At 54.6% G+C, this 57,210-nt stretch carries 53 protein-coding genes, 1 tRNA gene and 1 other annotated feature (2 of these 55 running past the window's edge); of the genes, 31 read left to right on the top strand and 23 right to left on the bottom strand.

Annotated elements, in window-relative coordinates; all coding sequences use genetic code 11:
- The 3 genes from hisD to hisL all read right to left on the bottom strand — a co-directional run.
- Window positions 1-863, bottom strand: the 5' portion of a protein-coding gene (gene hisD, locus AC6I8R_RS13495) for a histidinol dehydrogenase (RefSeq protein WP_415173996.1). Its footprint begins 445 nt before the window's first position; 863 of the gene's 1,308 nt are visible here — the first part of the coding sequence; the start codon lies at window positions 861-863; its stop codon lies off the left edge, out of view.
- Between the two features lie 4 nt (window positions 864-867).
- Window positions 868-1,767: an ATP phosphoribosyltransferase gene (hisG, locus tag AC6I8R_RS13490; protein WP_013509717.1), complete on the bottom strand. Its 900-nt coding sequence runs from the start codon at window positions 1,765-1,767 to the stop codon at window positions 868-870.
- 54 nt (window positions 1,768-1,821) lie between these two features.
- Window positions 1,822-1,943 (bottom strand) — a sequence feature (His leader region).
- Window positions 1,919-1,966 (bottom strand): his operon leader peptide, encoded by a 48-nt coding sequence (gene hisL, locus AC6I8R_RS13485; RefSeq protein WP_100396937.1) that lies wholly within the window; start codon window positions 1,964-1,966, stop codon window positions 1,919-1,921. Its footprint overlaps the feature before it by 25 nt.
- Before the next feature lie 181 nt (window positions 1,967-2,147).
- On the opposite strand from hisL, the gene AC6I8R_RS13480 reads away from it, so the two are divergent.
- Complete coding sequence (locus AC6I8R_RS13480; RefSeq protein ID WP_497832457.1) at window positions 2,148-2,975, top strand: SDR family oxidoreductase; 828 nt, start codon at window positions 2,148-2,150, stop codon at window positions 2,973-2,975.
- A gap of 65 nt (window positions 2,976-3,040) precedes the next feature.
- Here AC6I8R_RS13480 and AC6I8R_RS13475 read toward each other — a convergent pair whose 3' ends face one another.
- The 6 genes from AC6I8R_RS13475 to puuD form a co-directional block, all read right to left on the bottom strand.
- Window positions 3,041-4,519: a glucosyltransferase domain-containing protein gene (locus tag AC6I8R_RS13475; RefSeq protein WP_497832456.1), complete on the bottom strand. Its 1,479-nt coding sequence runs from the start codon at window positions 4,517-4,519 to the stop codon at window positions 3,041-3,043.
- 122 nt (window positions 4,520-4,641) lie between these two features.
- A complete protein-coding gene (locus AC6I8R_RS13470) occupies window positions 4,642-5,559 on the bottom strand; it encodes a glycosyltransferase family 2 protein (protein WP_497832455.1) in 918 nt (305 codons plus the stop codon).
- Window positions 5,556-5,915 carry a GtrA family protein gene (locus AC6I8R_RS13465; protein WP_036627657.1) on the bottom strand — a complete coding sequence of 120 codons (360 nt, stop codon included), beginning with the start codon at window positions 5,913-5,915 and terminating at the stop codon, window positions 5,556-5,558. Before AC6I8R_RS13465 ends, AC6I8R_RS13470 begins: the two co-directional genes overlap by 4 nt.
- Window positions 5,916-6,047: 132 nt before the next feature.
- Entirely contained in the window at window positions 6,048-7,325 is a 1,278-nt protein-coding gene (locus AC6I8R_RS13460; RefSeq protein WP_021185941.1) for an NAD(P)/FAD-dependent oxidoreductase, read from the bottom strand.
- A gap of 24 nt (window positions 7,326-7,349) precedes the next feature.
- Window positions 7,350-7,907 (bottom strand): HTH-type transcriptional regulator PuuR, encoded by a 558-nt coding sequence (puuR, locus tag AC6I8R_RS13455; RefSeq protein ID WP_021185940.1) that lies wholly within the window; start codon window positions 7,905-7,907, stop codon window positions 7,350-7,352.
- On the bottom strand, window positions 7,904-8,668 hold the full coding sequence (gene puuD / locus AC6I8R_RS13450; protein ID WP_021185939.1) for a gamma-glutamyl-gamma-aminobutyrate hydrolase: 765 nt from the start codon (window positions 8,666-8,668) through the stop codon (window positions 7,904-7,906). Before puuD ends, puuR begins: the two co-directional genes overlap by 4 nt.
- A gap of 207 nt (window positions 8,669-8,875) precedes the next feature.
- Here puuD and AC6I8R_RS13445 point away from each other — a divergent pair, with 207 nt between their 5' ends.
- The 3 genes from AC6I8R_RS13445 to AC6I8R_RS13435 all read left to right on the top strand — a co-directional run bounded on the left by AC6I8R_RS13445 (window position 8,876) and on the right by AC6I8R_RS13435 (window position 12,022).
- Window positions 8,876-10,294: a glutamine synthetase family protein gene (locus tag AC6I8R_RS13445; protein WP_200864685.1), complete on the top strand. Its 1,419-nt coding sequence runs from the start codon at window positions 8,876-8,878 to the stop codon at window positions 10,292-10,294.
- A gap of 206 nt (window positions 10,295-10,500) precedes the next feature.
- Window positions 10,501-10,674: a hypothetical protein gene (locus AC6I8R_RS13440; protein WP_021185937.1), complete on the top strand. Its 174-nt coding sequence runs from the start codon at window positions 10,501-10,503 to the stop codon at window positions 10,672-10,674.
- On the top strand, window positions 10,664-12,022 hold the full coding sequence (locus AC6I8R_RS13435) for an APC family permease (RefSeq protein ID WP_415173938.1): 1,359 nt from the start codon (window positions 10,664-10,666) through the stop codon (window positions 12,020-12,022). Before AC6I8R_RS13440 ends, AC6I8R_RS13435 begins: the two co-directional genes overlap by 11 nt.
- Before the next feature lie 81 nt (window positions 12,023-12,103).
- On the opposite strand, the gene ygbI is transcribed toward AC6I8R_RS13435, so the two are convergent.
- Window positions 12,104-12,865, bottom strand: a complete 762-nt coding sequence (ygbI, locus tag AC6I8R_RS13430; RefSeq protein WP_036627653.1) for a DNA-binding transcriptional repressor YgbI — start codon at window positions 12,863-12,865, stop codon at window positions 12,104-12,106.
- 259 nt (window positions 12,866-13,124) lie between these two features.
- Between ygbI and ltnD the strand changes: the two genes are divergently transcribed.
- The 5 genes from ltnD (at window position 13,125) to AC6I8R_RS13405 (ending at window position 18,174) form a co-directional block, all read left to right on the top strand.
- A complete protein-coding gene (gene ltnD, locus AC6I8R_RS13425; protein WP_415173937.1) occupies window positions 13,125-14,033 on the top strand; it encodes an L-threonate dehydrogenase in 909 nt (302 codons plus the stop codon).
- Window positions 14,034-14,035: 2 nt separating this feature from the next.
- A complete protein-coding gene (gene otnK, locus AC6I8R_RS13420; protein WP_497832454.1) occupies window positions 14,036-15,298 on the top strand; it encodes a 3-oxo-tetronate kinase in 1,263 nt (420 codons plus the stop codon).
- On the top strand, window positions 15,295-15,921 hold the full coding sequence (otnC, locus tag AC6I8R_RS13415; protein ID WP_415173935.1) for a 3-oxo-tetronate 4-phosphate decarboxylase: 627 nt from the start codon (window positions 15,295-15,297) through the stop codon (window positions 15,919-15,921). Before otnK ends, otnC begins: the two co-directional genes overlap by 4 nt.
- Complete coding sequence (locus AC6I8R_RS13410; RefSeq protein WP_021185931.1) at window positions 15,921-16,700, top strand: HPr family phosphocarrier protein; 780 nt, start codon at window positions 15,921-15,923, stop codon at window positions 16,698-16,700. Before otnC ends, AC6I8R_RS13410 begins: the two co-directional genes overlap by 1 nt.
- A 121-nt stretch (window positions 16,701-16,821) precedes the next feature.
- Window positions 16,822-18,174, top strand: a complete 1,353-nt coding sequence (locus AC6I8R_RS13405) for a GntP family transporter (protein ID WP_021185930.1) — start codon at window positions 16,822-16,824, stop codon at window positions 18,172-18,174.
- Window positions 18,175-18,207: 33 nt separating this feature from the next.
- Here AC6I8R_RS13405 and sbcB read toward each other — a convergent pair whose 3' ends face one another.
- Window positions 18,208-19,629: an exodeoxyribonuclease I gene (gene sbcB / locus AC6I8R_RS13400; protein ID WP_497832453.1), complete on the bottom strand. Its 1,422-nt coding sequence runs from the start codon at window positions 19,627-19,629 to the stop codon at window positions 18,208-18,210.
- Window positions 19,630-19,825: 196 nt separating this feature from the next.
- On the opposite strand from sbcB, the gene dacD reads away from it, so the two are divergent.
- From dacD to tmaR, 4 genes are all read left to right on the top strand, one after another.
- Entirely contained in the window at window positions 19,826-20,992 is a 1,167-nt protein-coding gene (gene dacD / locus AC6I8R_RS13395; protein ID WP_208724020.1) for a serine-type D-Ala-D-Ala carboxypeptidase DacD, read from the top strand.
- A gap of 56 nt (window positions 20,993-21,048) precedes the next feature.
- Window positions 21,049-21,510, top strand: coding sequence for a GyrI-like domain-containing protein (locus tag AC6I8R_RS13390; protein WP_021185927.1), 462 nt, complete (start codon window positions 21,049-21,051; stop codon window positions 21,508-21,510).
- Window positions 21,511-21,681: 171 nt separating this feature from the next.
- Window positions 21,682-22,740 (top strand): FUSC family protein, encoded by a 1,059-nt coding sequence (locus AC6I8R_RS13385; protein ID WP_021185925.1) that lies wholly within the window; start codon window positions 21,682-21,684, stop codon window positions 22,738-22,740.
- A 161-nt stretch (window positions 22,741-22,901) separates the two neighbouring features.
- Entirely contained in the window at window positions 22,902-23,222 is a 321-nt protein-coding gene (tmaR, locus tag AC6I8R_RS13380) for a PTS system regulator TmaR (protein ID WP_013509702.1), read from the top strand.
- A 103-nt stretch (window positions 23,223-23,325) separates the two neighbouring features.
- On the opposite strand, the gene AC6I8R_RS13375 is transcribed toward tmaR, so the two are convergent.
- Entirely contained in the window at window positions 23,326-24,384 is a 1,059-nt protein-coding gene (locus AC6I8R_RS13375; protein WP_497832452.1) for a LacI family DNA-binding transcriptional regulator, read from the bottom strand.
- Between the two features lie 90 nt (window positions 24,385-24,474).
- Here AC6I8R_RS13375 and AC6I8R_RS13370 point away from each other — a divergent pair, with 90 nt between their 5' ends.
- On the top strand, window positions 24,475-25,248 hold the full coding sequence (locus AC6I8R_RS13370) for a YdcF family protein (protein WP_415173869.1): 774 nt from the start codon (window positions 24,475-24,477) through the stop codon (window positions 25,246-25,248).
- 8 nt (window positions 25,249-25,256) lie between these two features.
- On the opposite strand, the gene AC6I8R_RS13365 is transcribed toward AC6I8R_RS13370, so the two are convergent.
- Genes AC6I8R_RS13365 through AC6I8R_RS13355 form a run of 3 tightly spaced genes read right to left on the bottom strand, consistent with a single transcriptional unit; the run spans window position 25,257 to window position 28,037 of the window.
- Window positions 25,257-26,237, bottom strand: coding sequence for an NAD(P)H-quinone oxidoreductase (locus tag AC6I8R_RS13365; protein ID WP_021185922.1), 981 nt, complete (start codon window positions 26,235-26,237; stop codon window positions 25,257-25,259).
- Between the two features lie 17 nt (window positions 26,238-26,254).
- The gene (locus AC6I8R_RS13360; protein WP_021185921.1) at window positions 26,255-26,587 is read right to left on the bottom strand and encodes a carboxymuconolactone decarboxylase family protein; all 333 of its coding nucleotides are present in this window, start codon (window positions 26,585-26,587) and stop codon (window positions 26,255-26,257) included.
- A 10-nt stretch (window positions 26,588-26,597) separates the two neighbouring features.
- On the bottom strand, window positions 26,598-28,037 hold the full coding sequence (locus AC6I8R_RS13355) for an NAD-dependent succinate-semialdehyde dehydrogenase (RefSeq protein ID WP_497832451.1): 1,440 nt from the start codon (window positions 28,035-28,037) through the stop codon (window positions 26,598-26,600).
- A 116-nt stretch (window positions 28,038-28,153) separates the two neighbouring features.
- Between AC6I8R_RS13355 and AC6I8R_RS13350 the strand changes: the two genes are divergently transcribed.
- Entirely contained in the window at window positions 28,154-29,080 is a 927-nt protein-coding gene (locus AC6I8R_RS13350; RefSeq protein ID WP_497832450.1) for a LysR family transcriptional regulator, read from the top strand.
- A gap of 86 nt (window positions 29,081-29,166) precedes the next feature.
- On the opposite strand, the gene AC6I8R_RS13345 is transcribed toward AC6I8R_RS13350, so the two are convergent.
- The gene (locus AC6I8R_RS13345) at window positions 29,167-30,078 is read right to left on the bottom strand and encodes a ketopantoate reductase family protein (protein WP_021182726.1); all 912 of its coding nucleotides are present in this window, start codon (window positions 30,076-30,078) and stop codon (window positions 29,167-29,169) included.
- Window positions 30,079-30,280: 202 nt separating this feature from the next.
- Here AC6I8R_RS13345 and fusA point away from each other — a divergent pair, with 202 nt between their 5' ends.
- A complete protein-coding gene (fusA, locus tag AC6I8R_RS13340) occupies window positions 30,281-32,377 on the top strand; it encodes an elongation factor G (RefSeq protein WP_415173478.1) in 2,097 nt (698 codons plus the stop codon).
- A 2-nt stretch (window positions 32,378-32,379) separates the two neighbouring features.
- Here fusA and AC6I8R_RS13335 read toward each other — a convergent pair whose 3' ends face one another.
- Both AC6I8R_RS13335 and AC6I8R_RS13330 read right to left on the bottom strand, forming a co-directional pair.
- Window positions 32,380-33,168, bottom strand: a complete 789-nt coding sequence (locus AC6I8R_RS13335; RefSeq protein WP_497832449.1) for a phosphate/phosphite/phosphonate ABC transporter substrate-binding protein — start codon at window positions 33,166-33,168, stop codon at window positions 32,380-32,382.
- On the bottom strand, window positions 33,161-34,132 hold the full coding sequence (locus AC6I8R_RS13330; protein ID WP_497832448.1) for a fatty acid desaturase: 972 nt from the start codon (window positions 34,130-34,132) through the stop codon (window positions 33,161-33,163). Before AC6I8R_RS13330 ends, AC6I8R_RS13335 begins: the two co-directional genes overlap by 8 nt.
- A gap of 219 nt (window positions 34,133-34,351) precedes the next feature.
- On the opposite strand from AC6I8R_RS13330, the gene AC6I8R_RS13325 reads away from it, so the two are divergent.
- Window positions 34,352-35,374 (top strand): LLM class flavin-dependent oxidoreductase, encoded by a 1,023-nt coding sequence (locus AC6I8R_RS13325; protein ID WP_021182731.1) that lies wholly within the window; start codon window positions 34,352-34,354, stop codon window positions 35,372-35,374.
- Window positions 35,375-35,441: 67 nt separating this feature from the next.
- On the opposite strand, the gene AC6I8R_RS13320 is transcribed toward AC6I8R_RS13325, so the two are convergent.
- A complete protein-coding gene (locus tag AC6I8R_RS13320; RefSeq protein ID WP_021182732.1) occupies window positions 35,442-36,050 on the bottom strand; it encodes a glutathione S-transferase in 609 nt (202 codons plus the stop codon).
- Window positions 36,051-36,196: 146 nt separating this feature from the next.
- Here AC6I8R_RS13320 and gcvA point away from each other — a divergent pair, with 146 nt between their 5' ends.
- Window positions 36,197-37,084: a transcriptional regulator GcvA gene (gene gcvA, locus AC6I8R_RS13315; RefSeq protein ID WP_415173481.1), complete on the top strand. Its 888-nt coding sequence runs from the start codon at window positions 36,197-36,199 to the stop codon at window positions 37,082-37,084.
- A gap of 115 nt (window positions 37,085-37,199) precedes the next feature.
- Window positions 37,200-38,753, top strand: coding sequence for an endonuclease NucS domain-containing protein (locus AC6I8R_RS13310; protein ID WP_497832447.1), 1,554 nt, complete (start codon window positions 37,200-37,202; stop codon window positions 38,751-38,753).
- A gap of 271 nt (window positions 38,754-39,024) precedes the next feature.
- Here AC6I8R_RS13310 and AC6I8R_RS13305 read toward each other — a convergent pair.
- Window positions 39,025-39,100, bottom strand: a tRNA-Asn gene (locus tag AC6I8R_RS13305).
- Window positions 39,101-39,443: 343 nt separating this feature from the next.
- Between AC6I8R_RS13305 and AC6I8R_RS13300 the strand changes: the two genes are divergently transcribed.
- Complete coding sequence (locus AC6I8R_RS13300) at window positions 39,444-40,565, top strand: Gfo/Idh/MocA family protein (RefSeq protein WP_208724031.1); 1,122 nt, start codon at window positions 39,444-39,446, stop codon at window positions 40,563-40,565.
- Between the two features lie 37 nt (window positions 40,566-40,602).
- Here AC6I8R_RS13300 and AC6I8R_RS13295 read toward each other — a convergent pair whose 3' ends face one another.
- The 3 genes from AC6I8R_RS13295 to AC6I8R_RS13285 are packed head-to-tail and all read right to left on the bottom strand — an operon-like array spanning window position 40,603 to window position 43,538.
- Window positions 40,603-41,427 carry a glycosyltransferase family 8 protein gene (locus AC6I8R_RS13295; protein WP_021182736.1) on the bottom strand — a complete coding sequence of 275 codons (825 nt, stop codon included), beginning with the start codon at window positions 41,425-41,427 and terminating at the stop codon, window positions 40,603-40,605.
- Between the two features lie 18 nt (window positions 41,428-41,445).
- On the bottom strand, window positions 41,446-42,882 hold the full coding sequence (locus AC6I8R_RS13290; RefSeq protein ID WP_497832446.1) for a D-arabinono-1,4-lactone oxidase: 1,437 nt from the start codon (window positions 42,880-42,882) through the stop codon (window positions 41,446-41,448).
- Window positions 42,883-42,899: 17 nt separating this feature from the next.
- Window positions 42,900-43,538 carry a TetR/AcrR family transcriptional regulator gene (locus AC6I8R_RS13285; RefSeq protein WP_021182738.1) on the bottom strand — a complete coding sequence of 213 codons (639 nt, stop codon included), beginning with the start codon at window positions 43,536-43,538 and terminating at the stop codon, window positions 42,900-42,902.
- Window positions 43,539-43,730: 192 nt separating this feature from the next.
- Between AC6I8R_RS13285 and AC6I8R_RS13280 the strand changes: the two genes are divergently transcribed.
- From AC6I8R_RS13280 to tssC, 11 genes are all read left to right on the top strand, one after another.
- On the top strand, window positions 43,731-44,831 hold the full coding sequence (locus AC6I8R_RS13280; protein ID WP_415173484.1) for a methionine ABC transporter ATP-binding protein: 1,101 nt from the start codon (window positions 43,731-43,733) through the stop codon (window positions 44,829-44,831).
- Window positions 44,812-45,468, top strand: coding sequence for a methionine ABC transporter permease (locus tag AC6I8R_RS13275; protein ID WP_036624884.1), 657 nt, complete (start codon window positions 44,812-44,814; stop codon window positions 45,466-45,468). Before AC6I8R_RS13280 ends, AC6I8R_RS13275 begins: the two co-directional genes overlap by 20 nt.
- A gap of 947 nt (window positions 45,469-46,415) precedes the next feature.
- Window positions 46,416-47,006, top strand: a complete 591-nt coding sequence (locus tag AC6I8R_RS13270) for an SH3 domain-containing protein (RefSeq protein WP_415173485.1) — start codon at window positions 46,416-46,418, stop codon at window positions 47,004-47,006.
- 26 nt (window positions 47,007-47,032) lie between these two features.
- Entirely contained in the window at window positions 47,033-47,524 is a 492-nt protein-coding gene (tssJ, locus tag AC6I8R_RS13265; protein WP_021182742.1) for a type VI secretion system lipoprotein TssJ, read from the top strand.
- A gap of 9 nt (window positions 47,525-47,533) precedes the next feature.
- Complete coding sequence (gene tssK / locus AC6I8R_RS13260; protein ID WP_208724035.1) at window positions 47,534-48,874, top strand: type VI secretion system baseplate subunit TssK; 1,341 nt, start codon at window positions 47,534-47,536, stop codon at window positions 48,872-48,874.
- Between the two features lie 16 nt (window positions 48,875-48,890).
- Complete coding sequence (locus AC6I8R_RS13255) at window positions 48,891-50,132, top strand: DotU family type VI secretion system protein (protein ID WP_021182744.1); 1,242 nt, start codon at window positions 48,891-48,893, stop codon at window positions 50,130-50,132.
- 3 nt (window positions 50,133-50,135) lie between these two features.
- On the top strand, window positions 50,136-53,762 hold the full coding sequence (gene tssM, locus AC6I8R_RS13250; protein WP_497832445.1) for a type VI secretion system membrane subunit TssM: 3,627 nt from the start codon (window positions 50,136-50,138) through the stop codon (window positions 53,760-53,762).
- A gap of 14 nt (window positions 53,763-53,776) precedes the next feature.
- The gene (gene tagF, locus AC6I8R_RS13245) at window positions 53,777-54,490 is read left to right on the top strand and encodes a type VI secretion system-associated protein TagF (protein WP_497832444.1); all 714 of its coding nucleotides are present in this window, start codon (window positions 53,777-53,779) and stop codon (window positions 54,488-54,490) included.
- Window positions 54,491-54,502: 12 nt separating this feature from the next.
- On the top strand, window positions 54,503-55,504 hold the full coding sequence (gene tssA, locus AC6I8R_RS13240) for a type VI secretion system protein TssA (RefSeq protein ID WP_497832443.1): 1,002 nt from the start codon (window positions 54,503-54,505) through the stop codon (window positions 55,502-55,504).
- Window positions 55,505-55,576: 72 nt separating this feature from the next.
- Window positions 55,577-56,107, top strand: coding sequence for a type VI secretion system contractile sheath small subunit (gene tssB, locus AC6I8R_RS13235; protein WP_021182748.1), 531 nt, complete (start codon window positions 55,577-55,579; stop codon window positions 56,105-56,107).
- A protein-coding gene (gene tssC / locus AC6I8R_RS13230) for a type VI secretion system contractile sheath large subunit (RefSeq protein WP_021182749.1) crosses the window boundary here: on the top strand, window positions 56,107-57,210 show its 5' portion. Its footprint extends 393 nt past the window's final position; 1,104 of the gene's 1,497 nt are visible here — the first part of the coding sequence; it begins with the start codon at window positions 56,107-56,109; its stop codon lies beyond the right edge, outside the window. The genes tssB and tssC overlap by 1 nt, the downstream gene beginning before the upstream one ends.

The following is a 57,210-nucleotide window of genomic DNA, read 5'->3' as shown; positions in this document are numbered from 1 at the left end:
TCGTCAACTGCGGCGGCGACGCCGTTTGCCAGTTCCAGTGATGGCGTCAGCAGAATCACCTGCGAATCCGGACCATGTTCGGCCTGGGACAACAAATCAGAAGCCACAAAGGCCGGTGTTGCGCCAGCATCGGCAATCACCAATACTTCAGACGGACCGGCAGGCATATCTATCGCTGCACCATCCAGACGCTGGCTCACCTGACGCTTGGCCTCGGTGACATACGCGTTGCCCGGACCAAAGATCTTGTCCACTTTTGGCACGGTATCGGTGCCGAAAGCGAGGGCGGCAATCGCCTGCGCGCCACCAACCTGAAACACTTCCTGCACGCCACACAGCTGAGCGGCATAAAGGATCTCGTCGGCAATCGGCGGTGGTGAGCACAGCACCACACGGCCACAACCGGCGATACGTGCCGGGGTTGCCAGCATCAATACGGTGGAAAACAGCGGCGCAGAACCGCCTGGAATGTACAGGCCAACCGATTGCACCGGGCGCGTAATCTGTTGGCAGCGCACGCCGGGTTGCGTCTCCACATCCACTGTCGCCAGAATCTGTGCGTTGTGGAAAGTTTCGATATTGCCCACGGCCACGGCCATTGCCTGCTTCAATCTGTCGCTCAGGCGGTTACTGGCGGCTTGCATCTGCTCGGCCGTCACACGCAGGTTATCCACCTGCGCTTTATCAAAACGCGCGCTGAATTCACGCAGCGCATTGTCACCGTTCTCTTTTACCTGTGCCAGGACATCACGCACCACCTGGCTGATGCTGTCGGAGGCGGAAATCGCCGGACGCATCAGTAACGCCTGTTGCTGCTCGGTGCTGCATTGCTGCCAGTCAATCGGGGTCATCAGGGCGCTCATTCGGTCACTCCAGCATTTTTTCAATTGGCAGCACCAGAATTGAGCTGGCACCCAGGGCTTTCAGTTTTTCCATGGTTTCCCAGAACAGCGTTTCGCTGCTCACCATGTGCATCGCCACACGGCTGACTTCACCGGCCAGTGGCAGGACGGTAGGACGCTCCGCACCCGGCAGCAGGGCAATCACTTCTTCCAGACGCTCGCTCGGCGCGTGCAGCATGATGTATTTGGACTCACGCGCTTTGATGACACCCTGAATACGCGTCATCAGTTTGTCGACCAGCTCTTGTTTGGCGCCGGACAGCTCGCCGTCACGTTGGATCAATACCGCTTTGGAGCGATAAATGACTTCAACTTCGCGCAGGCCATTGGCCTCCAGAGTGGCGCCGGTGGACACCAGGTCGCAAATCGCGTCGGCCAGGCCGGCACGGGGTGCCACTTCAACTGAACCATTCAGCAGACAGGATTTAAAAGCAACGCCTTGTTTATCGAGATACTTTTTCAGCAGGTGAGGGTAAGAGGTGGCAATGCGGGATTTATCAAGGCATTGCGGACCGGTGTATTCCGCGTCAACCGGCATTGCCAGCGACAAGCGGCAACCGCCAAAATCGAGACGACGCAGAGTAAAGTAACGCGGATCCTCACCCTGGGCGCGGCGCGTTAACAGCTCCTCTTCCAGCACGTTTTCGCCCACGATGCCAAGATCCACCACGCCATCCATCACCAGTCCGGGAATATCGTCATCGCGCACGCGCAGGATGTCGATTGGCATGTTTTCCGCAAACGCAATCAGACGCTGCTGCTGAAGGTTAATTTTAATGCCACAGCGTGCCAGCAGTTCGCGTGATTCATCACTTAAACGGCCAGATTTCTGCATAGCTATGCGTAAACGGGTGTTATCTAACATGGTTCCTGTCCTCTTATTCATTCCTGTCTGAACTCAGTTGGGTTGCGTCAGCCCATAAAAAAACCCCCGGAAGATGATCTTCCGGGGGCTCTCTTTGCGCTCACACCACTGGAAGATCCTAAACGTCTTCCAGCACACATCGCCTGAAAGACTAGTCAGGATGATGGTGATGATGGTGGTTGAACTGAACGCGTGTCATAAAAAATTCCGTTGCTGAATGGATATTCATTTGTGTGCTGATTAACCTAGCGAAGATAGCGCCGTGTGGCAAGCCTTTTTTAACGTCAATTTCTGGAATCTCCCGCAACAGTTAGCGCTGGTTTGACACCCACGACAGCACTAAGATGAAGTGTCTTTGAGCAGCGAAGCCGGGAGTCGATATGAAAAAGGTCGCGATTGTGGGGCTGGGATGGCTGGGCATGCCGCTGGCGATGGCGCTGGCGACACGCGGCTGGCAGGTGACGGGCAGCAAAACCTCGCCAGATGGGGTAGATGCGGCTCGTCGTTGTGGCATTGAGGCGTTTCAACTGGTGCTGACACCTGAGCTGGAGTGTGAGGCAGAAGATCTGGAAGCGCTGATGTCGGTGGATGCGCTGGTGGTGACCTTACCCGCCAGTCGTACGGTGCAGGGCGGTGAAGATTATATGCAGGCGGTACAAAATGTGGTGGATACCGCATTAGCCTTTAAGGTCCCGCGCATTATCTTCACCAGTTCCACTTCAGTGTACGGCCCAGGTCCGGGAGTGATGAAGGAGCACAGTCCGTTGCAACCTGAAACCGTAGCAGGTAAAACGCTGGTGGCGCTGGAGAACTGGTTGCACGATTTGCCGGGAACCTCAGTGGATATTGTTCGTCTCGCCGGGCTGGTGGGACCCAATCGTCATCCCGGACGTTTCCTTGCCGGGAAAACGGATTTACGCGATGGCGCACATGTGGTGAATCTGGTGCATCTGGATGATGTGGTGGATGCAATTGTGCTGTTGTTGCAGACGCCGAAAGGTGGGCATATATATAACCTGTGTGCGCCGAAACATCCGACGCGTGACACTTTCTATCCTGGCGTGACCAAACAATTAGGTTTAACACCCCCTCAATTTATCGCGGAAAGCTTGCGTGATGCAGGCAAGGTTATTGATGGTGGAAAAATATGTAATGAACTGGGGTTTGAGTACAGTTATGATGACCCGATAAAAATGCCGTTGGAATAACGTAATTTTTAATGCTTCATTTTAGCAGTATAACAATAGCCCACCTGACGGGTGGGCTATTGCATTTATCTGTTGTAATCGCTTAACTGGTCAGAAAGTTTCACAATGACAACACCATCCATCATTCTGACTGCGTCTCTATCTGGCCATGATGGCATCGATTTTCCATTAACTCTGGATCTTTCCACCTGGTCAGCATCAGGTATTTTTACATTCAGCATGTTGCTGGTATAAAGATATTTATACATCCTCTGATTGTTGCCGCCATCCCACTCATAAAAGGATGCGCCAAAAACGTCTGCGCCTGGAACTCTCCATGAATTTAAGGGGCTGTAACTCCCGTAAAAGAAAATGGGAGTTTTAGTGGCATCAAATTGAGGATATTTATTGTATATAGTGTTAATGATTTGCTCCGAAAGGTTTCTGTCTGCCTCTCGTGCCATATAATCACTGTAGAATAATCTTGTGGAAGATGATGCGCCAACACCAAGGAACACCAGAGCAATCAAGATTGAGGATGTTTTAAGCTGAGTAATAGATATCGCACAGATAAAAAGGCCAGCAAAAACAACAGACGCCTGCGTCATGGCCCGTGGAGGCATACTTGAACCAATGGCTATATTCAGAAGGAACATGGAGAGGAATGTTGCTACGCTCAGAATTATGGTTAAGGAGACATTACTCTTTTTTCTGACAACTGCAACGCAGATCGTTACAATCCAGATTAAGCAAAAAGCAAAGCTATTCATACCGTAAGCTGCACGGAATCGAATATAGTCTCTGATAAAATTAGCCACGGATTTTATTACGTCATACGTCCCATGCTTTCCCCAGCCAATCATGGCTGAGAGATAACCCGAGATTTGAACTCCGTAATGACCGGCAACCATCTTAGACAGGATGGAGTTTATAATAAGTGCGATGCCAGCCATTACACCAAATAGCACTATTTTTTTAGCAGCATCAGTATAAGTTAATTTCTCATTAATTGACTTCAATGTTAATGAAATACAAAGCAATGATGCGGCATAAAGAAAGACTGATTGATAAACAGATAAAGATACAATGGTTAGAATGACAAAAATTAACAGACGCCATGCACTCACCTTCTCCAACATAAAAAGAGAGGCCGTAGAGAGAAGTATCGACAAGCTAATAGTATCGGACTGATTGCTAAACTCAAATTGATAAGCCATTTGTGGCAGAGCTGCCAGCATGACAGTAAACGCTACAGCATGTATTTTGTTTAATTTGAGATAAATTGAAGCCAATGCAGCTGAGCACGAAAGAAAGATAAGACTCAAAAGCAGCGTTAAGAAAGGGAGGTAAGGCTCAGGAAAAATGTAATGACGCAGTAGCGCATGCCCCCACCTGCCAGCTGACAATGTCTGGAAGAAATTATCAAAGGGCTCCTCATCAATAGATAAAGTAAAATGTGTAAGCTCAAAGCCATATACAACAAGATATGAGGTGAAGGCAGAAAAAAAAGCAAGGATGAGTATATGTACCTTTGGATCGTTTAAACTAATTTTTGATAGCTGCATTCTCTCTGTTCCATGAATTTTTCAATTGTAGTGTGACGCGTGGAGGGGTGTCCCTATATACCCCAGGCATTATGGCGCTTATGAATGAACTGCATGTGGACTACCCTAAACCAGGTCGTTATCTACATTCTTTTTTTTACTATATAGCGTGGTCTTTTTTTAGTCTCAATATAAATTCTTCCAATATACTCTCCAAGCACACCAATCCCGATAAGCTGAATGCCACCGAGGAAAAGGATTGAAACCAATATAGAAGGATAACCACGTACCGGGTTACCGAAAATAAGGGTGTTCATCACCATATAGGCGCCATAAATAAACGATAAGCTGGCAACAAACAAACCTATGTAAGTCCACATCCGCAGCGGAAAGGTAGAAAAGGAGGTGATACCTTCCAGTGCCAGGTTCCAGAGTTTCCAACCGTTGAACTTGGTTGAGCCAGCAACTCGTTCAGCTCGGGTGTATTCAATGACTTCGGTGTTACCGCCCACCCAGCTGAGAACCCCTTTCATAAACAGGTTTCTTTCCGGCAGTAGTTTGATGTTCTCGACAATCTCACGCGACATCAGGCGGAAATCACCGACATTTTCTTCAATCTGCGGTTTGCTTATTTTATTGTGCAAATGGTAGAACCATTCAGCACTTTTGCGCTTCAGATGACTGTCCGATGATCTGTCGATACGTTTAGCAAGTACCACATCCGCACCGTTACGCCATTTCTCGATAAGTTGTGGGATGATGTTGATAGGGTCCTGCAAATCAACATCAATCGGGATGACTACATCTCCCGTGGCGGCTTCAAGTCCGGCAAACAGAGCGGGTTCTTTACCAAAGTTGCGGGTAAAGCAGACATGTTTAACCAGCGGATCCCTGAGTTCAATATCTTGCAGGATCTGCTCGGTGCCATCACTGCTGCCATCGTTTATAAAGACAATTTCAACGTCGTCATCGCCAAATCCATTGTAATCGCGAACAGCATTATAAAAGACCGGCAGTGCCTCCTCTTCGTTAAGAACAGGCACTATCAATGAGATCTTCATTTACTCTCCCTGAAGACAAATAATTTTGAATAAGCGAACCCACAAACAAGGCTGACAACTGAGAACAGAATCAAGGTGAAGAAGGGATTGATATGGGCATGGTCGGCTGCCCATCCTACGGCAAGCGCCATCGCCCCCATAAAAACGGTGTAGAAGAGATAACGTGAAGTTGTCGCCTGGGCGTTGAAGGTCCAACGCGCATTGGCAAAAAATGAAAAGGTGACAGCAGCGCAAAATGCAATGAAGTTAGATACCGACTGCTTAAAACCAAGATTGTACATTGCGCCAAAAATGACCCAATGAATCATGGTGTTCACGACGCCGATTGAGGCATATCTGGTGAAGCGTTTGAACATTTTGTCACCCATTATCAAAAACGAACCCGATCTTGTCACCAGATCAGGGATATGGCAAGTTTTGGTAAGGTTGACGTTATTTAATCGTAAGGCAGCCTGGCATTGATCAAAAACAAGCAGTCCTGCGTCTTTTTACACCCCCAATCGATCCCGCAACGCATACCACACCGCACCCATTGCCGTGAGCGGCACTTTAAAGCGTCTTCCGCCAGGGAAGGGCAGATGTGGCAATCGGGCAAAGGCATCAAACCGTTCAGCCTGGCCGCGCAGGACTTCCGCGATCAGCTTGCCGGATAAGTGGGTACAGGTCACGCCATGACCACTGTCACCCTGCATAAAGTAAACATTCTTCTCCAGTTGGCCAAACTGCGGCATCCGTGACAGCGTCAGCAGGAAATTTCCGCTCCAGCGATAGCTGAGCTTCACATCGCGTAACTGCGGGAAGGTACGCAGCAGCTTCGGGCGAATCAATGCATCAATATCCTCCGGCTCGCGTGCGCCATACACCACACCGCCGCCGTATAACAGGCGGTTGTCTGCGGTGAGACGGAAATAGTCGAGCAGATAATTACAGTCTTCTACGCAATGATTATTCGGCAGCAGACTGAGCGCCAGATCGCGACTCAGCGGTTCGGTGGTGACGATTTGTGAGCCGCAAGGCATGCTTTTACGGCCCAGACGTGGTTCCAGTTGCGTCGGGAGATAGGCGTTGCCAGCGAAAATGACAAATGTGGCGCTAACATCGCCGCGCGCCGTTTTTACCCGATGCGGTGTGCCATACTCCACCTTCAACGCGGCAGATTGTTCATAGATACGCCCGCCATGCCGCCGGATGGCCTCGGCTTCACCCAGCGCCAGATTCAATGGATGCAGATGCCCGCCGCGTTTGTCCAGCAATCCCCCAACGTAACGGTCGGTCGCCACTTCACGGCGGATACCACGCTCATCCAGCAATTCCAGCTCATGGTTGCCATAGCGCGCCCAACTGGCTTTCTGATTACGCAGATGGCCCATCTGGCGATTATTTAACGCGGCAAAAATTCCACCGGGGCGATAGTCACAGGCGATGGCATAGCGATCGATACGGTCGCGAATAATATCCGCACCTTCGAACATCATGCTGCCAAGCATCTTTGCGGTGTCTTTGCCGTAACGTTGTTCAATCACATCAACGTCGCGGCTGTAAGAATTGACCACCTGGCCGCCATTACGTCCACTGGCACCAAAGCCGATTTTCGCCGCCTCCAACAGCACCACATCGTAACCCGCTTCAGTGAGATACAGCGCCGATGACAGGCCGGTAAAGCCGCCACCGATAATGCAGACGTCACATCGAATGCTCTCCTGCAATTCTGGCCAGGGTTCATGCGCATTCGCTGTTGCGGCGTAATAACTCTCCACATGTTGCATCACAACCTCCTTCTGCGCGTGGCCTCAGAAATTTGCCGGCGAATGGGCGCTCACAATTCGGCACGGCTGATCGGACATATTGGTAAAGCTATGCGGTAAACCGGTATCGATGACGTAGCTTTCTCCGGCGTACAGGTGATAGCTCTGACCATTCACTACCAGCGTAATTTCGCCCTCCAGTACGGTGCCAGTCTCTTCGCCGGGATGGCGGAGTTTTTCACCGGTACTGGAACCTGGCGCGTAATGCTCTAACAGCATCGCCAGCGCTCGCTGCGATGCTCCATTATCAATCAGCTGTAACGACACCCCCAGGCTGCCAATCTCCACCCGATCATCGGGGCGAACAATCACGCGTGGTGTGTAGTCCTGCTTCGGCTCGGAAAAAAATTCTGATAGCGATAACCCATACACCTTCAGCAGTTTTTGTAGGGTACTCACCGCCGGGCTGACTTTATCCTGCTCGATGGTGCTGATGGCGCTATGGGTCAAACCTGACAACTCAGCGACGCGACGCTGAGACAATCCCAACTCCTGCCGGATTTGCGATAAACGTCGTCCGGGCGCCAGAGTGGCGTCGTTCATGGTCGTTTTTCCTTGTGATAACGAACAGCGGCGTGAATAAATGCCTCGAACAACTGGCGCGAAACCGGATCGTCGGTTGAATGCCACTCCGGATGCCACTGTACCGCCAGAGCAAACGGGTGCTGACGTAAACTGACCGCTTCTGGCAGGCCATCGGCCGCGCGCGCCTCGATGCGCAGTTGGGGGCCGGGTTCACGGACCCCCTGTTGATGGAGCGAGTTCACTCTAAAAGCGGCATCGCTACCAAGTATGTGGCTGAGCAGACCATCGGCTTCCGGTTTTACCTCATGCACAGGGGCATACTGTTGTTCCAGCGGCAGCGTGTCATCCTCACGATGCTCCTGGAATTGATGAGTGAGGTGAAGATAGCGATGCAACGACCCTCCATTTGCCACCACCATCTCCTGCAATCCCCGACAAATACCCAATATCGGCATCTTTTTTCCCACCGCATGGGTAATCAGGCCGAATGCGAGACGGTCGCGGGCCGGATCGGCATGAGGCTCCACACCTTCCTCGCCATAATGCCAGGGTTCGATGTTGCTCGGGCTGCCTGTCAGCAAAATGCCATCCAGCAACGTCATACTGTTTTCTAATAGATGAGGGGCTTGCATCAGTTGATGCGGCAAAGGGAGGGGCAGGCCACCGGCGAGCACGATGGCATCAAGATACTTGTTATGGACGGTCTGCCCAGGATGGCTACCGATGTTGTTCTGACACATCACTACGCCAATCAAGGGTTTGTCAAAAATAATGCCCATTACGTCTCCGCGTCGCTGTTCAATATTTTCGCCGATAAAGCGCACCTGACGTAAAAGTGTGCAATATAATGTCAATCTAGCAACCGTCTGGCTAATCTTCAAACAGATTTGTTACATTTGCACACTTTTTCTCCAGGAGCTATCTTAGATTTGTGGCTGTTATTTTGAGCATTGCGCAAACCTGACAAACGGTAAAGGGCGGGTGGGATCATGACGAACCTCGTAGAAGTAGAAGACTTCACGCGACATAGTGAAGAGAAGCGAACCAGCGCGTTCCAGCTGGAGGTGAAAACCTGGCTGGAACGCCATCCTGAAACGCAATATGTCGATATTCTTCTGAACGATCTGAATGGGGTATTTCGCGGTAAGCGCATTCCCGTCTCAGCGCTGGCAAAACTGGAAAAAGGGTGTTACTTCCCGGCTTCGGTTTTCGCTATGGATATTTTGGGTAATACCGTCGAAGAGGCTGGACTGGGACAGGCACTCGGCGAACCTGACAATATCTGCTTTCCTGTTCCCGGTTCTTTAATGCCTTCCGCCGCCGACCCGCAACGTGTCGCGCAACTGATGTTGACCATGTGCAACCAAGATGGCACTCCCTTTGACGTTGAACCCCGTAATGTCCTCAATCAATTGTGGCAACAACTGCGCAATCGGGGATTATTTCCGGTGGTAGCGGTAGAGCTGGAGTTCTATCTGGTCGATAAAAAACGCGATGCGGAAGGCTATATCCAACCGCCGTGCGCACCCGGTAGCGATGAGCGCAACATGCAAAGCCAGGTCTATTCGGTGGATAACCTTGATCACTTCGCCGATGTGTTACGGGATATTGATTCCCTGGCGAAGCAGCAGGGGATACCGGCCGATGGTGCCCTGGCGGAGGCCTCACCGGGACAGTTCGAGATCAATCTGCACCATACGCGCGATGTATTGAAAGCCTGCGATCACGCAATTCAACTCAAACGTCTGGTTCGTCAGGTCGCAGAAAATCACGGCATGACGGCGACTTTCATGGCGAAACCCTATGAAGAGTACGCCGGTAGCGGCATGCATGTGCATATCAGTATGCTGGATGCCGCCGACCACAACGCCTTTTCTCTTGATGACGGTAGTGATTCGCCGCTGCTGAAACGTGCGCTGGCAGGCATGATCGATTTAATGCCGGCATCAATGGCATTGCTGGCTCCCAACGTGAACGCCTATCGTCGTTTTCTGCCGGATGCTTTTGTCCCCCTTCAGGCCTCATGGGGGCACAACAACCGTACCGTGGCGCTGCGCATTCCCTGTGGCGATGTCGATAATCATCGCGTGGAATACCGTGTGGCGGGGGCCGATGCGAATCCTTACCTGGTGGTGTCAACCATTCTTGCCGGTATTGTACACGGACTGGACAATCAATTGCCGTTGCCGCATCCGGTGAAAGGCAACGGCCATGAAGCGGAAGGACTGGCGCTACCGATTCGTCAGAGCGATGCGCTGTACGAATTTGAGAACAGTTATCCGCTACAGAAGCTGCTGGGCGAGCGTTTCAGCGCGGTGTGGCACAGCTGCAAACAGTATGAACTGATGCAGTTTGAGCGACTTATCACCGCCACCGAGATTGACTGGATGCTGAAGAACGCCTGAAGCAGGGAGATTTAGCGCAACATCTTGTATTGATGCCAGTAATTAAGGCAAAATATGCGCCCTGCAAAATACCAACATAACCGACGCTTATCGCGTCGGTTATTTTTTGCATAGTGATTTCACTCTACTTCAACCGAGGCCGGACACGCATCCGGATAGATAGACACTACAAACACGCGTTGTGCGTGAGATTTTGAGGAAAAAAGATGGGGATGTTTTCAACTGCACCAGCGCTGGCTGGTTCTCGCTTTCGTGATGACTACGGCGCTGTGATGAGCACTCTTGCTTATCAACCCACCTCCTGTCGCAATTTGCGCAGTTTCCCTGTGGTACAACCCAGTCAGGTTGTTGCTGTAGGGGGGCTGAACGATGTCGCTTAATACCTCCGCCGCACCTCAGCGTGCACATCTGAAAAAATCCCTGACTCTGATCCCGGTGGTCATGATGGGCCTGGCCTATATGCAGCCAATGACCCTGTTTGATACTTTCGGCATCGTATCGGGTCTGACCGACGGCCACGTCGCCACTGCGTACGCGTTCGCGCTGATCGCCATTCTGTTCACTGCTATTAGCTACGGTAAGCTGGTACGCCGCTTCCCATCTGCGGGCTCCGCTTATACCTATGCACAGAAGGCGATTAGCCCACACGTCGGCTTTATGGTGGGCTGGTCATCCCTGCTGGACTATCTGTTCATGCCGATGATCAACATCCTGCTGGCGAAAAGCTATTTTGAAACGCTGGTGCCGGGGATCCCGTCTTGGATTTTTGTCGTGCTGCTGGTGGGCTTTATGACGCTCTCCAACCTGCGCGGCATCAAAACCGTAGCCAACTTCAACAGCGTGATTGTGGTGTTGCAGGTATTGGTGATGATCGTGATTACCGGCATGGTGATTTACGGTGTTGTCCACGGTGTTGGCGCAGGTACGTTGACCAGCAGCAAACCGTTCTGGTCACAGGATGCCCATGTGGTACCGATGATCACCGGTGCGACCATTTTGTGTTTCTCGTTCCTCGGCTTTGACGGCATCAGTTCGCTGTCGGAAGAGACCAAAGACGCTGAACGTACCATTCCGCGCGCTATTTTCCTCACCGCGTTGATTGGTGGCGTGATCTTTATTGCGGTGTCTTACTTCCTGCAACTCTACTTCCCGGATATCTCACGCTTCCAGAATCCGGACTCATCACAGCCGGAAATCATGCTGTTTGTGGCGGGTAAAGCATTGCAGGTTGGTATCCTGATCTTCTCAGTGGTCACGGTGCTGGCATCTGGCATGGCGGCGCACGCCGGTGTTTCCCGTCTGATGTATGTGATGGGCCGTGATGGTGTATTCCCGGAGCGTTTCTTCGGGTATATCCATCCGAAATGGCGTACCCCGTCATTGAACGTGCTGCTGGTCGGTGCCATTGCGCTGCTGGCGATCAACTTTGACCTGGTTACTGCAACCGCGCTGATCAACTTCGGTGCGCTGGTGGCGTTTACCTTTGTGAACCTGTCGGTGATTGCCCAGTTCTGGGTGCGTGAGAAGCGCAACAAAACGCTGAAAGATCACATTCACTATCTGGTGCTGCCGGTGTTGGGTGCGATGACTGTTGGCGCGCTGTGGATTAACCTGGAAGAGACTTCAATGGTATTGGGTCTGGTCTGGGCTGCGGTGGGGATTATTTACCTCGCGGTGGTTACGCGCACCTTCCGTAACCCGGTGCCGCAGTACAGCGAAGAAGTGTAAGTCGGCAAGGTGCGCGCTAATGCGCACCTTCCGTAAAGGCGCGGGTCACCGCGCCTTTGTCATCGACATCGCGTTCATCCGTTAACCGGCAATCTGTAATTCCCAACTCCCCAAACTTAACGTCTCGCGCGCCGCTTTACTCAATTCGTTATCCGTAATCAGCGTATCAATCCGTTCCAGCGGCAATGCCAGATGCGTGGCAATCTTGTTGTACTTGGAACTGTCGCTTAACAATATCCGCTTGCTACTGACATCGCTCGCTGCCTGTTTTACCGGCACTTTCTCTTCATCAGGGGTAAATAATCCGCGCGGTCCCCAGCACGAGGCGGATATGAACGCGATATCAATCGCCAGTTGGCGCAAACTGCGCGCCGCAGCGGCACCAATGCTGGAACGGTTTTCCCGACAAACGGTTCCCCCGGTATGGATCAGCTTACAGTTGCTGCTTTCCATCAACAGACGCGCGATGACAAAGTCATTGGTGACCACCAGTAAATCCTCCCGGTCGAGCAGTTCCCGCGCGAGGGCCAGCGTGGTGGTGCCGGCATCAAGGTATATGCAACTGTTACGCGGAATATGACGCGCCGCCAACTGGCCAATCGCCATCTTCTCGTTGCTGTACATGCTGGTTTTTGCCAGATGAGACGGCTCTGCCGCCAGTCTGTCTGCCGACCGCACGCCGCCTGATACCGAGAGCACCGCGCCTTGTTCCTCCAGCTTCTGCACATCACGGCGGATGGTCATATGGGATACCCCCAGCCGCTCGGTTAGCTCAGCGATACTGACCACGCCACGCTCGGCAACCAGCGCTAAAATCTGTTGATGACGTTCAACCGGAATCACAATCGCCTCCATGAAATTATCATTTTTTCACATTGTAGAGCATCGCTTCTTTACATGCAGTAGATATTATCCCTGTGGAATGTAAGCAAAAATCGCCAAAAGTCTGCGGATAAGCCACGTCGTGGCTGTGTGAAATGTTGTTATGTGCGATGCGTTGAAGTTAATTTTTGTGATTCTCCGCACATTTATCCGCCAGTGTCTGCGGCAGAATTAACAGCAATGAACAAATAATCACTTAAATTAACAATGGAGGTTCGCTGTGTCAGCAACCGTCAATAATATCTGTGTAGTAGGTTTGGGTTCGATGGGTATGGGCGCGGCGCAGTCCTGTATTCGTGCCGGTTTAAACACCTGGGGGGTTGATCTCAATCCCCAGGCGCTGGAAACCCTGCGTCAGGCCGGCGCGCGTGACGCACAGACCTCCGCTGCCGCGTTCGCTCAGGAACTGGATGCGGTGTTACTGCTGGTGGTCAATGCCGCGCAGGTTAAAGCGATTCTGTTCGGCGACAACGGTCTGGCGGCACAACTCAAACCCGGTACCGTGGTCATGGTGTCCTCCACCATCTCAGCCCAGGACGCGCAGTCCATTGAACAACAACTGGCGCAGCATCAACTGGTGATGTTGGATGCGCCGGTATCCGGCGGCGCAGCGAAAGCAGCAACCGGCGACATGACGGTGATGGCGTCCGGTAGCGAGGAAGCCTTTGCTCGCCTGCAACCGGTACTGGACGCGGTTGCCGCGAAAGTCTACCGCGTGGGTAGCGACATCGGTCTTGGCTCAACAGTGAAAATCGTTCATCAGTTACTGGCAGGCGTGCATATCGCCGTTGGTGCAGAAGCGATGGCACTGGCTGCGCGAGCAGGCATCCCGCTGGAAACCATGTATGACGTCGTGACCAATGCGGCCGGAAACTCCTGGATGTTTGAAAACCGCATGCGTCATGTGGTGGATGGCGACTATTCACCGAAATCCGCGGTCGATATCTTCGTCAAAGACCTCAACCTGGTGGCCGACACCGCCAAATCCCTGCATTTCCCGCTACCACTGGCCTCGACTGCACTCAACATGTTTACCGAAGCCAGCAACGCGGGTTACGGGCGTGAAGACGACAGTGCGGTGATCAAAATCTTCAGTGGCATCACGCTGCCCCAGCCGAAGGGGAAGTAACCATGCGTTTAGGTGTCATTGCTGACGACTTTACCGGCGCGACTGATATCGCCAGTTTTCTGGTGCAAAACGGCCTGCCGACAATTCAGTACAACGGCGTGCCGGAGAGTGTGGATAGCCTGAGTGCACGGGCGATAGTTATCAGCCTGAAGTCACGCTCGTGCCCACCCCAGCTGGCGATTGATCAGTCGCTGGCGGCGCTGCGCTGGTTGCAGCAGCAGGGCTGCGATCGTTTCTACTTTAAATATTGCTCCACCTTTGACAGCACCGCACAGGGCAATATCGGTCCGGTGACGGATGCACTGCTGGCTGAATTAGGTGAAAGCCAGACGGTGATTTCACCTTCTTTACCCGTCAATGGCCGTACCGTCTATCAGGGTTACCTGTTCGTCGCTGATCAACTGCTGTCGGAATCCGGCATGCGCCATCATCCGGTGACACCGATGACGGATAGCAACCTGGTACGTCTGATGACGCGTCAGGCGCAGGGTAAGGCTGCCGTGATCAATGCCAGCCAACTGGATAAAGGCGCAGATGCAGTGCGTGACCAACTGGCAACGATGAAAACCCAGGGTATCAACTATGTGGTGCTGGATGCGCTGCATGAGCAACACCTGCTGACCCAGGGTGAGGCCTTAAAAGAGATGCGCCTGGTGACCGGCGGTTCCGGGCTGGCAATCGGTATTGCTCGCGCCTGGTCAACGGCGCAACAGAATGCGGCCGAAGCGGAGTGGGCCGGGCGGCCACAGGGCCAGCGTGCGGTTGTCATCTCAGGTTCCTGCTCACAAATGACCAACCGCCAGGTCAACGCCTATCGCCAAATCGCGCCCTCATTCGAGGTGCAGGTTGAGCGCTGTCTCGAAGATGCGGCCAGCTATGCCGATGAATTGTGCGACTGGGTGGCGGCGAACAGCCAGCAGGCTCTGGCTCCGCTGCTTTACGCCACTGCCGACGCACAGCAGTTGCAGGCGATTCAGCAGCAGTACGGTGCCGCACGCAGCAGTGAAGCGGTTGAGCAGCTGTTTGCCGCTGTTACCCGTGAGTTGAAGGCACGCGGCTGGCAGCGGTTTATTGTGGCCGGTGGTGAGACCTCGGGAGTGGTGGCACAAACCCTCGGTGTGACCGCCTTCCACATTGGTCCGACGATTTCACCCGGCGTACCCTGGGTGCGTGATATTCATCAACCGCTGTCGCTGGCCCTGAAATCAGGCAACTTTGGCGATGAACAATTTTTCGCCCGCGCACAAACGGAGTTCTCTGCATGACCGAACAACAAGCCCGCCTGGAGATGGTGCAACTCGGCGCCTCGTTTTTTCAGCGTGGTTACGCGACTGGCTCGGCAGGAAACCTGTCGCTGTTACTGGAAGATGGCAACCTGTTGGCGACGCCAACCGGTTCCTGCCTTGGCGAGTTACAGGCCGACCGTCTGTCGAAAGTGACGATGCAGGGTGAATGGATTTCCGGTGATAAGCCGTCAAAAGAGATCGCTTTTCACCGCGCACTCTATCTGAACAACCCACAATGCAAAGCGGTGGTTCATCTGCACAGTCATTACCTGACGGCGCTCTCCTGCTTGCAGGGGCTGGACACGGAAAACTGCATCCGTCCATTTACGCCATATGTGGTGATGCGCGTGGGGGATGTGCCGGTGGTGCCGTATTACAAGCCAGGCGATCAGCGCCTGGCGGAAGACCTGGCACAACTGGCGGCACGTTATCGCGCTTTTTTACTGGCTAACCACGGGCCGGTGGTGGTCGGGAAAACGCTACGCGAAGCGGCGGATAACACCGAAGAGTTGGAAGAAACGGCACGCCTGATGTTCACGCTGGGCGATCGTGCCATTCGTTATCTGAGTGATGACGAAGTGGCAGAGTTGAGGAATTACTGATGCCAAAGTTTGCTGCTAATTTATCTACACAATTCAATGAAGTGCCGTTTCTGGAACGTTTCGCTGCGGCAGCCAACGCGGGGTTTCGCGCCGTTGAATTCCTGTTTCCTTATGACTACCCGGCAGAGGTGCTGAAAGCCGAACTGGAGAAATATCAACTGGAACTGGTGCTGTTCAATACCGCCGCAGGAAATGTTGCCGCAGGGGAGTGGGGTGTTTCCGCCATTCCGGGCCGCGAAGCGGAGGCGCACGCGGATATCGATCGTGCGCTGGAGTATGCACTGGCGCTCAACTGCCCGCAGGTACATGTGATGGCGGCGACCGTCGCGCCAGGGGCTGACCGTACGGCGTATGAAGCAACGTTTGTCAGCAACATGCACTACGCAGCTGAACGTTTTGCCCCGCATGGGATTCGCCTGCTGTTGGAAGCGCTGAATCCGGTAACCAAACCGCATTACCTCTACGCCAGTCAGTACCAGACGCTGGCGATGATGGAGCGCATCGACAGATCGAATGTTTTCACCCAATTGGATCTGTTCCACGCACAGTTGGTGGATGGCAATCTCAGTCACCTGATTAAGACCTATGCGGGTCGCTATCGTCATATCCAGATTGCTTCTGCACCGCATCGCCATGAGCCGGATGAAGGTGAAATCAACTATCCGTGGCTGTTCAACCTGCTGGATGAGGTGGGTTACGACGGTTGGGTTGGCTGTGAATATTTTCCTCGCACCACCACGGAAGCGGGTCTGGGCTGGTTCGCACCTTACGCACAATAACCCTGAGTTTTACCGCCCCACACACAGGACACACGTTGCCCCGTGGGGCTTTTGTAACCTTTGTTTTGCCTGAACCAGAGAAATCTGTACCCGAATATACTAATTAAATCAGAGGACTATCATGTCAACCGCGTTGTTGTTAACCATCGCTGTCGCCAGCATTGTGATCCTGCTGCTGCTGGTGATTAAAGCCAGAGTTCATCCGTTTGTCGCTCTGTTGATTGTCAGCCTGCTGGTGGCGATTGCTACCGGAATCCCGGCGGAAAAAATCATGGAGACCATTTATAGCGGCATGGGCAGCCTGCTGGGACATATCACCATTATTATCGTGCTGGGGGCGATGCTCGGCGCAGTGATTGAAGCCTCTGGCGGCGCGGAGTCGCTGGCCCAGCGTTTTAGTAAAACGCTGGGTATGAAACGTACCGTCGCTGCGCTGACAATGGCGGCATTTATCCTCGGTATTCCGGTATTTTTCGAAGTGGGCTTTATCATCGTTATCCCGCTTATTTACGGTTTCACCAAAGTGGCACGCGTCTCGCCCGTGAAGTTTGGTCTGCCGATGGCCGGTGTGATGTTGACGGTGCATGTGGCATTGCCAACCCATCCAGGGGCGGCGGCAGCGGCGGGCATACTGCATACCGATATGGGCTGGCTGATGATGCTCGGCATTCTGATCTCCATCCCGGTTGGCATTGTTGGTTACTACGTGGCGAAAATGATGAATCGCCGTCAGTACCATCTGTCCGTTGATGTACTGGAACAATTGCAACTGGCAAAACCAGAAGGGACGACCAGCACCCAGGAAACCCCTCCGGGCGCGTTGACCATTGCTGGTCTGATCGTGGTGCCGATTGTATTAATTGTGCTGGGTACCCTGTCACACTCCATGCTGGCTGAGGGCAGTGTTTTACGGTCAATTATGACTGTCATCGGCACCCCACCGATTGCGCTGTTGATTGCCCTGGCGTTGGCAGCATGGTTGCTCGGCGTGCGTCGTGGCTGGAGCAAGGACAAACTGGAAGATTTGACCGGCCGCGCGATCCCCAGTTCCGCCAGTGTCATTCTGGTCGCCGGCGCGGGTGGCGCTTTTGGTAAAGTGCTGGTCGAGTCAGGCGTGGGCAAAGCGCTGGCGGTAACGCTGGAGACACTCCACCTGCCATTGGTTCCGGCCGCATTCATTCTGTCGCTGGCGCTGCGAGCGTCGCAGGGTTCTGCCACCGTAGCAATTCTCACCACCAGCGGTCTGCTGAGTCAGGCGGTCGGTGATGTCACCGATATGCAGCGTGTGCTGGTGACGCTGGCAGCCTGTTTTGGTGGCCTCGGCTTGTCACATGTGAATGATGCCGGATTCTGGGTAGTGACCCGTTATCTGGGGCTGTCAGTCGCCGATGGCCTGAAGACCTGGACAGTCCTGACCACATTGATGGGGCTGAGCGGTTTTGCACTGACCTGGCTGGTGTGGGCGTTGATCTAACTGAGGTGAGAGCGGGCATCCGCCCGCTCTTGATTAAGAAACCAGCTTCTGCGCGTACAAATACAGCGCTTTCAACAAACCCAGCTTCTCCGCATTCCCTTCATGCAAACTCGCCAACGACTCCAGCTCCAGCAGAAACGCCTGCACGCGTTCAGCATTCAGCGCTTCGCGACGATGCTGTAACCAGCGTTGCTGCTCGGCGTCATCCAGCGTGCCGGGGAAATTGCGCGCCCGATAGCGAAACAACAACTTCGCGATACGCTTGTCATCAAAGGTTAAGTCCAGCGCGGGTAAATTCTGCGGCGGTGTCTGGCGCACGATATTCATCGCTGCACGATCGGCATCGCTGAAAAATCCGTTGTAGAGCTGCGCATCCACATCATCCGAGGGGGTAAAAGGCTCGGCTTCGGCAAACAACGTCACCACTTTTTCGCGCACTTCCGCATGCTGGCGCAGCAGGGCGAGGTTGGCGAGGCAGTGCTGACGATCGATATTCAGGCGTTCCGCATCTTCCGGGCGCAGTGTATTCGCCGGGGCCAGCACCGGGCATTTGTTGATATGCACCAGTTTGATGGGCACCGCCGCGAGGTCGCCCAGCTCGGTGTGGCGGGTATACAGCCGCTCACGCAATTCATCTGGCGACAGCGTCAACAGCGGGCTCATGTCCCCCGCCAAATCGGCCACAATCAGCGCGTTACGGTTATCCGGATGCCACGCCAGCGGCACGACCCAACTGGTATTGCCGCGTGCCGCACCAAACATTCCCGAAACGTGCACCAGCGGCTTCATTTGCGGAATATCGATCAGCGTCATCAGTTTCTGTTTATTACGATAAGTAAACAGGAACTCAAACAATTTTGGTTGTTTCTCTTTGACCAGCTTCGCCATCGCTAATGTGGCGTAAACGTCAGACATCGCATCATGCGCCTGCTCGTGTGCCACGCCATTGGCTTTGGTCAGATGTTCCAGCTTAAAGCTGGGGAAGCCGTCATCATTTTCCGGCCAGACAATGCCTTCCGGGCGCAATGCATAGCAGGCACGCATCACATCGAGCAGATCCCAGCGAGAATTGCCGTTCTGCCAGCTCCAGCCATAAGGATCGAAGAAATTACGATAGAAAATGTTGCGGGTGACTTCGTCATCAAAACGCACGTTGTTGTAACCCACCACGCAGGTCTGTGGCTCGCTAAACAGGCTGTGGATACGTTCGGCAAAGGCCGCTTCAGTGACGCCACGCGCCTGCGCGGTTTGCGGCGTAATGCCGGTGATCATCACCGCCTCCGGTTGCGGCAAATAATCATCCGCTGGCTGGCAATAAAACACCTGCGGTTCACCTGTGGCATTGAAATCTTTATCAGTACGCAGCCCGGCAAACTGCGCCGGTCGGTCGAGTGACGGGCTTTTGCCGAAAGTCTCGTAATCGTGAAACAAAAAGGTGAAGTCGGAGGCGGGCACGGCGTTATCCTGGCAATGGAAAAATCAACGCACAGGATAGTCGCCCGGCTGACACAGTACAACCTTCCTCCCGGGGTCTGCGTGCCAGCGCGCAGAATTTGTCCTCAGTTCATACTTTTTTTCAATTTATTCAAACCTCTTAAAGCCATTTGCCGTAAAACGTGCGGCGGTAAATTCATTTTTTGAGGAAGAAGTGTTGAAAAGGCGTCTGCTGGTTACTGTTTCTGGAATGATTGTTTGGGCATCGCTGGCGCAGGCTGACGACAGCATGCCGTTCCCCCTGACGCCTCCGGCGATTGATGCGGCTTCCTGGGTACTGATGGACGCCACAACCGGACAGATTCTCACCGCCGGGAATCCCGATGAGGAGCGCAACCCGGCCAGCCTCACCAAGCTGATGACTGGCTATGTGGTGGATCGTGCCATCGACCAACACAAAATCAGCCGTGACGATGTGGTGACGGTGGGTAAAGATGCCTGGGCGGCCGGCAACCCGGTATTCAAAGGTTCCTCGCTGATGTTTCTCAAACCCGGCGATAAGGTCACGGTACGTGATCTGAGCCGTGGCGTGATCATCGATTCCGGTAACGATGCCTGCGTGGCGCTGGCCGACTATGTCGCGGGTAGCCAGCAAAACTTCGTTACCATGATGAACAGCTACGTGCAAAAGCTCGGTCTGACCCATACCCATTTTGAAACCGTCCACGGTCTGGATGCACCCGGTCAGCACACCACCGCGCGCGACCTGGCGGTGTTGTCACGCGCCATCATCAGTGGCGAACCCGATTTCTACGCCATGTACAGCGAGAAAACCCTCACCTGGAACGGTATTACGCAGAACAACCGCAACGGATTACTGTGGGATAACAACCTGCACGTCGATGGCCTGAAAACCGGCCACACCGAAACCGCCGGTTTTAACATCATCGCGTCAAACATCGTTGGTCAGCATCGGCTGATTGCGGTGATCATGGGCGGCAAAAGCTCCAAAGGGCGTGAAGAACAGGCGCGTAAGCTGCTGGTCTGGGGACAAAATAACTTCGACACCGTCCAGTTGTTCCATGCCGGGAAGAAAATCGGCACGGAAAACGTCTGGTACGGCAATCCGCATCAGGTTGATGTAGGTACCACCCAGGATATCTACCTGTCACTGCCGCGCGGCGAAGTGCAGAACGTTAAAGCCAAATACGTTATCGATCGTAAGGATCTGGAAGCGCCGTTAAAGGCCAATGAACAGATCGGCGAGATTCAGGTGATGGACAAAGATAAACAGCTGGCGAGCTATCCGCTTTACGCGCTCAACGCGGTCAATAAAGCGGGTATCGTGACACGCATTGAAGATTACCTGAAGCAAAAACTGTAAGCATGAACTAACTTCGGTATCAGTGCCGTAGAGTGTCGCTGATATCGAGGTCAATCATGAAAACATCTGTCGTTGAACGTCCGGCGCAACACTGGGTCGGTTATCATCTGCAAGGTCCGTGGCAGGAGACGGTGCCACAGGGCTTTGCTCAGCTTAAAGTCTGGGCCGCGCGTCACGGCCTGTCAGGCGAGTGGATGGCCATTTATTATGGCAATCCGCAGGAGCTGCCCCCGGAAGAACTCAGGGTAGAAACGGTGCTGACCGTTCCGGCTGATTATGCGCTGGCAGCGGGAGGTGATATTCAGCATGGCACTCTGGCCGGCGGCCATTATTTCCACACCTGCACGGAAGTGCTGAACAACGATTTCTTCGCTGCCTGGAATGAATTTTTTGCACAATTGCAGGCGCGCAGTGACTGGCAGGTGGATAATCGTCCCTGTTATGAACACTATCTTTCGGATGGATCGCAAAGTGGTAACTGGCTACTGAACATGTACATCCCGGTTCGGCCCCGCTAAAAAAGGGGCTGGCGTTACATCTATGTTTCTATTGGGGAAATTTGATGTTGCGTTGATGTTGATTTTTGTAAGCAGTGGTCAAAAAGTCAGGAAAAACGCGTGTCAGGTGTTAAGGGATCTGGTTTCGCCAGGGTAACATAGCGCGCAAAATTTTCCCGCACCCGGATAATCATGTTACGCGCTGACAAGCCCATTTCGTCGATTGAGTTCTGGTTCTACCGCCACTATCGCGCCGTACACGGCGTGCGTATCGCTATCGCTTTTGTCCTGAGCTTTTTGTTTGTCCGTCTGACTGACATTCCGGAAGGCACCTGGCCACTGATTACGCTGGTGGTGGTGATGGGGCCAATCTCGACCTGGGGTAATGTCTTTCCGCGCGTAGTGCAGCGCATCATTGGCACCTTTGCCGGGGCGATCTCCGGATTGATCGCGCTGAAGCTGGAGTTGATATCCTTGCCTGTGATGCTGGTGTGGTGTTTTGCGGTGATGGTGATTTGCGGTTATCTCACCCTCGGCAAACATCCGTATATGGCGCTGTTAATTGGTATCACCCTCAGCGTCGTGGTGGGCGCACCGGCAGGGGATTTCACCGTCGCGTTATGGCGTGGTGGTGATGTGATTCTCGGATCGCTGATGGCGCTGCTGTTTACTGCTATCTGGGCGCAGCGCGCTTATACCCACTGGCGCATCCAGTTGTCGGACGCCTTTATCAGCATGGCGAAAATTCATCATACCGGCTTCTCAGCTAACCTGGTGGATAAGCCGCGCCTGAACAAACCGTTCCAGAAACTACTCACCAACGTGATCAAGATGCGTGCCTTGCTGGAACCCGCCAGTAAAGAGACACGCATTCCTAAATCGGTGTTTGAAGCCATTCAGACCATTAACCGTAATATGGTTAACACCATGCAGATGCAAATTGATGCGTGGTGGGCGTCACGCGAAAGCCACTATTTGCTGCTCAACGCACCGACCCTGCGCCGCACGCAGCAAATGACGGAAAACACCCTGAACGCGCTGGCGGCGTTAATGGTGAAAGGGGAGACGGAGCAGGTGACGGCCAACAGCCACGAGCTGGGCAGCATCATGCAGGAGCTGGAGCAGTTGATTGCCACTGGCAGCAAGCAACTGGAAACCACCTCGATCTACGGCTACGTCTGGCTGAGTCTGGAACAGGCGCGCCAACTGGAGCGTATGACCGATCTGGTAAGGCTGGCGTTACGTAAATAGTTTTCCGGGGCAATGACTTAATGTGAATCGCCCTTTCTTTGCGCTAAGATAAGTGCCAGTCCGATTTTAGATGTGAGAATTGCTTACAGGGCTGGCAAGCCGCTAAGCTAAAGGTTATGACTATCTCGCCTGCTCAAGCAGGCCCTAAGAAAGGTGCCAACATGGAAAATGCCAAGCAATCATTTCAGGACGTTCTGGAGTTTGTGCGTATGTTTCGTCGTAAAAACAAACTACAGCGCGAAATTACGGATAACGAAAAGAAAATCCGTGATAACCAGAAACGTGTGTTGCTGCTGGACAACCTGAGCGAATATATCAAACCGGGCATGAGCGTTGAGGCGATTCAGGAAATTATCGCCAGCATGCGCGTGGATTATGAAGATCGCGTTGACGAATACATCATCAAAAATGCCGACCTCTCTAAAGAGCGTCGCGAGCTGTCGAAAAAGCTCAAAGCGATGGGCGAACCCAAACCGCAATAAGATTCAGGGGCCATTTGGCCCCTGAATTTTTTGCCGATACTGCACTCACTAACATATTGCACATCTCCCTCTCCCGTCTTGCGGGAGAGGGCCGGGGTGAGGGTTAGTTGCGCATTAGCCGCCGGGCCAGCGCCTGCAACTGATACGCCACCTCTGCCGCATCCAGCCCGTTTTGCTGCGGTGCAGCGGTGGTTTCCCGGATCACCAATTGGGTTTCCAGCGATGGCATTTCAGCGCTGACGTCATTGAGCCGTGCCAGCAGGTGATCCACACTTTCCGCGCCCAACTGCTGTAAATCCTGACGCACCGTGGTGAGGGGCGGCTGGTACCAGGCGCTCTCTGCGGTGTCATCATAGCCAATCAACGATATTTCGCCGGGAATCCGTACGCCATGTTGGTGCAGCGCGCGCATCGCGCCCAGCGCCATCTGGTCGTTCGCCACCAACAGCGCCTGCGGCAGCGTGTGAGGCAACAAACTAAGTAAGGCCTGATAACCCGATGCCGCGCTCCAGTCCCCCTCCAGCACGCAACAGGCTTCCAGTTGATGCGCTGCCAGCGCCTGTTGCCAGGCCAGAAAGCGGCTGCGTGCTGAGGCGGAACTCGTCGGGCCATTCAATACGCCAATCTGGCGATGGCCGAGCGCCACCAGATGATCCACCGCCTGGCGCGCACCGGACTCGCTCAGGAACTGGCATTGCGCTACCCCGGCATGGCGTTCCACATCAAGAAACAGCGCGGGTTTTGTGCCACACTGCTGCTGGATTTGCTCCGCTTCAGCCGCATCCAGCGGCAGGTTGATCAGCAGCGCATCGACCCGCTGGGCCAGCAGCTCATTAACCGTGTCCTGCGCATTGCCTGCGGTCATTGCAATCACCAGATGGTAACCGAGCGCCGTCGCGCGTTGCTGGATGGCGGAGGCAATCTGCGCCGGAGCCATCAGCGCCAGATCGCTGGTTGCCAGCCCTAGCGTGCGCGTGGCTTTACCTGCCAGTTGCTGCGCCACCCGGTTCGGCACATAGTTGAGTTGCTGCATCGCCGCTTCCACTTTGGCGCGGGTGCGGGGAGAAACCTGTGCGGCGCGGTTAAGCACGCGGGAGACAGTCTGGTAAGAAACCCCCGCCAGTTGGGCAACGTCATCGAGGGTTACGGAGCGCGAAGTCATTGATCTCTCCTGAAGATGAAGCTGCGAGTGTAGCAAATTTTTTCCCTTCGGCGAGGTCTTAAGCCAGGATGAAAACCTAAGGAGAACAGCATGAAGCTTAATGGTGAACATATTCAGGATATCAATACGCTGGCGGCATGGCTGGCGCTGGATCATATTCCGCAGGAGGGTACGCTGGAGGCCGATTTAGCCATTCTGGCCGGACATGCGGTGCTGCCGAATATTGAAGGTGTGGTCGCACTGACCAAAAAATATCAGCTCCCTTTGCTCATCAGCGGTGGTATCGGTCACTCCACGCCACTGCTGGCGCAAATGATGGCGGCGCATCCGTTGTACCGGCAAATCGCGACTCAGGGTAAAAGCGAAGCAGAGATGCTGGGCGATATGGCGCGTCTGTTTGCCGCGTTGCCGGACGACCAACTGTTGCTGGAAGAGAAATCGCGCAACTGTGGCGAAAATGCGGCCTTCAGCCAGCAGTTATTGGACAAACTGGCGTGGCAGCCGCAGCGGGTGATTCTGGTGCAGGATCCGCTGATGCAGCGTCGTACCTGGGAAACCTTCCGCTGGCAGTGGCGCGATCGTGACGATGCGCCTGAGTTTATCAGTTGGCCGGTGTTTACCCCGCAGGTGATGATGGATGCCGGTATGCTGCGTATTATCGGCGCGCCACCGCAGGGGTTATGGTCAATGGAACGTTTTCTGTCGTTGCTGATGGGGGAAGTGCAGCGTCTGCGTGATGATGAAAACGGCTATGGCCCGCGCGGCAAAGGGTTCTTCGGTCATGTTGATGTCCCGGAAGCGGTCGAAGCGGGCTGGCAAAGATTGATGCGCCTGCCAGGGGTGCAGTCGCGCATCAATGGATAATTAACCTTCTACGCCGTCAACACGATTTTCCCGACGTTAAGGCCTTCTTCCATGCGCTGATGGGCCGCCGCTGCTTCAGCAAGGGGATAGACACTGTCGATAATCGGTGCCAGTCCCTCCTTGCCAAATTCGGATAACCAGCGTTCACGGAAGCGTTGTGACATCGCGTGTTTGACCTCCTGACTGCGCGATTTCATCACCGTGCCGAAAATTTGCAGGTGGCGATACAGCAGCCGATCCAGTGGAATTTTGGCATTTTCGATGCCGCCCATAATACCAATCTGCACCAGGCGACCGCCGAAGTTGAGCGCATTAACGTTACGTTCGAAGTAGGGCGCACCAATAAAGTCGAGGATCAAATCGACGCCGCGTTTCTCCGTCAGGCTGTCGACCACCGTGGCGAAATCCTCATGCACATAATCGATAACATAATCTGCCCCCATACGACGTACCAACTGATGAGCGCTGGCCTGGGCGGTGGTGATCACCGTTGCCCCGATGGCATGCGCCAGTTGTACCGCCGCACCGCCTACGCCACCCGCCCCTGCATGGATTAACACCGTCTCGCCTGCCTGCAATTTACCGAGATTCACCAGCGCTTCATTGGCGGTGACAAACACTTCGGTGATGGCTGCTGCCTGGACGTAGTTCAGGCTGTCAGGGATCGGCATCGCCATGCGGTAATCAATGCGCGCCACTTCGGCGTAAGCCCCACCGCCAACGATACCCATTACGCGGTCACCGACCTTGTAACCGGAAACTTCGGCACCGACGGCAATCACATCACCGGCGATTTCCAGCCCCATCAGGGTGGAATCCCCGAAGTCAGGGCGGCCATAGCCGCCACGACGATGGGTGAGATCGGCCCGGTTAACCCCGGCGGCGCGGGTGCGCACCAGTAAATCCTGTGGGCGCAGAACCGGTTCTGCAACCTCGGTCAGGGTTAACACCTCGGCCGGTCCAAACTGATCAAATGTAATGGCTTTCATGGTCTTTTCCTTAATTATCAATTGCTCTGGTCATCGGCGAAGGTGGCGTTGGCATAGGCTGACGCGGTAATGGCGGCCGGGAAACCGGCATAAAACGCCATATGGGTAATCACGGCACTTAACTCGGTTTGGGTCAGGCCATTTTCGATACCACGGCGTAAATGCGCGGGCAGCTCATTGGCGTGGTTCAGTGCAATCAGACAGGCGATGGTGATCAGGCTGCGGTCGCGCGGGGCCAGATCCGCATCTTTCCAGACGTCTGAATACAGCGGCTGTTCAACAAAGTCCGCCAGTTTCGGGGTAAACGGACGAGCGGCAGCGCGCGGGCTGGTGAAATCAATCGGTTTCATGGTCATCTCCTTAAATCTGGCTGATAAATTTATTGGTCAGGTAATGTTCAATGCCTTCGGTACCGCCTTCAGAGCCGTGGCCGCTCTCCTTCATTCCGCCGAACGGCAACTCGGTCGCAATGATGCGGTACTGATTGATGCCGATCATCCCGGCTTCGAGGCCATCGCCGACATCAATGGCGGTACGGGCATCACGGGTAAAGGCATAGGCAGACAGTGCGTAGGGCAGGCGATTGGCTTCTGCCAGGCCGTCTTCCAGCGCGTCGAAGGGGCGCATCACGGCAATCGGGCCAAACGGTTCTTCATGCATGATGCGGGCGCTCATCGGCACATCCGCCAGCACGGTGGGTTGGAAGAAATAACCGGGACCCGCAATACGTTTGCCGCCGATCAGTACTTTTGCTCCCTGGGCGACGGCATCCGCCACCAGCAATTCCATCTTCTCCAGCTGACGTTGATTCGCCAGCGGGCCAACCTGGGTTCCTGCCGCCATACCGTCACCAATCACCAGCTTCTCGGTTGCGGCGACAAAGGCCGTGACAAAGCGTTCATATACCGGACGCTGGATCAGAAAGCGGGTGGAAGAGATACAGATTTGGCCGGTGCCACGGAAGCGATTTGCGGCGCCCCCGGTTGCTGCGGCATCGATATCGGCATCGGCAAACACCAACACCGGACCGTGTCCCCCCAGCTCCAGCGTGATGGGTTTTACCCCGGCGGCGGCACGTTCTGACAGCAGACGACCGACCGGAACCGAACCGGTGAAGGCCACCTTACGAATGATCGGTGAGGCGATGAGCTGGGAAGAGACTTTATCCGGTACGCCAAAGACAATTTGCAGCACCCCTTTTGGCAGGCCGGCATCGTCGAGACAGCGCGCCAGCGCCAGTGCCGTTGCCGGGCTTTCCTCACCGGGTTTCAGAATCACGCTGCATCCCGCAGCCAGCGCGGCAGACAATTTGCGTGCCGGGGTGATAGCCGGGAAGTTCCACGGGGTGAAAGCGGCGACCGGGCCAATGGCCTGACGTTTCACCAGTTGCTGCACGCCGGGACGATTGGCGGGCACCACGCGGCCATGAATACGGCGGGCTTCTTCGGCGAACCATTCGAAGTATTCGGCGGCGCGCAGCACTTCATCACGGCTCTCGGTCAGCGGCTTGCCCTCTTCGAGGGTCATCTGCGTGGCGATATGCTCAGCGCGTTCACGCATCAGTTCCGCTGCACGCTTCATAATGCGCGCCCGTTCAGCGGGGACGGTGTGACGCCAGACGTCAAAGCTGTCACGCGCAACATCCAGCGCCAGCGCCAGGTCAGCTTCGGTCGCCAGCGGCAGGCGGCCAAGTACGTTGCCAGTCGCCGGGTTTACCACGGCGGCGGTATCGCGGTCGTCGGCGTTCAGCCACTTGCCATTGATGAACAGGTAAAGTGAATCATAAGTTGGGTTTTGCATGGTCTTCTTCCTCAGATGGATGATGTTGTTGATTTGCGTTGAGAAGAAGGTTAAGCCCGGCGAGCTTCGCTGATAAGATGGCCTCTCCCCACAACAGCTATGCAAGAAATGCACAGATGCAATCAGAGAAATTTGCCGAGTTCCTTGGCGTCTTCGTTGACGTCGCACGCGAGAGTAGTTTTTCCGCTGCTGGTCGGCGGCGTGGCCGCACCCCCTCGTCGATTGGTCGTCAGATTGATGCACTGGAAGCGCATCTTGATACGCCGTTGTTTCTGCGCTCCACCCGCCATCTCACCCTGACGGATGCCGGTGAAGCCTTGTTGATCCGTGCCAGACAGATTCTGGATTCGCTGGTGGATGCGCAGCAGGAGCTGGCGTCGATGAAAGGGGAAGTCACCGGGATTTTGCGCGTGGCCTGCTACCCGACCTTTGGCAAGCGCTACGTGCTGCCGGTGATGGGGGAACTGGCCCGTCAGCACCCGGATTTACGGCTGGAGCTGGATCTGACCGAACGTCTGGCCGACCCGGTAGCGGAACGTCTGGATCTGGTGATCCGCATCGGGGATATGGCGGACAGTACCCTGATTGGCAGCCGCATTGCTGTCCAGACCCGCGTGTTGTGCGCCAGTCCGGCATATCTGGCGCAGCAGGGGGAACCAGCCACACTGGCCGATCTGGCCGCACATCGGCTGATCGACAAATTACATGGCTCCGACCTGTTGGGTTGGTCTGCGGTGCTGGGGCATCCGACACGGGCATCCAACACCGCACCGGTTTTTGGCTGTGATGATTTTGAAGGGATGCGGCTGGCGGCGGTGGAGGGACTAGGAATCGCTTATCTCCCCGACTGGGTGGTTGGGGAGGACATCAAGGCCGGGGTTTTGCAGCAGATTTTTCCTGAGTGGTCGGCACAGCCGCAGGCGGCAACCGGGATCTACGCGCTACGCGCGTTACGTCATCCCCCGGCCCGCGTCACCCTGTTTCTTGATGCCTTGCGCGCCCGGATTGGCAACCCGGCGATCTGGTCAGTGCAGGATATTTAATGGGCGTAGCGGCGCGATTTATCGCGCAATTTCGTGCGCTGTGCAGGAAAGACCCGCGCGATAAATCGCGCCGCTACGGTTGGCGATTACCGGTTCTTCAGATACACCTGCAAATTAACATACACCGCATTTAGCAGCGGCGTAGCCACCCCGTTGCGCGTGGCGCGCGCCACCAGGTCACCGATGATCTGATCCGCCTCAATATCAAAGCCCTGGGTCAGGTCACGGTACATCGAAGAGGTCATCGGTGTGGCCGGATTATTCAGCGTCTCAAGAATCTTCGCCGTCACCGCCGGACGCTCCAGATAGCCTTCGGCGCTGATCACCTTCAGCACCTCACCGAAGATGCCCTGCAACAACGCTTCCCCGCCCTGTGATGTCAGGATTTGCTGAGTATTGCCGCGCCCGAGGCAGCACACGGCTCCCAGCGTACTCAGCAGCAACCACTTCTCCCACAGCTCACTGCTGATGTTGTCGGCAAACACGGTGTTGAACTGCGCACCGCGCAACGTCTCATCCACCCGTTGCAGACGCGCGTCATTCACGCCGTTCAGCGCCCCGTAGTACAGGATATGCAGCGGCGTCATCTGCACCACTTCGCCGTTCTCACCGAGGGTGGCGTTGATTTTACACAGGCCGCCAATCACCTTGTCGCCAAAACGTTTTTGCAACGTATCGATATGCCGCATGCCGTTGAGAATTGGCATAATCAGGGTGTCAGGGCCGACAGCCGGGGCGATATCCTCCATCGCCTGCGCCAGACCAAAACTTTTTACCGTCAGGATAATCAGGTCATAGCTGCCGTCCAGCGTGCCGGCCTGTACCAGTTGCGGATGCAGGGTTTCAGTACTGTCGGGGGTTTTCAGCACCATCCCGTTCGCTTTTAACTGCTGAAAACGGCGCTCGCGCACCAGAAAAGTCACATCACGTCCTGCTTGCGCCAGACGCGCACCGAAATACCCGCCGGTTGCGCCGGCGCCGACTACCAGAATGCGCATGGTTGTGTTTCCCGTTGTGAATGAGACCCCTACCTTAAAACGCAGCGCTGAGGGATGCCAGTGGACAAATGCGTATGCATGTAAAGGACTGATGAAAAACAGCTCAATCTGTTCGCATTTCTTCCTGCGCGAGGTCTAAGCTGATTGGCAACGGCGGGCAATGGTGCCCGCCTTTTTCCGTCGAACTGACTAAGGACGCATCATGCCCCGACCGCTACCCATCGAACGTTATCGCAATATCGGCATTTCCGCGCACATCGATGCCGGTAAAACTACCACCACCGAGCGCATCCTGTTTTATACCGGGATGAGTCATAAGCTGGGTGAAGTGCACGATGGCGCGGCAACCACCGACTGGATGGCACAGGAGCAGGAGCGAGGTATTACCATCACCTCGGCAGCGGTAAGCTGCTACTGGCCCGGTATGGATGGCAGCTTTGCGCCGCACCGTATCAACATTATCGATACCCCCGGACACGTCGATTTCACTATCGAAGTGGAACGTTCAATGCGTGTGCTGGATGGCGCCGTGATGGTGTATGACGCCGTGGGTGGCGTGCAGCCGCAATCAGAAACCGTCTGGCGTCAGGCCAACAAATATCATGTGCCGCGCATTGCCTTCGTCAACAAGATGGACCGCCAGGGCGCGGATTTCTTCCGCGTGGTGCAGATGATGAAAGATCGTCTGCACGCCCATCCGGTGCCGATTGTGATCCCGATTGGTGCCGAGGAGCACTTTACCGGCGTGGTGGATCTCACCAAAATGCGCGCCATTTACTGGGACGATGCCACGCAGGGTATGACCTTCAGCTACGCCGCGATCCCGGACGAATTACAGGCGCTGGCCGCCGAGTGGCGTGAAAATATGGTGGCTGCCGCCGCAGAAGCCAGTGACGCCTTGATGGATGTGTATCTTGAGCAGGGCGACCTGAGCGAGGAGCAGGTGATTGCCGGTCTGCGCCAGCGTACCTTGCTGAACCAGATCCAGCCGATGCTGTGCGGCAGTGCGTTTAAAAATAAAGGCGTGCAACGCATGCTGGATGCGGTGGTTGAGCTGATGCCGTCACCGGTGGATGTACCCCCGGTGGCGGGTATTGATGAGCACGGCGAACATGCTGAACGTCATGCTGATGATGACGAACCGTTCTCGGCGCTGGCATTCAAATTAATGAGCGACCCCTACGTTGGCCAGCTGACTTTTGTGCGCGTCTATTCCGGCGTGCTGCGTAAAGGCGACAGCGTATGGAATGCGGTGAAAGGACGAAAAGAACGCATCGGGCGTATCGTACAAATGCAGGCGAACGATCGCATCGAGATCGAAGAAATTCGCGCCGGTGATATCGCCGCCTGCGTCGGCCTGAAAGAGGTCACGACCGGGGAAACCCTGTGTGACCCGAATGCGGTCATCACCCTGGAACGTATGGACTTCCCGGATCCGGTGATTTCGCTGTCGATTGAGCCGAAGACCAAAAGCGACCAGGAAAAAATGGGGCTGGCGTTGCAGCGTCTGGCGGCGGAGGATCCGTCGTTCCGCCTGCATACCGATGAAGAATCGGGCCAGACCATTATTTCCGGTATGGGTGAGCTGCATCTAGAAATCATCGTTGACCGCATGAAACGCGAGTTTGGCGTGGAGGCCAATATTGGCCGCCCGCAGGTGACTTACCGCGAAACCATCCGCAAAACGGTACGCGATGTTGAAGGTAAGTTTGTGCGCCAGTCAGGTGGTAAAGGTCAGTACGGCCATGTGGTGCTGACGCTGGAACCGCAGCAGCCTGGGGCCGGTTTTGCCTTCGAAGATGCCACCAAAGGCGGTGTGGTGCCGCGTGAATTTATTCCTTCGGTCGAGAAGGGGATTCGTGAAGCACTGAACAGCGGCGTGCTGGCGGGATATCCGGTGGTAGACGTCAAAGCCACCCTGACCTTTGGTTCGTACCATGATGTTGACTCCTCCGAGATGGCATTCCGCATGGCCGCCATTTTCGGCTTCAAAGCGGCGGCAAAACAGGCCGATCCGGTGATCCTCGAACCGGTAATGCAGGTGGAAGTGGAAACCCCGGAAGAGTATGCCGGTAACGTGATGGGCGATCTCTCTTCACGCCGTGGCACCTTGCAGGGCATGGAAGAACGCTTTGGCGCGCGAATTATTCACGCCGAAGTGCCGCTGGCGGAGATGTTTGGTTACTCCACCACGCTGCGTTCGATGTCGCAGGGCCGTGCTACCTACAGCATGGAATTCAACCACTACGCCGAAGCACCGAAAAACGTCGCCGACGCGATCATCGCGGCACGCCATTAAACTTACAGCGCCGTCACGCCAAGCGTGGCGGCCTGCTGCTCCCACTGCAACACTTCATCGTAAAAGGCGCGATCCGGCGTAGCGAAGCCGCCGATCAGGCTGGTTGCGCACAGTTCCCGATAAGCCTCATCCTGCACCAACTGCGTCAAGGCGCTACGTAAGGCGGTCAGCGTCGGTTGATCGGTGCTGGCGGCGGTAATCAGCGGCAGCGCAGCACACAACGGCGTTTCACCAATAATCGTTAACCCGGCCAGCTCCTCGGGAAAATTGTGCAGCAACAATGCCCAGGTGATGCAATCAATGGCGGCAATATCCGCCTGCTGATGACGCAGGGCGGCCAGCGACTGGCGATGGCTGCCGCTGAAACCTGTTTCGGCAAAGAATCTTCCCTGCTGCGCCAACGGGGCCACCACGTAACGCAGCGAGTTGTAGCCGGAGTGCGAATCATCGCTGTTGCACACCGCCCGGCGACCACGAAAATCGGCCAGCGTCAGCGCTGCATCCTCCGCGCGAACCACCAGCCAGCTGCGATAACGCAAACCTTCACAACCTGGTGCGCTGGATTGAAATGCGCCCACCAGTTGCACATCCGGCAGCAGTTTTACCAATGGGTAGCCACAGGTCTGGCTCAGCAACAAGTCGTGATCGCGCCAGTGCGGCAGCAGATCGCTGTGCCACGCCACGCGGGCTGCCACGCCGCGCGCTGCCAGCAATTGCACCAGCGCATCCGTCAACGCTTCGGTGGTGGCATGGTTGATATCGTACATCGGTAAGGAAAACGTTTTAGTCATGGCGTACATCCTGTTTGCGAGCCGGGTGGGCGTTAACCGCAACCGGTCTGGCCCAAAAGCGTCGCAGCCATTCGCCATAACCCGCGACGCGAAACCCCTGGTTGCGTTGGAAATAGTCCTCGCGATGAAGCAGGTAAACGCGACGCAGGCCATACCACGGCAGGCCCGGCAGATCGTGATGTACTGAATGATAGTTGAGGTTGAGAAACAGCAAGCGCCACACCAGCCCCGCTTCGTTATTCACCGAACGCGCCAGCGGTTCCTCCTCGGCGCGATGTTCATAGAAAGACCGGACTTTGGTCAGCGCCAGCGCCGGATAACTCACCGCCAGCACTAACCACAGCGGTGAATAACCCCATTGCGCCAGCCACCAGAACAACCCAGCCAACAGGCTGAGGTGAATCACCCACATGACGATGGCCTGCCTGTCGCGCTGACGAAACGCCAGCAGCAGCGCTCGCAGCGTCGCAAGAATGTCCAGCAATGGCCCCAGCAGCAGCCGTCCGGTGAACGTATTACGCAGATGGATCACCCGGCGCTGCCAGGGCTGCAAGCGCGCCCAATGTTGCGGTGTCAGATAATAGCTTTCCGGGTCGTCATCGGGATCGGTCAGGGTGTGGTTACGATGGTGCGCCAGATGTGAATCGCGATACAGGCCATAGGGATACCACACCGCCAGCGGCAGGGTGCCGAACAACTGATTAAGGCGCGGCCAGCGGGTAGGGTGACCGTGGATCAACTCATGCTGTAACGACATATACCAGGTGGTAAAGATAATCATCAGCAACGTTGTCGGCAGCCAGCCAAGATGTTGCCCGAAAAATAACGTGCCAAACCAACCACCATACACCGCCAGCATCAGCAGCCAGGTTGGCAGTTCACTGCGCCATAACCAGCTACGCGCCAATTGATGAACCTGTTCACGTTGTTGTGCGTTGATATAGGCGGAAGAACCTTTGGGCATGATGGCGACATTGTCCTGCTGGCTGAAAGGGTGTCGCCAGACGATGCGGCAAGGTCAAAAAAAACACAAAGACCTTAATTTTCTTACTTATGTCGAAAAACTTGATGAAGCGGGTGAAAACAATTGGCTATCAGTACGGACGCGGCTGACGTAACCTTTCAGCATCGAAAACGACTTACTTACGCCGGGGCGTAACCCGCCCGCGAGGAGAACAGTTCCATGAAAAAGATTGGCTTTTTATCCTTTGGTCACTGGACGCCATCATCACAATCCGCCACCCGTTCTGCGCAGGATGTGTTGTTGCAATCTATCGATTTGGCCGTGGCCGCTGAAGAGTTAGGTGCCGATGGTGCTTACTATCGCGTGCACCACTTTGCCCGTCAGTTAAGTTCTCCGTTCCCCTTGCTGGCCGCTGTGGGTGCGCGTACCAAAAGCATCGAGATTGGTACTGGCGTGATTGATATGCGCTACGAAAACCCGCTGTACATGGCGGAAGATGCCGGCGCCGCCGACCTGATCTCCAATGGCCGTCTGCAATTGGGTATCAGCCGTGGCTCGCCGGAGCAGGTGGTTGAAGGTTATCGCTACTTTGGCTTTAACCCGAAAGACGGCGAAAGCGATGCCGATATGGGACGTCGTCATACCGAGGAGTTGCTGGAAGTGTTGCGTGGTGAAGGCTTTGCTAAACCCAATCCACAGCCGATGTTCCCAAATCCACCGGGGCTACTGCGCCTGGAGCCTTTCTCTGAAGGCCTGCGTGAGCGTATCTGGTGGGGTTCCGGCTCGAACGCAACCGCCATCTGGGCCGCGCAGCAGGGGATGAACCTGCAAAGTTCAACGCTGAAAGATGATGAAACCGGTGAGCCGTTCCATATCCAGCAGGCGAAACAAATTCGCGCGTACCGTGAAGCCTGGCAGGCAGCCGGTCATCAGCGCACGCCGCGTGTTTCCGTCAGCCGCAGCATTTTTGCTCTGACCAATGATATCGACCGTGCCTATTTTGGTCGCAGCGGCCAGGATCAGGATTCCGTCGGTTTCCTCGATGAGAAAACCCGCGCTATCTTTGGTCGCAGCTATGCGGCAGAGCCGGAACAGCTGATCAAACAGCTGGCGCAGGATGAGGCGATTGCCGAAGCCGATACGCTGTTGCTGACCATTCCGAACCAGCTTGGGGTGGATTACTGTGCGCATGTGATGGAAGCGATCCTGACCCATGTGGCCCCGGAGCTGGGCTGGCGTTAACGCAAAAACGCGCCGCTCCAAAATCCTGCGATATTTTATCGGTGCGCATTATGCGCACCTTCATTTTTTACACCGGCGGATAGTGGGCAAATAACGCGGTGTCTTCCATCTGCTGCGCCACCTGCTGCAAACGCGGATAATGTTCTGCCGGCACCACCTGCGGAATAATCGACTGAATAAATCCCCAAATCACCGCGCTGCTGATCGCCACCTGATCCGGCTGTTGCGGATTGATCTCGCGTTGTTCCAGCTCGGCATTCCAGGCTTTACAGGCCGTCAGCAGTTGCTGCGTCACGCGGTCGAGCCACGGTTGATGCTGCTTCTCTTCTGGTCGTAACGTGCATTCGTACTGGAATTGCACCGCTTTATCACTGGCGGCCAACGCCAGCCCGAGAATCTGGGTATCTTTAGCCAGCGCAGTCGGCGCTGTGGGAAGCAATTTGCGGGACGTAGCGGCCTGACTTTCCAGATAATGCAGAATCAGCGACGAATCCATCAGCGTGCTGCCATCGGCCAGCACCAGCGTGGGGGCTTTGACCACACCATTAATCTGCGCGAACTGATCAAAGTGACGAAACACCGACAGCGACTGATGTTCAAACGCCATGCCGTAATGCGCGAGGGAAATTGCCACGCGGCGTACATAAGGGGAATCCAGCATACCAATCAGTTTCATCATGACTCCTTGTAAATCCTCAGTTTCTTTGCCCAGACAGTACCCCAGCCGCCGTGATTCAGCCAGCGACGCTTTCTAAGCGTTTTTGTTAGTAAAACTTACGCTTATTGTGGCAGGCTTAGGTTTTCATTATGTGAGGAACGGTGATGGCAGATTTCCCCCCGGTTGCCAGCCTGCGTAGCTTTGAAGCGGTAGCGAGACTCGGTAGCGTTACCTTGGCGGCGAAAGAGTTGCATGTTACCCATTCGGCCATCAGCCAGCAGATTAAAGCGTTAGAAGATCTGTTGGGGGTACGCTTATTCACTCGCCAGGTACGCGGAGTACAGATTAACGAAGAAGGGCGGTTATATGCGATGCAGATCCGTGAAGCGCTGGGGCGCATTGCCGATGCTACGCGTCAGGTGCAGGTCAAACCGCGGCGCGCCGAACTTAGCCTGGCGGCGGTGCCTTCGTTCGCCAGCCACTGGCTGATGCCGCGACTGCCGCGCTTTCGTCAACGTTTCCCACATATTCATCTGCGCTTACAGGCCAGCCTGAGCGTCAACGATATGCAGCAGGCCACCACCGATATCGCCATTCGTATGGGTAAAGGTGACTGGGCTGGCGTCAACAGTCAGCTATTGTTTGCCGATACGCTGCTGGTGGTGGCGTCACCGCAGTTTAATGGCGGTAATCTGCCGCAGACCCCACAGCAAATTGCCGCCAGTGAACTCCTTTTTACCCTCGAATCCTGGGATAACTGGTGCCAGGCGGCGGGATTGAGTCAACCGATCGTACCGAATGGCCTGGTTACTAACGATTCAAACCTGATTTTACAGGCGGTACGACTTGGACAAGGTATCGCGCTGGAACGACGATCGCTGGTGCAGGACGCACTGGATCGGGGGGAAATGGTGCAACTCAGCCCGTTCAGCGTGGATTACCCGTGGCCGTATTGGCTGGTGACGCGTAAGAAGAGTGAGAAGCGCGAGGAGGAGACGGCGTTTATTAGTTGGCTGATGGAGGAAGTGGCAGTCTATCTCCGTGGATCGTAGCGGCGCAATTTATTGCGCTGGAGATTTTTCATTCGGATAATACTCTTAATTAATAGACGCTCTATATTAACCTAAGATTTCGATGGCATGATAATAAACAGATGGAAAAGAAAAAATGAAAGTTTATGAGGAAGAAATAAGAGAGAATGTAGCAAAATATCTAAATTTACTAGACCCGTCTTTGAGGTTGGTTGATCAGGAATATTTTATTCAAACAGCTAATGGGCGAGTTGCGTACATAGACATTTTAGCGAAGGATGATTTCGGTTGCTTTACTATTATTGAAATTAAAAAGAGTGATCAAACCGCAAGGTCAGCCATACAACAGCTTATGAAGTATGCGGGGATGCTGAAGAGCAAGTATAATATTGAAGAGGATAAAATAAGGTGCGTTGTGATTTCCACCGTTTGGCGAGAGTTGAAAGAAGCCTTTGATGAATATGCGCGCGTTTCACAGTACGAATTTAAAGGCTATACGGTAGGTTACCAGAGGAATAAGCCTCCAGTTTTTCACGAGATGATACCAGAGTATAATAAGGGCGATTTAAGTCCTTTGCATAATTTTATATTCTTTGAGTTCTCAAAGCAGAAGGACAGGGATGAGGCATACGATGATTTTACTAAGACGTTGAGTCAGCTACCTTCATGCAATAGTGTTGTCATTAAAATGGACTATGAGGGAGATGATGCCGTGATAGTCCACCCTTTCGGATTTTCATGGTCGATGTTTACAACAGACACTGTGTGTCTGGAAAAAGAGGTTTCCACCTTACCTCAACGGAAGCTCGAAAAATATCATATCGATATTGAGGCTCTTTTGCCGATGTGGGAACTGGATGGGGAAGAATATGCGTTAAGAACGAGAATTCTTACAGAGCAAGTCCGTATCACGGCAGAGGTCGGAGAATATACAGGCCTGGCGCTGCATAGTCTTTATAATACATTAAGCTCCTGGAAACATTTCCCACCCGTTGGTTTCGGCCGGATGTTCACCGGATCTCTGTTTGATGATGAAGATATACTATCAATGGCATGTGGTTTCTCTGGAGATCACCCTTATAGTTTCATGATGAAAACAACACCGGAAAGAAAATTTCAGTTTAATATGCTGAGGAAAAAGTTGGATGGTTTTCTTTCTTCCAATTCTCGTTGGCGTCGACAGGTTGACTTCATTCTTAATACGCTAGATGAAAAAGATATTGCTGAAATACACATTTACAATCCAATGAATTTTTTTGGATTAATTTATGATTTGCGTGAAGGGGCCAGTGAAAGAGTACCTCAGTTGATGATCAAAATAAAGAGAGGTAATGGTAAGAACGATGTCTTTTGGGGAGGGTTATATTGGACGGTGAAATGTAAAAAACAATCTGCGCATGATGCTATTGTTTCGTCGTATGGCGATGTTGCTTTTTTGAAGACTCGGATGATAGCAGCCAGATTAAATGAGTCGGATGAAAAATTGACAGATATCTATGGCTTGACGTACGAAATTTATACCAAAGTGGATGCAGATGTGTATTCTGTCGCAATTAGCGATAGCCGGGTTGAAATGAAACCTGTGAAGACGATATATACTCTTAACGATTTTATTAAAAACAATAATTGTTTGATTGATGAGGTTAAAAATTTGATAGGAAGTGAAAATAGTTCCGGTTTGATTCTTTAAGTCTGAGCTATTGGCAACAACTAACCGCATCCGAAAGCAAGTAGCCTGATTAGTTTCCTAAGCAGGCTTCTTAAATTTGGCTCTCTGGCTGGTATCGTCTTAGCCAGTAACTGGCTAATAAGTGAGATAAACCTGAACTTCTCTCCCGTCAAGACTTGAACAGCGTATCCCTAATGCTATTCAGGCCATACTGAACCGATGTTTTTGATGTGATTGATAAACTCAAAAAAGCAAAAACCCGCTCAGGTTTCCCTGAGCGGGTTTTTAAATTTGGCTCCTCTGACTGGACTCGAACCAGTGACATACGGATTAACAGTCCGCCGTTCTACCGACTGAACTACAGAGGAATCGTTTGAACGGGGCGCATAGTAACGAGCGAGCCGCGCCTTGTCAAAGCCCTTTTGCACAAATTGTTCTGACTGCTGAAGAAAGCAGCATTCTCCCGGTCTGTGGGAGAAAAATCCCGGAGCGGGTTGTGCAGTAAAATGGAACGTGCCATCCATAAAGGAGATAAATGGCAAGCTTGATTGTGATGGTAGTCACTAACTCTATGAAAAATTACATTCTGATTTGTCGTTTTTGTCAGATTCATCGCATGCATGATCACAGATATTTCATTTGGCCGTTGTGGCTGTTCAGGGTGAAATTTATATTCCGTATCACTTCTTCTGTGAACCCAGGATGTGCAGTATGAACAAAGTCAGAATCGGCATGATTGGCAGTGGTTACATCGGTCGTTGTCACGCAATCGCTTATGCGCAGGCACCCACGGTATTTGCCCTGAAGGGCGAAATCGTGCGTGAGATGCTGGCGGAGGTCAATCCGGCGCTGGCCGCCAAACAGGCGGCAACCTTTGGCTTCGCGCGTTCAACCGGTGACTGGCGTGAGCTGGTGCGTGATCCCAATATTGATGTGGTGGATATCTGCGCCCCCAACTTCCTGCACAAAGAGATGGCGCTGGAAGCGATCCGCAACGGTAAACATGTCTATTCCGAAAAGCCGCTGTCGCTCTCTGTCGCCGATGCGGAAGAGATGGTGCAGGCTGCACAGCAGGCCGGGGTAAAAACCCTGGTAGGCTTCAACTATATGAAAAACCCGACCAGCCAACTGGCACGAGAAATCATTGCCCGTGGTGAAATTGGAGATGTGGTGCATTTCTACGGTACCCACAACGAAGACTATCTGGCGAAAGCGGAAACGCCGCTCGACTGGCACTGCCAGAAAGCGCTGGCGGGCCTGGGCGCACTCGGTGACCTCGCAGCGCATATCGTCAATATGGCGCACTATCTGGTGGGCGATATCGCAGAAGTCAGTGGCGATATGATGACGGTAATTAAGCAACGCCCGGACCCGAAAGATGCCAGCCGCCTGTTGCCGGTAGAAAATGAAGATCAGGCCAGCGCGCTGCTACGCTTCAAAAATGGTGCGCATGGCGTATTTGAAACGTCGCGTATAGCCTGCGGCAGCAAAATGGGGCTGACCTATGTGGTGACCGGCACCAAAGGCACGCTGCGATACACCCAGGAGCGAATGGCGGAGCTGGAACTCTATATCCACGATGATCCGGCCGGACGTCAGGGTTTTAAAACCATTCTCACCGGCCCGGCGCATCCGGATTATGCCAACTTCTGCGTTTCAGCCGGACACGGTATTGGTTTTAACGATCAGAAAACCGTCGAAATTCGTGATCTGATTAACGGCATCGCCGCAGGTGACCGGATGTGGCCAGACTTCGCGGAAGGATTACAGGTTCAGAAGGTGCTGGAAGCGGTGGCGATATCTGCCACCGAACGACGCTGGATGACCGTATAATCTTCTGCGTTGCCCAACGGCGCGTTCAAGCGCGCCGTCAGGTCGCCATCTGCCACCACAACTTATCCAGCGCATAGTAGCGATCGCGTTCCATCTCCGGTTGATACAAATCGCGTTTCCACGGTTTCGCCAGAATATAATGCAGATTCTTAACCTCTTCGGCGTGCCACAGCTCAGGATGCTGAAAAGGCAAGGTCTTCAACGCGTTGTAGATATAAGGCAACGGCAACCAGCGCCCGGCAAACACCTCATTCAGCAAATCCTGCTCGGAAAACGGGTAGCGGCGCAAATCGTCAATGGCTGCAACTTTCTCCTGCAACTGCCGGAAGACCGCCATATCAGGTTTCAACACCAAAAAGCCGCCATTGAGATACAGATCGACGTTGGCGGGGGCAGGTTGCTGGCGCTCCTGCCAGGTGTAGTGGCAATGCTCTGGCTGCCAGCTGGCGGGATAGCTGGCAATTTGATTCGGGTTGCAGCGACAGGCATGGCAGGCGGCGAGGGCATATTCACCCAAATCGAGGGTGAAAAGCTCGTCCATATTGCGCAGTACCAGCATATCGGCGTCGAGAAACACCACGCGCTCGCAGCCGGTCAATTCCCAGACCCGCAGCTTGCTCCACACCTCGCCAAACTGCGCCGAGGCATAGTGCTGCGCCAGATCGCTTCGCGGTGTCAGCGGCACCACCGGATGAATGACGCAGCCCTCGGCCTGCAAGGCTTCACGCGTCGTCTGGTCAATGGCATCGGTGACCATCACCACCAGCGGCCAGCGGCTGGCGCTTTTTTTCAACGAACGGTGCAGCGCTTGCACGCCCACCAGATAATCGGGTTGTGTTAATAAAGTGACCCAGGCAAACATACTTTCCTCTCGTCAGGCTTAATCGAAAAGGGCGGTAACGTAGTCGTTGCTGAAACGTCGCTGTGGATCGAGCTGCTGGCGCACCGCGCGAAAGGCATCCCACTGTGGATAGATATCCCGCCAGGTGTAACGCTGCGGATCGTAATATTTTCCCCAATGGGGGCGGCCACCCTCAGCCGCGAGCAGCTTTTCCACTTCAGTAAGAAAATGCAGGCCTTCCTGCGATAGCGAACCGTCGTCGGCGTAGTACACCACAAAACCAAAAAAGCAGGTGGGCTGTTGATACGCCGGGCTGAGCCATGCCGATGATGGCCCGGTACAGCGCAGAATGATCGGGTAATGCATATGTGGATGTTTTGCCGCGTACCATGCTCTAATTTTCTCGATGACAGCGGGCGTTCGTGCCAGCGGGATACCAATCTCCACATTGATCTGCGGCACCGCAATGCCACGGCAAAATAACTGATAGATATCGCCGCTGATGTCGGTGAAGTCGCGAAAACGCGTCACGGTGCGGAACTGTTTACCCCCTTTGCCGTGAATCTGCGTATCGCGATGCATCTGGGCCAGCGTCTGGTCGATAGTTTCATTCAGGCTGCTGTCGGTCCCATCGCCATGTTCAATCACTTCACGCTGGTTGGCGTAGTAACGTTGTTGATCCTGGGGATTGGCTTCTTCGGCATTCCACACATGCAGCAAATTGTCGTCAACAAACCACCAGGCTTTGCTCAGTTCGTATTGCTGATTCCAGGTCAGCAAATCCTGACCGAGGTTGTCAGCCGTAACGGCATATTTGTGGCAGGTAAACAGGCGAAAAGGGCGGGTGCGTAACGTGACGGCTGTGATAATGCCTAATGCGCCCAGCCCCACCTGTACAGCAGAAAAATCGGCATCATCACGGGTGAATTCTCGCAGGCTGCCATCCGCCAACACCATGCGAATGCGAGTCGCTTCGTCAGCCAGTGAACTTTGATCCAGCCCCTGACCGTGGGTGCCGGTTGACATCGCACCCGCCAGAGTCTGGACCGCAATCACGCCCGGCGAGGAGGCCAGCATGCGATCCATCCCGGTCAGGGTGGCATAGATCTGCTCCAGTTGGGTGCCAGCGGCAAAGGTGACGCTCTCATCATCGACAGCGATCACCCCCTGCATTGCGCTGAGATCCAGCAGCAGATCCTGTGCCCCGACGCCCAGCATCCGGCCTGGCGACAGACGGCTGCCGAGCACGCGTACTTTGCCTGTGGTCTGACGCAGCAGTTGTTGTAATTCCGCTTCGCAGGTTGGCCGCTGTAGCTGGGCACGCAGACCGACGACGCTATTTTGCGCCCAGTTCCACAGACGGTTTTCGTTATCGATGTTGGCGGTATGGCGTAAAGGATAAAGGTGGGAATCTTTCACTACGGCGTTCCTTAGTCTGAGGTCTGTGATGGTCCCATTGACTAAAGCGTAGACCATCACAGCGCAGCCGCAGACTAAGGGGCCTTGCGGATATAGCGGAGCGTGGCGGTAACCGCCAGTTGGCGATTGCGGTGGATACTCTCCTCTTCACTGTTATCCGGGCTAAACAGCGCGTTAAAGGTATAACGGTTGGAGACATGATGGACGCAGATGCTGCTTATCAGGCGATGCACATCAATGGTATTCACGCCGGTGATAAAAATGCCCTGCTGTTGCCCGCGCGACAAAATGTCATCGAGCAGGTCGAGGGCACTTTTATTCAGCGCTTTAATACGTTCTGATTGGGTGATGTAGCGACCGCGCAGCAGGTTTTCAGTGCAGACCAGCCGCATAAAATCCGGGTGCGAAACGTGGTAATCGAAACTGGCTTCCACCAGTTTGGTCATCGCCTCTTCCGGGGCCATCGCCGCGAGATTCAGCCCAGTTTCGTGCTGACGAATCGCCTGATAAACCTGCTCCAGCACCTCGATATACAACTTCTCTTTATTTACGAAGTGATAGACCACCATACGTTTGGTGGTCTGAGCGTGTTCAGCAATCTGCTCCAGCCGTGCCCCTTGCATACCGAATTCGGCAAAGGTTTTCAGTGCGCCAGCAAGGATGCGTTTCTTCAGCCCTTCAGGGTCATTTTTACGTTTGGTCGTTTCTGACATAGTGCTCAATAACAAGGTGCGAAAAGGTGATGTTAGCACAGCATGCTGGGTGAAAACGTAAGGCTGTGCGCTTTATATGCTTTTTGTGAATAACAATTCTGAAATCGAGATTAAGTGATAATAAGTCGCTGCGTATACTGCGCTGATTCCCGGCCCGCGAGCCGGGCCATGCGCGCCCGATGCAGGTGAACCATGACACTACTCTTTCCCGATGACATTTCATTATCGCGCCGTGCGGCCACGGATACGACAGATATTGTGCACCGTTCACCGGTGGTGGTTAACGTACGCGATCTTTCTCGTACGTTTGGTGCAACTCATGCGCTGCGCAAACTCTCTCTGACCGTCAATCAAGGCGAAATCCTCGGCATCATCGGCCGCAGCGGTGCCGGGAAATCGACGCTGATTCGCTGTCTTAACGGCCTGGAACAGCCGGACGAAGGCGTGATTGAAATCGAGGGACGTGCGATCAGTGGATTGTCGGAACAGGATCTGCAAGCGGTGCGTAGCCGGGTTGGCATGGTGTTTCAGCACTTTAATTTGCTCTCGGCAAAAACCGTGGCGCAGAACGTGGCGTTGCCACTGAAAATTGCCGGAGTGGCGAAAGCGCTGCGTCAGCAGCGTGTTGCGGAGTTATTACAGCTGGTGGGGCTGTCCGATAAAGCGGATCACTATCCGGCGGCACTGTCGGGTGGTCAGAAGCAGCGTGTGGGGATTGCCCGGGCGCTGGCGGGGAAGCCCGCGTTGCTGCTATGCGATGAGGCGACCTCAGCGTTAGATCCTGAAACCACCCGCTCCATTCTGGGGTTGCTGAAATCTCTTAATCAGCAACTTGGCATCACCATTCTGTTGATCACCCATGAGATGGAGGTGATCAAATCCGTCGCGCATCGGGTCGCGGTGATCGACGCCGGGGAAATTATTGAAAGCGGGCCGGTATGGCAGGTATTCGCCCATCCGCAAACCCCACTGACACAAACGCTGCTGCGCGGTTTGCTGCCCCAGTTGCCGGAAAATCTGGCGGCGCGTCTTCAGCAACAACCTGTCGGTGAAGTCATTTATCGCGTTGATTTTGCCGGTGAAGATGATCAGGGCGATTTACTGACGCGCCTTGCAACGCACTGGCCGGGGGCATTCCGTTTATTGCAGGGTGGGGTAGACCACATTCAGCACTACGCGGTAGTCCGTTTCTTTATTGCGTTGCCGCAGGCGCAACAGCAACCCGTCATCAGTTGGCTGCAACAGCAGCAGGCACAAGTGGAGAGAATCGGCTATGTCACCGGTAATGATTGATTTAATGCTTAACGCCATTGGCGAAACCTTGCTGATGACGCTGGTTTCTGGCCTGTTTTCACTGGTTGCCGGGCTGCCATTGGGTTTGATTTTAGTGGTGACCAGTCCCGGTGGCATTGCCGAACACCGGCTGATTAATCAGGTGCTGGGGATCATCATCAATGGGTTTCGATCCTTACCCTTCATTATTCTGCTGGTGGCGCTAATCCCGTTTACCCGTTTTCTGGTTGGCACGTCGCTGGGAACCTGGGCGGCGATTGTTCCGCTGTCGATCACCGCGACGCCTTATTTTGCCCGTGTAGCGGAAGTGTCCCTGCGCGAGGTGGATCGTGGCCTGATCGATGCTGTGCGTGCTATGGGAGCCAGTAAATTGCGTATTGTCTGGGAAGTGTTAGTACCGGAAGCGTTACCGGGTATTCTGGCGGGATTCGTCGTTACGCTGGTGGCGTTAGTGGGTGCCTCCGCGATGGCCGGGGCGATTGGTGCCGGTGGCCTGGGGGATCTCGCGATTCGCTACGGCTATCAGCGTTTTGAAACCAACGTGATGCTGGCGGTGATTGCGGTGCTGATCATTCTGGTATGCGGTATTCAGTGGCTGGGCGATCGTCTGGTGGCAAAAGTGGATAAGCGTCATTAATGACGATTTCCTCGTAATGGCGCGATAAATCGCGCCATTTTTTTATGCCTGTTCCGTTCATTCTGGTGTAAACCCGGTATTCATTCCATTCCCTTCACATTCAAGCCGCATGTTTCTATCTAAGAGACAGGTCAAAATTCTGCCATTTACAGACATAACTATGTCCCTTTTTGGTTTTGTAAGTATAAAAACCCGTCTTGCCTGACATAACTCAAATTGAGTAAATGCGTACTCAATCAGGACCACTTTTTTTGTGAAATTTTATGAATTTTAGATGTGTGAATTTTCATTATTAGTAGCAAAATTCTTATTAATTGCTTCGTTTTTTAAGACGATTCTGATTTTGTCTGCCTAAAACGAGGTAAATTTCCATTAGAATTATTTGTTAAGTAATGTTTATGGATGTTTCCAGGAATACCGCACGTTGATATTTTGTCAGGCTTATGTAAACCTTTGCCCGATGTTAACACATGGATGATGATTTATGCTCACGGGCGGGTTTTACCAGGCTCGTGCGGTAGCTATGATGCTACAGAATGATCATAACTAATTGATTTAGATCGATTGTGATCCGTGTTGCTCGCGATTAATATTCGTCACGACTTTTGCACCCTGATTGAGCGGTCTTATAAGGCAGGGTGGATTTCAGACCAGGAATGTCATAAGTAAATCTTGTGTACGCTGCTTTACCCCCTATTGAGTTGCAGATATTGATCACTTCAGTGAATGTTTTATAACTGCATATCAACCCCCTCCTGGTCTTACGCTCCCTTTTATTGCATCTGAAATACTTAATTGGAACTGATCAATTTTAAGCAGATATTTGGTCAACAGATTCCGATAAATAGTGTGGTCAATTTTCTAAATGGTCCTGATTGCATCGGTTCGCCCGGCATTCAGTGATTTATTTTGCTAACAACCGGCCAATGGCCATTTTTTAGAGATTAATGGAACTAAACATGAAGAAAATGGTGAATCTCCGCATTGCGTTAAGCCTGCTGTTTGTCTTTGTTGTTGCAGGTTGTAAAGCGCCACCACCCATCACTGACGACACCCTGGTGACCAGCACCGTTGACGGTGTCACCCTGGTCCACCGTCATGCGGTCAATCCGCCTGCGCAGTTCAGTCCTGTCAATGACGCCTATCGCGCGCTCTACCCGACCTCGGTGATGACGCGCCCTGACTACGGCGGCAAAGTGGTGACCACGCTGAAAACCGGTGAAACCTACACGGTCCTTGGCATGGTTGAGAACAATTGGCTGGCGATTGGCGAGCAGCCGCAGCAACAGGCCGAAGCCGCACCGACAGAAGGGCAGAAAACCGCGGCTGCGCCAGCAGCAGCCACGCCAGCTGCGGCCCAGCTCACTGGTTATGTCCCGTTCCGCGCTCTGGTGAAAAGCGATCTCTACGATCAAACCCTGAAAGCCGATCAGCCGAAACGTCGGGCGCGTACCGCAAAGAAAAAGACCTGCGTGTCGGTCGATGGCGACAGCAAAGCCTGTCAGAACGGTAACAGCGGTACCTGGATCATCAACTAATCTCGCTAAACATGGAGGGACAGGTGATGTTGATAAGTCGCCTGAGAAAGTGGTGTTTGCCGCTGTTCGTCCTGTTACTGGCGGCATGCAGTAGTAGCCAAACCTCAGTAGCGCGCTACAACCTGCATTTCCAGGCGCATCCGCAAATCAATGCGGGTGCGCCGCTCAAAGTTCGGGTGATGCTACTCACCTCTGACGCCGCATTTATGTCTGCCGATTTCTATTCACTACAAAACCAGCCGGGGGCAGTGCTCGGCGCTTCACTGCTCAATAACCAGGAATTCTTCCTGAGAGCAGGGCAACTCAGTAACACGCTCAGTGGTAAGAGTCTGGCCGAAGCCCGCTTCATCGGCATCATGGCGGAATATCAGACGTTGGACGGCAAAGTCTGGCGCCTGGCGCTGCCCTTCCCGGACGGGGATGACAGTGCGTTCTGGCAGTTCTGGAAAAGTAACGATGGTGAGCTGAATGCCAGCATCGTGGCGGATATCAACGGCCTGCGCCTGGTTAAGCAGTAAAGGATGATTATGAACAGAGCCGAAAAGGTGGTGTGGACGGAAGGTATGTTTCTACGCCCGCATCACTTCCAGCAGTCGGAAAATTTTCTGCACAGTACCTTACGGGAATGGGGCCAGTCCCAGCGTGTCTACACCTGGGGATTTTTTGACGTTGAATTTGATGACGCGCTGCTGCGCCAGGGCAAGCTGGCATTAAGTGCGGCCAGTGGTTGTCTGCCGGATGGCACCTTCTTCGCCTTTAGTCAGCCACAGCAGGGGCCGGCTCCTTTGGATCTGCCGGACAATGTTGATCGGGCGAAAGTGGTGCTGGCGATCCCGACGCGACGTAACGGACGCGAGGCCGTGACCTTTCAGGATGCGTCGGACTCGCTGGCGCGTTATCTCGCCTGGGAAACGGAGGTCGAGGATGACAATGCGTTGGCCGTTGGCGCGGCCACGGTGCAATTCGGTAAATTGCGCCTGCGTCTGATGCTGGAGCAAGACCTCACTGCCGAATGGACCGCAATGGGTGTGGCGCGGGTGGTGGAAAAGCGTAGCGATAATCATGTTCGTCTCGACAGCGATTACATTCCGCCAATGCTCACCCTGACCGGAAATCACGGGCTGCAAAGCATGCTGAACGACCTGCATGGCCTGATTCAGCAACGCAGCCAACAATTGAGCCAGCGCACGCCTGGTACCGGGCGATTCAACAGCGCTGATATGGTCGATTTCATGCTGCTGGCGCTGTTAAACCGGCAGCTTGGTCTGCACGCGCATCTGCAAACCTTACCGTTGCTGCATCCCGAATCCCTGTATAGCCACTGGCTACAACTGGCGTCAGAGCTATGCACCTGGTCGCCCGCCCGCACGCCTGACGCATTCCCGCGTTATGACCATGACGATTTACATGGTTGCTTCATGCGGTTGACGTTGCAGCTTCGCCAGGGGTTGTCGCAGGTGATGGAGGAGAGCGCGATTCAGTTGCCGCTGACGCAACGATCGCACGGGCTGAATGTGGCCACGGTACCGGAGAGCAGCATGGTGCGCGAATTTGGCTTTGTGCTGGCGGTGAAAGCCAGCGTGCCCGCCGATGCGCTAAAAACCCATTTCCCGGCGCAGATGAAAGTCGCGCCCGTCACCAAAATTCGCGATTTGGTGCAGTTGCAGTTACCTGGCCTGTCACTGATCGCCATGCCGGGTGCGCCGCCACAAATCCCGTGGCATGCGGGCTACAGCTACTTTGAACTGGATAAAAACAGCGAGCTGTGGAAGGAGATGGAGCGCTCGGGAGCCTTTGCACTTCATCTCGCCGGTGAATTTCCAGGCCTGAATATGGAGTTCTGGGCCATTCGCAGTCAGTCAGAATAATCAAAACTGAGCACGCATGATGCAGCCACAACAGAAACCGAATAGTGATGCCGCGCAGCCCGATGTTAGCCACCAGAATGTGTTGGTGGCAGCGGCGAATCCGCTGATTAACGCCATCCCGCAGATCCGGCACTCCGTTTCCCATGACGATCCCGCGCGTCTGCGCCAGCAGTTAATTGACCAGATCCGTCGCTTTGAACTGAGCTGTCAGCAGTCGGGCCTGAGTTATGAAGTGATCATTGGTGCGCGTTATTGCCTGTGCACCGCGCTGGATGAAGCCGCCGCGTTGACGCCGTGGGGTAGCCGTGGCGTCTGGACCAGCAACGGTTTGCTGGTCACCTTTCACAATGAAACCTGGGGCGGGGAGAAGTTTTTCCAGTTGCTGGCAAAACTGTCGCAAAATCCGCGTCAGCATATCCTGCTGCTGGAGTTGATCTACTTTTGCCTGCTGCTGGGTTTTGAAGGGCGTTACCGGGTACTGGACAACGGGCGTTCGCAGCTGGAAACCATCAAACAACGGCTGTTACAGATGATCAAAAGCGTCCGCGGCAGTTATGCGGCGGCGCTGTCGGTGCATCCGACCGATCAACCGGTGCTGCGCAAGCTGTGGCGTCCGATGATTCCGCTGTGGGCCTGTGCCGCAGTGGCCGCGCTCGGTGCCTGCCTGTTCTATATCATTCTTAACTGGCGACTGGGAGATTACACCACGCCGGTGCTGGCTAACATTTATCAGACCTCATTACCGGAAATGCAGATCCGTAACCCGGCACCGCCGCCACCTGCCGCGCTCAATCTGAAAACCTTCCTCAAACCGGAAATTGATGCCGGTCTGGTGGCCGTTCGTGATGAAGCCGATCAAAGCGTGGTGACGTTGAAAGGGGATGGCTTGTTTACCTCCGGCGCGACCACGGTGCGTGGCCGTTATGAAGCGGTTATCCAGCGTATTGCGGCGGCGATGAACAACGTCAGCGGCAAGATTCTGGTGGTGGGCTACAGCGATAACGTGCCGATCCGCAGCGCCCGCTTTGCCTCCAACTATGAACTCTCTCTGGCGCGCGCGCAGTCGGTTCAGACCTTGCTGCAACAGCAATTGACCCAACCGGCGCGCGTTAAAGCGGAAGGGCGCGGCGAAAGCAATCCGCTGGTGCCGAACACCAACGCCGAGAACCGTGCACGCAACCGCCGCGTGGAAATCACGCTGCTGGTGGCACCGGATGCAACGCACGCTGAACTTAACGGCCTGGCGAGAGGGAACTAATCCATGCTGAATCTGCTTTTTGCCGTGCTGACCAGCCGCCTCGCCTGGGGTTTTGTCGGCATCACGGCGCTGTCATTTATCATCTGGGTCATTGGCCCGGTGTTCTCGATTGTCGATTCGCGGCCACTGGAGCCGGAACAGAATCGCGTGATCAGTATTGCCTTGCTGTATCTGGTGTGGGGTTTAAGCCAGGCGATACCTCGTTTCTACAACATGTGGCTCAATCGTAAGTTGATGTCGAGCCTCGAAACCCCACAGTCGGACGTGCCCGATCAGGATCGCAAACGGCTGACCAACGAGGAACAGGTGCTGGCGAGCCGTTTTGGCGAAGCCACGGAGATGCTAAAGAAAGCCCATTTCCAACGCCATCACAGCAAAGGAACACCGTTCTGGGCGCAACGATTCAGCCGCCAGTATCTCTATCAATTGCCGTGGTACATGATCATCGGCGCACCCGGAGCCGGGAAAACCACCGCACTGGTCAACTCCGGCCTGCAATTCCCGCTGGCTGACAAGTTGGGTAAGGCGGCGCTGCGTGGCATTGGCGGTACGCGTAACTGCGACTGGTGGTTCACCAACGAAGCGGTGCTGCTGGACACTGCCGGGCGCTACACCACTCAGGAGAGCCAGCAGGAGCGCGACGCCAGCGAGTGGCACCACTTTCTTGCTCTGCTGCGCAAATACCGTGGTCGTCAGCCGATCAATGGGGTGATCGTCACCCTGAGCGTGGCGGATCTGTTGAGCCAGACACCGGAAGCGCTGCGTAATCAGGCTCTGGCGTTACGTCAGCGCTTGATGGAGTTACATGATCGTCTCGGTATCCGTTTCCCGGTCTATGTGCTGGTCACCAAGGCGGATTTGTTAAAAGGCTTCCGCAGCTATTTTGCCGGGCTGGATAAAGCACAGCGCGAGCAAATCTGGGGCTTCACCTTTCCCTGGGCGCAAGCCTCCACTGCCGATTTCGAACTCAGCAGCCAATTTCAGCAGGAATATTCGCTGCTGCAACAACGTCTGGATGCCGGATTAGCCGATACCCTGCTGGGAGAGAGCGACGCCCAGGCGCGCGCGGAAAGTTATCTGTTCCCGCAGGAGTTTGCCGCATTACGTCCGTTGCTGGCCGAGGCGCTGGAAACGTTATTCGCCCGCTCCGATTTCGAAACCCAGTTCGCACCGCGCGGCATCTACTTCGCCAGCGGCACGCAGGAAGGTTTGCCGTTTGACCGCGTGATGGGGGAATTGACCCGTGCGCTCCATCTGCCGGGACAACAGCAGGGTGAATCAGGCCGCTGGGATCAGGTGGGGAAAGACGCGCCGATTCCGCCCACTAAGGGACAAAGCTTCTTCCTCAAGGACATGCTGGAAGATGTTGTCTTTCAGGAGTCCGGGCTGGCGGCCAGCAATCGTTGGTGGGAGCTGCGCAATCGCGCCGGTTTATGGTCTGGCTATCTGGCGTTATTGGTAGTGGTGGTGATTGCCGGGGCGTTATGGCTCACCAGTTACAGCAAAAACAAAGCCTATTTGCAGGAGATGGCGGCAAAAACGCCGCAGGTTGAGCAACTGGGTGAACAGCTACAACGTCAGGGAACCGGCGATCTGTTTGCGCTGGTGCCTTATCTCAATACGCTGCTGCATTTGCCAGAGAGTAAAGACTTTTCATTGCAGGACCCGCCACTGACGCGTCGTATGTGGTTGTACCGTGGTACTGAAGTGAGCGATGCCAGTCAGGCGCTGTACAACAAAGCGTTGAAGCAACTGTTGCTGCCCCAGGTGGCGCAAAACATCACCCGCTGGCTGCGTAATGACAACGGCAGCGATGCAGACTACAGCTACGAGGCGCTGAAGGCGTATCAGATGCTGTATCAACCGAAGCATTATGACGGCAAGTTCCTGCAAGCCTGGTTGATGTTGAATATCTCGCGTGAGCTGCCGCAAAACGTGACTCAGCAGGAAGTGAAGCAACTGGCATGGCATCTGCAACAATTGCTGGAGACACAAATTCAGTCCTCGCCCTATGCGCAGGATGATGCGCTGGTAAAGCGCGAGCAGGCGCTGATTAATCAGATGCCGCTATCACAGCGCGTTTACGGACGCCTGAAGCGCCTGCTACAACGTGATGGCAGCTTACCCACCGTCAGCCTGGCTGCACTGGGTGGTCCACAAAGCGAATTGGTGTTTTCGCGCAAAAGCGGTAAGTCGGTCAACGAGGGTGTCTCTGGCCTGTATACCCCGGAAGGGTACTGGCAGCACGTCGATAAACAGATCGCGCCGGTGACGCAGGCGCTGTACCAGGATGATGGCTGGGTGTTAGGCGGCACGACGCAACAGGAGAACAGCCAGCAGACCGATTTGGCGGTACGCCAGCTTTATATGCAGGATTACATTCGCCAATGGGAGCAGTTCCTCAGCGATATCCAGCTCAACAACAGCGCCGACCTCGCACAGCGTATCAACACGGCCCGCTTGCTCTCCGGCAACCATTCGCCGCTGCGCCAGTTGGTGATTAACCTGAGTAAAGTGCTGACGCTGACGCGCGCGCCAGCCGATGACAAAGCGGAACAGTCAACGCCGCCAGCCTCAGACAACAGCGCCACCCGCACCTTGCAGGCGTTGTTCAGCGCACCCAAAGCCAATGCAGCGCAAAGCAGCGGCGGCGCGGCACCGGAACAGGTGGTGGGTGCGCATTTTGCCTCGATCATCGAGCTGGCGCAGCCGTTGCAGCAGGGCAGTAAAGTGCTGGCAGTGGACGATTTTCTGCACCAGATCGACGATCTGTATCGCTACCTGACGGCGGTGCAGGATGCCGCCAACAGCGGCATGCCACCGCCATCAAGTGATGCCATCAGCCGCGTGCAGGCCAGCGCCGGTCGTTTGCCGGGTACCTTGCAAAACATGGTTTCCAGCATGGCGGTAGGGGCCAGTTCGGATGCCCAGCGTCGTGATATGGATAACGTGCGCAAACGCATCCAGATGGAGGTAGGGAGTTTCTGTCAGCAGGCCATCGCCGGACGTTATCCGCTGGTGCGCACTGGCCGCAACGAAGTAACCCCCGACGATCTGGCGCGCATGTTTGCGCCGGGAAGCGGCCTGATGGACAGCTTCTTCCGCGACAACCTGGCGAACAAGGTCGATACCACCCATGCTGCGTGGCGCTTTACGCCGGGGATTGACGGCAAAACCTTACCGGGTGGCGAAGCGCTGCTGCGGCCGTTCCAGCAGGCTCAGTCAATCCGCGATGCATTCTTCACCAATGGCGCGACCACGCCATCTTTCCGCGTCACCCTGCGCACGGTGAAAATGGATAACGATATCCTCACCCTGACGCTGGATGTTGACGGACAAATTCTGCGCTACAGCCACGGTCCACAGGCCGTGCAGATGGTCAACTGGCCGGGGCCGGGGGGGACCAGTCAGGTCAGGATGCAGCTTGGTTTAACCAACGGCACCACCTCAACGCTCATCACCAGCGGTCCCTGGGCGTTAAATCGCTTTTTTGATCGCGCCCGCGTGTCGCAAGCGGGTGGTTTGACCCGTGAAGCCAGTTTTAACGTCGAAGGACATCAGGTCACGCTGTCGTTTACCCCCGGCAGCATTCGCAACCCGTTCCAGCTTCCCGCTTTTAGCTGCCCCTGAATCGGAGCCTTACGATGACGCAATACGCAGCCCCCGGCTGGTACGGCAAATTGCCCAGCGCGGGTGATTTTGTTAAGCGGCGCTTTCCCGATAGCTTGCTACGGCAATGGTCGCACTGGTTTCAGGTGGGTTTACACCACTGGCAAACCAGTGCTGACGGGGAGAGCGCCCCTTCGCGCGCCTTTCTCAGTGCACCGGTGTGGAATTTTGTTGTGCCGCCCATGCTGGGTAGTCAACTGGTACAGATGGGCAGTCTCACCGCTTCGCGTGATAGCGTGGGTCGCCACTATCCGCTGTGCGCTCTGCGTCACTTCAGCCCGACGGAGTGGTCGCCTGCGTTGTTGGCCCGCTCGGGTGATTGGTATCAACAGGTGGGAAATACCTTGTTGCGGGTGGTACGGGATAACAGCAGCCCGGAACAGTTGGATCAGGCGTTACTTAGCATTCCCCAGCCACAGCCGCCCGAAGCGGGAGAGTCATCTGACATTCTGACGATTATTGGTGACGGAGGCAGCGTGTCGAACCTGAGTTGGCAACTGCCTGCCGACAGCTTTGATCCACAGTTTTACACCAGTTTCTGGTGGACCAACCAAAGCGACGGCTTCCCGCTGTACACCCATGTGCATAGCGGCAACTTCACTGCCCAGTTGTTTTCGTTGCTGTTTGATCCGGCTGGCGGTGCGAAACCTGGACGAAATGGACTTTATCCCCCGATGTTTGAATCCTGAGGTACAACCCGCATGACTATCGATCTCGACGCACTGCTGGTGCCGATCAGCAACGACGACCCCTGCGGTGAAAACCTGGAATATCACGCTGATTTTCAGGCGATGGAACAGGCCAGCGCCGGTAAAGCCGAGCAGCAATTTGGTGAAACCATCATCCCGGCGGAACCGGCTGACTGGAACCGGGTAGAAAAGCTGGCGACCGAACTGTTGAGTCGCAGCAAAGATTTACGTGTGATGCTGGCCCTCACCCAGGCATGGACCCATCTTAACGGGCTGCCGGGTTATGCGCAGGGACTGGCGTTAATTGAACAGGCGTTGCTGCGCTATTGGGATCCCCTGTGGCCCCGCCTCGAAGAGGATGGCGAGCTGGATCCGTTCTATCGCATCAATGCGCTGGCGCTGCTGGAGGACGCCTCCTCGCTGACTGCCGCTGTTCGCCAGGCATGGCTGCTACGTCACGCCTCGGATGGCATCACCCTGCGCGATGCCATCGCCTTGTGCGATGGCAGCAAAAGCGAGACGACAGACTATCCAGGCGGCATGGCACGTTTGCGTGATGAGCTGGCGCAGCAGGGACAGCCCGCTGCCGCCACCGTGCAGCAGATTGATCAGCGTCTGCAAAGCTTGCACCACATCATTGCCGAACGACTGGGTGAAAGCGCCGTACCTGATATGACGCAAGTGCAAAAAAATTTTGCCGTGCTGGTCAGCCTGACGCAATCGGCTGAAGTGGCTGAGGTGGCACCGGACACCTCCCACGATCAACAGACCGACGCACCGGCCCCGCGCTCTGTCGCTGACTGGCGCACAGCACAGCTGACCAATCGCGCAGATGCTCAGTTGATGCTGGAAAAAGTGAAACAATACTTCGCGCAACATGAACCCAGCCATCCGGCCCCATTGATGATTGACCGCGTCCAGCGGCTGATCGAACTCGATTTTATGGACATCATCCGCGACCTGGCGCCGGACGGCGTTCATCAGTTGCAAAACATCTTCGGACGCCACGACTAACGCCGCGTCCAACGTTTCATCACGCAGTGAGACCTGCGCGCCTTAACCCGCGCATCATTTATGGAGAAAATCATGGCCACTATGAAATCCAGCGGGCAGAAATTTATCGCCCGCAATCGCGCGCCCCGCGTTCAAATCGAGTATGACGTGGAGATCTACGGCGCGGAACGCAAAATCCAGCTGCCGTTCGTGATGGGCGTACTGGCAGACCTGGCTGGCAAGCCGCTGGAACCGCAGGCTGCCGTTGATGACCGTAAATTCCTTGAGATCGATATTGATAACTTCGACGAACGTATGAAGGCGATGAAGCCGCGTGCGGCGTTCCAGGTCGATAATACCCTGACCGGAGAGGGCAAGCTGAATGTCGAGCTGACCTTTGAAAGCATGGATGATTTCTCCCCGGATGCGATTGCCCGTCATGTGGAACCGCTGAACAAACTGCTGGAAGCACGTACCCAACTTGCCAACCTGTTGACCTATATGGACGGCAAAAACGGTGCGGAAGAGTTGATTGGCAAGATTCTGCATGACCCGACGCTGTTACAGGCGCTGACGCATTTGCCGAAGCAGGCAGACGCGGCAGAAGGTAAGGAGGAGCAATAATGAGCGAGCAACGCCAACAGCAGCCACAAGGCGCATCCAGCTTCAGCCAGGATGAATTCAGCGCGTTACTGAGCAAAGAGTTTCGCCCGAAAAACGATCAGGCGCGGGAAGCGGTTGAAAGTGCCGTCAAAACCCTGGCGCAGCAGGCGCTGGAAAACACCGTCACGATTTCCAACGACTCCTATCGCACCATCCAGTCCCTGATCGCGGAAATCGACGATAAGTTATCTCAGCAGGTTAACCAGATTATTCACCACCAGGAGTTTCAGAAACTGGAAAGTGCGTGGCGTGGCCTGAGTTATCTGGTGAACAACACTGAAACGGATGAGATGCTGAAAATCCGTTTTATGAGTATCTCCAAGCAGGAGCTGGGACGGACGCTGAAGCGCTACAAAGGCGTGGGCTGGGATCGCAGCCCGCTGTTTAAGAAAATCTACGAACAGGAATATGGTCAGTTTGGTGGAGAGCCTTTCGGTTGCCTGGTTGGCGATTACTACTTCGACCACGGCCCGCAGGACGTGGAACTGCTGGGTGAGATGGCGCGCATTGGTGCCGCCGCACACTGTCCGTTTATCACCGGTGCGGCACCGGAAGTGATGCAGATGGAGTCGTGGCAGGAGCTGGCGAACCCGCGCGATCTGACCAAGATTTTCCAGAACACCGAATATGCTGCCTGGCGCAGCCTGCGTGAATCGGAAGACTCACGTTACCTCGGTCTGGTGATGCCGCGCTTTCTGGCGCGTTTGCCGTACGGTATCCGTACCAATCCGGTGGACAGTTATGATTTCGAAGAGCAAACCGACGGCTCCGATCACAACAACTACGCCTGGAGCAACGCGGCCTATGCGATGGCGGCCAACATTAACCGTTCATTCAAAGAGTACGGCTGGTGTACCTCGATCCGGGGTGTGGAATCGGGCGGGGCGGTAGAAAACCTGCCGTGCCATACCTTCCCCAGCGATGATGGCGGTGTCGACATGAAATGTCCGACCGAGATCGCTATCAGCGACCGCCGTGAAGCCGAGCTGGCGAAAAACGGGTTTATGCCGCTGGTGCATCGTAAGAATTCTGACTTCGCGGCCTTTATCGGCGCACAGTCATTG

The organism is Pantoea sp. X-Soil-OKNW-713 (assembly GCF_059730685.1).
This window is presented reverse-complemented; position numbering and strand designations above follow the sequence as displayed.

Bases quoted from the DNA above. Each gene is read 5' to 3' on its own strand.
- AC6I8R_RS13335 (WP_497832449.1), bottom strand. From the start codon at position 33,168: ATGACTAAAACGTTTTCCTTACCGATGTACGATATCAACCATGCCACC.
- otnC (WP_415173935.1), top strand. From the start codon at position 15,295: ATGACCGAACAACAAGCCCGCCTGGAGATGGTGCAACTCGGCGCCTCG.
- AC6I8R_RS13440 (WP_021185937.1), top strand. From the start codon at position 10,501: ATGGGGATGTTTTCAACTGCACCAGCGCTGGCTGGTTCTCGCTTTCGT.
- AC6I8R_RS13290 (WP_497832446.1), bottom strand. From the start codon at position 42,882: ATGGTCTACGCTTTAGTCAATGGGACCATCACAGACCTCAGACTAAGG.
- AC6I8R_RS13470 (WP_497832455.1), bottom strand. From the start codon at position 5,559: ATGAAGATCTCATTGATAGTGCCTGTTCTTAACGAAGAGGAGGCACTG.
- AC6I8R_RS13270 (WP_415173485.1), top strand. From the start codon at position 46,416: ATGGAACTAAACATGAAGAAAATGGTGAATCTCCGCATTGCGTTAAGC.
- fusA (WP_415173478.1), top strand. From the start codon at position 30,281: ATGCCCCGACCGCTACCCATCGAACGTTATCGCAATATCGGCATTTCC.
- AC6I8R_RS13370 (WP_415173869.1), top strand. From the start codon at position 24,475: ATGAAGCTTAATGGTGAACATATTCAGGATATCAATACGCTGGCGGCA.
- AC6I8R_RS13480 (WP_497832457.1), top strand. From the start codon at position 2,148: ATGAAAAAGGTCGCGATTGTGGGGCTGGGATGGCTGGGCATGCCGCTG.
- tmaR (WP_013509702.1), top strand. From the start codon at position 22,902: ATGGAAAATGCCAAGCAATCATTTCAGGACGTTCTGGAGTTTGTGCGT.
- AC6I8R_RS13465 (WP_036627657.1), bottom strand. From the start codon at position 5,915: ATGTTCAAACGCTTCACCAGATATGCCTCAATCGGCGTCGTGAACACC.
- AC6I8R_RS13280 (WP_415173484.1), top strand. From the start codon at position 43,731: ATGACACTACTCTTTCCCGATGACATTTCATTATCGCGCCGTGCGGCC.
- puuR (WP_021185940.1), bottom strand. From the start codon at position 7,907: ATGAACGACGCCACTCTGGCGCCCGGACGACGTTTATCGCAAATCCGG.
- otnK (WP_497832454.1), top strand. From the start codon at position 14,036: ATGCGTTTAGGTGTCATTGCTGACGACTTTACCGGCGCGACTGATATC.
- AC6I8R_RS13355 (WP_497832451.1), bottom strand. From the start codon at position 28,037: ATGCAAAACCCAACTTATGATTCACTTTACCTGTTCATCAATGGCAAG.
- tssK (WP_208724035.1), top strand. From the start codon at position 47,534: ATGAACAGAGCCGAAAAGGTGGTGTGGACGGAAGGTATGTTTCTACGC.
- AC6I8R_RS13275 (WP_036624884.1), top strand. From the start codon at position 44,812: ATGTCACCGGTAATGATTGATTTAATGCTTAACGCCATTGGCGAAACC.
- AC6I8R_RS13360 (WP_021185921.1), bottom strand. From the start codon at position 26,587: ATGAAACCGATTGATTTCACCAGCCCGCGCGCTGCCGCTCGTCCGTTT.
- AC6I8R_RS13350 (WP_497832450.1), top strand. From the start codon at position 28,154: ATGCAATCAGAGAAATTTGCCGAGTTCCTTGGCGTCTTCGTTGACGTC.
- AC6I8R_RS13320 (WP_021182732.1), bottom strand. From the start codon at position 36,050: ATGAAACTGATTGGTATGCTGGATTCCCCTTATGTACGCCGCGTGGCA.
- AC6I8R_RS13410 (WP_021185931.1), top strand. From the start codon at position 15,921: ATGCCAAAGTTTGCTGCTAATTTATCTACACAATTCAATGAAGTGCCG.
- AC6I8R_RS13285 (WP_021182738.1), bottom strand. From the start codon at position 43,538: ATGTCAGAAACGACCAAACGTAAAAATGACCCTGAAGGGCTGAAGAAA.
- AC6I8R_RS13390 (WP_021185927.1), top strand. From the start codon at position 21,049: ATGAAAACATCTGTCGTTGAACGTCCGGCGCAACACTGGGTCGGTTAT.
- AC6I8R_RS13330 (WP_497832448.1), bottom strand. From the start codon at position 34,132: ATGCCCAAAGGTTCTTCCGCCTATATCAACGCACAACAACGTGAACAG.
- gcvA (WP_415173481.1), top strand. From the start codon at position 36,197: ATGGCAGATTTCCCCCCGGTTGCCAGCCTGCGTAGCTTTGAAGCGGTA.
- AC6I8R_RS13460 (WP_021185941.1), bottom strand. From the start codon at position 7,325: ATGCAACATGTGGAGAGTTATTACGCCGCAACAGCGAATGCGCATGAA.
- puuD (WP_021185939.1), bottom strand. From the start codon at position 8,668: ATGGGCATTATTTTTGACAAACCCTTGATTGGCGTAGTGATGTGTCAG.
- AC6I8R_RS13325 (WP_021182731.1), top strand. From the start codon at position 34,352: ATGAAAAAGATTGGCTTTTTATCCTTTGGTCACTGGACGCCATCATCA.
- AC6I8R_RS13405 (WP_021185930.1), top strand. From the start codon at position 16,822: ATGTCAACCGCGTTGTTGTTAACCATCGCTGTCGCCAGCATTGTGATC.
- AC6I8R_RS13435 (WP_415173938.1), top strand. From the start codon at position 10,664: ATGTCGCTTAATACCTCCGCCGCACCTCAGCGTGCACATCTGAAAAAA.
- AC6I8R_RS13295 (WP_021182736.1), bottom strand. From the start codon at position 41,427: ATGTTTGCCTGGGTCACTTTATTAACACAACCCGATTATCTGGTGGGC.
- tssJ (WP_021182742.1), top strand. From the start codon at position 47,033: ATGTTGATAAGTCGCCTGAGAAAGTGGTGTTTGCCGCTGTTCGTCCTG.
- AC6I8R_RS13310 (WP_497832447.1), top strand. From the start codon at position 37,200: ATGAAAGTTTATGAGGAAGAAATAAGAGAGAATGTAGCAAAATATCTA.
- hisG (WP_013509717.1), bottom strand. From the start codon at position 1,767: ATGTTAGATAACACCCGTTTACGCATAGCTATGCAGAAATCTGGCCGT.
- AC6I8R_RS13375 (WP_497832452.1), bottom strand. From the start codon at position 24,384: ATGACTTCGCGCTCCGTAACCCTCGATGACGTTGCCCAACTGGCGGGG.
- AC6I8R_RS13365 (WP_021185922.1), bottom strand. From the start codon at position 26,237: ATGAAAGCCATTACATTTGATCAGTTTGGACCGGCCGAGGTGTTAACC.
- AC6I8R_RS13345 (WP_021182726.1), bottom strand. From the start codon at position 30,078: ATGCGCATTCTGGTAGTCGGCGCCGGCGCAACCGGCGGGTATTTCGGT.
- AC6I8R_RS13385 (WP_021185925.1), top strand. From the start codon at position 21,682: ATGTTACGCGCTGACAAGCCCATTTCGTCGATTGAGTTCTGGTTCTAC.
- AC6I8R_RS13475 (WP_497832456.1), bottom strand. From the start codon at position 4,519: ATGCAGCTATCAAAAATTAGTTTAAACGATCCAAAGGTACATATACTC.
- AC6I8R_RS13255 (WP_021182744.1), top strand. From the start codon at position 48,891: ATGATGCAGCCACAACAGAAACCGAATAGTGATGCCGCGCAGCCCGAT.
- tssA (WP_497832443.1), top strand. From the start codon at position 54,503: ATGACTATCGATCTCGACGCACTGCTGGTGCCGATCAGCAACGACGAC.
- AC6I8R_RS13300 (WP_208724031.1), top strand. From the start codon at position 39,444: ATGAACAAAGTCAGAATCGGCATGATTGGCAGTGGTTACATCGGTCGT.
- tagF (WP_497832444.1), top strand. From the start codon at position 53,777: ATGACGCAATACGCAGCCCCCGGCTGGTACGGCAAATTGCCCAGCGCG.
- tssB (WP_021182748.1), top strand. From the start codon at position 55,577: ATGGCCACTATGAAATCCAGCGGGCAGAAATTTATCGCCCGCAATCGC.
- tssM (WP_497832445.1), top strand. From the start codon at position 50,136: ATGCTGAATCTGCTTTTTGCCGTGCTGACCAGCCGCCTCGCCTGGGGT.